The 55,984-nt window shown below is 64.5% G+C and carries 55 protein-coding genes (1 of these 55 running past the window's edge); 25 read left to right on the top strand and 30 right to left on the bottom strand.

The annotated features are described in order from the left end of the window. Window positions 1-38, bottom strand: the 5' portion of a protein-coding gene (locus N2603_RS19740; protein WP_260390047.1) for an SDR family oxidoreductase. The gene continues 736 nt to the left of window position 1, outside the view; only the first 38 of its 774 coding nucleotides appear in the window; its start codon is at window positions 36-38; the stop codon falls past the left edge of the window. A 122-nt stretch (window positions 39-160) separates the two neighbouring features. On the opposite strand from N2603_RS19740, the gene N2603_RS19735 reads away from it, so the two are divergent. Beyond that, window positions 161-628, top strand: coding sequence for a winged helix-turn-helix transcriptional regulator (locus tag N2603_RS19735; RefSeq protein WP_260390046.1), 468 nt, complete (start codon window positions 161-163; stop codon window positions 626-628). Between the two features lie 285 nt (window positions 629-913). On the opposite strand, the gene N2603_RS19730 is transcribed toward N2603_RS19735, so the two are convergent. Then, the gene (locus N2603_RS19730; RefSeq protein ID WP_026312229.1) at window positions 914-1,153 is read right to left on the bottom strand and encodes a hypothetical protein; all 240 of its coding nucleotides are present in this window, start codon (window positions 1,151-1,153) and stop codon (window positions 914-916) included. Between the two features lie 228 nt (window positions 1,154-1,381). Here N2603_RS19730 and topA point away from each other — a divergent pair, with 228 nt between their 5' ends. Genes topA through N2603_RS19710 form a run of 4 tightly spaced genes read left to right on the top strand, consistent with a single transcriptional unit; the run spans window position 1,382 to window position 7,715 of the window. Further along, window positions 1,382-4,129: a type I DNA topoisomerase gene (gene topA / locus N2603_RS19725; RefSeq protein WP_260390045.1), complete on the top strand. Its 2,748-nt coding sequence runs from the start codon at window positions 1,382-1,384 to the stop codon at window positions 4,127-4,129. 19 nt (window positions 4,130-4,148) lie between these two features. Continuing rightward, on the top strand, window positions 4,149-6,500 hold the full coding sequence (rnr, locus tag N2603_RS19720) for a ribonuclease R (protein WP_260390044.1): 2,352 nt from the start codon (window positions 4,149-4,151) through the stop codon (window positions 6,498-6,500). Next, a complete protein-coding gene (locus N2603_RS19715) occupies window positions 6,494-6,934 on the top strand; it encodes a DUF983 domain-containing protein (protein WP_425248997.1) in 441 nt (146 codons plus the stop codon). The genes rnr and N2603_RS19715 overlap by 7 nt, the downstream gene beginning before the upstream one ends. Window positions 6,935-6,965: 31 nt before the next feature. Next, on the top strand, window positions 6,966-7,715 hold the full coding sequence (locus N2603_RS19710; RefSeq protein ID WP_260390042.1) for an NUDIX hydrolase: 750 nt from the start codon (window positions 6,966-6,968) through the stop codon (window positions 7,713-7,715). Between the two features lie 27 nt (window positions 7,716-7,742). Here the strand turns inward: N2603_RS19710 and N2603_RS19705 are convergent, their stop codons facing one another. Both N2603_RS19705 and N2603_RS19700 read right to left on the bottom strand, forming a co-directional pair. Then, window positions 7,743-9,101, bottom strand: a complete 1,359-nt coding sequence (locus N2603_RS19705; RefSeq protein ID WP_311741474.1) for a metallophosphoesterase family protein — start codon at window positions 9,099-9,101, stop codon at window positions 7,743-7,745. Window positions 9,102-9,167: 66 nt separating this feature from the next. Beyond that, on the bottom strand, window positions 9,168-9,710 hold the full coding sequence (locus N2603_RS19700) for a hypothetical protein (RefSeq protein WP_260390040.1): 543 nt from the start codon (window positions 9,708-9,710) through the stop codon (window positions 9,168-9,170). A gap of 221 nt (window positions 9,711-9,931) precedes the next feature. On the opposite strand from N2603_RS19700, the gene N2603_RS19695 reads away from it, so the two are divergent. Continuing rightward, on the top strand, window positions 9,932-11,257 hold the full coding sequence (locus tag N2603_RS19695; RefSeq protein ID WP_260390039.1) for an LLM class flavin-dependent oxidoreductase: 1,326 nt from the start codon (window positions 9,932-9,934) through the stop codon (window positions 11,255-11,257). A gap of 124 nt (window positions 11,258-11,381) precedes the next feature. Then, window positions 11,382-11,549: a 50S ribosomal protein L33 gene (gene rpmG / locus N2603_RS19690; protein ID WP_007603295.1), complete on the top strand. Its 168-nt coding sequence runs from the start codon at window positions 11,382-11,384 to the stop codon at window positions 11,547-11,549. Window positions 11,550-11,730: 181 nt separating this feature from the next. Here rpmG and N2603_RS19685 read toward each other — a convergent pair whose 3' ends face one another. After that, a complete protein-coding gene (locus N2603_RS19685; protein WP_260390037.1) occupies window positions 11,731-16,290 on the bottom strand; it encodes a LuxR C-terminal-related transcriptional regulator in 4,560 nt (1,519 codons plus the stop codon). A gap of 164 nt (window positions 16,291-16,454) precedes the next feature. On the opposite strand from N2603_RS19685, the gene N2603_RS19680 reads away from it, so the two are divergent. Continuing rightward, the gene (locus N2603_RS19680) at window positions 16,455-16,784 is read left to right on the top strand and encodes a nuclear transport factor 2 family protein (protein WP_018646949.1); all 330 of its coding nucleotides are present in this window, start codon (window positions 16,455-16,457) and stop codon (window positions 16,782-16,784) included. A 118-nt stretch (window positions 16,785-16,902) separates the two neighbouring features. Here the strand turns inward: N2603_RS19680 and N2603_RS19675 are convergent, their stop codons facing one another. From N2603_RS19675 to N2603_RS19665, 3 genes are all read right to left on the bottom strand, one after another. Then, window positions 16,903-17,568: a helix-turn-helix domain-containing protein gene (locus N2603_RS19675; protein WP_425248996.1), complete on the bottom strand. Its 666-nt coding sequence runs from the start codon at window positions 17,566-17,568 to the stop codon at window positions 16,903-16,905. Window positions 17,569-18,979: 1,411 nt separating this feature from the next. Continuing rightward, a complete protein-coding gene (locus N2603_RS19670) occupies window positions 18,980-19,330 on the bottom strand; it encodes a hypothetical protein (protein WP_260390036.1) in 351 nt (116 codons plus the stop codon). A gap of 171 nt (window positions 19,331-19,501) precedes the next feature. Next, window positions 19,502-20,740, bottom strand: a complete 1,239-nt coding sequence (locus N2603_RS19665; RefSeq protein ID WP_260390035.1) for an MFS transporter — start codon at window positions 20,738-20,740, stop codon at window positions 19,502-19,504. Between the two features lie 130 nt (window positions 20,741-20,870). On the opposite strand from N2603_RS19665, the gene N2603_RS19660 reads away from it, so the two are divergent. Continuing rightward, window positions 20,871-21,476 (top strand): TetR/AcrR family transcriptional regulator, encoded by a 606-nt coding sequence (locus tag N2603_RS19660; protein ID WP_260390034.1) that lies wholly within the window; start codon window positions 20,871-20,873, stop codon window positions 21,474-21,476. Window positions 21,477-21,968: 492 nt separating this feature from the next. On the opposite strand, the gene N2603_RS19655 is transcribed toward N2603_RS19660, so the two are convergent. After that, window positions 21,969-23,342, bottom strand: a complete 1,374-nt coding sequence (locus tag N2603_RS19655; RefSeq protein WP_260390033.1) for a PleD family two-component system response regulator — start codon at window positions 23,340-23,342, stop codon at window positions 21,969-21,971. 14 nt (window positions 23,343-23,356) lie between these two features. Then, window positions 23,357-23,722, bottom strand: a complete 366-nt coding sequence (locus N2603_RS19650; protein WP_008566616.1) for a response regulator — start codon at window positions 23,720-23,722, stop codon at window positions 23,357-23,359. Window positions 23,723-23,960: 238 nt separating this feature from the next. Between N2603_RS19650 and N2603_RS19645 the strand changes: the two genes are divergently transcribed. Both N2603_RS19645 and N2603_RS19640 read left to right on the top strand, forming a co-directional pair. Next, the gene (locus N2603_RS19645) at window positions 23,961-24,272 is read left to right on the top strand and encodes a DUF3572 domain-containing protein (RefSeq protein WP_018646941.1); all 312 of its coding nucleotides are present in this window, start codon (window positions 23,961-23,963) and stop codon (window positions 24,270-24,272) included. Further along, window positions 24,269-25,558: a DNA polymerase IV gene (locus tag N2603_RS19640; RefSeq protein ID WP_260390032.1), complete on the top strand. Its 1,290-nt coding sequence runs from the start codon at window positions 24,269-24,271 to the stop codon at window positions 25,556-25,558. Before N2603_RS19645 ends, N2603_RS19640 begins: the two co-directional genes overlap by 4 nt. A gap of 15 nt (window positions 25,559-25,573) precedes the next feature. Here N2603_RS19640 and N2603_RS19635 read toward each other — a convergent pair whose 3' ends face one another. Then, window positions 25,574-25,729, bottom strand: a complete 156-nt coding sequence (locus tag N2603_RS19635) for a hypothetical protein (protein WP_008548553.1) — start codon at window positions 25,727-25,729, stop codon at window positions 25,574-25,576. A gap of 199 nt (window positions 25,730-25,928) precedes the next feature. Between N2603_RS19635 and N2603_RS19630 the strand changes: the two genes are divergently transcribed. After that, window positions 25,929-26,327 (top strand): ACT domain-containing protein, encoded by a 399-nt coding sequence (locus tag N2603_RS19630; RefSeq protein WP_018646939.1) that lies wholly within the window; start codon window positions 25,929-25,931, stop codon window positions 26,325-26,327. A gap of 103 nt (window positions 26,328-26,430) precedes the next feature. Here the strand turns inward: N2603_RS19630 and N2603_RS19625 are convergent, their stop codons facing one another. Further along, window positions 26,431-26,832 (bottom strand): RidA family protein, encoded by a 402-nt coding sequence (locus tag N2603_RS19625; protein WP_260390031.1) that lies wholly within the window; start codon window positions 26,830-26,832, stop codon window positions 26,431-26,433. Between the two features lie 219 nt (window positions 26,833-27,051). After that, window positions 27,052-27,897: a cell envelope integrity EipB family protein gene (locus N2603_RS19620; protein ID WP_260390030.1), complete on the bottom strand. Its 846-nt coding sequence runs from the start codon at window positions 27,895-27,897 to the stop codon at window positions 27,052-27,054. Between the two features lie 230 nt (window positions 27,898-28,127). Between N2603_RS19620 and N2603_RS19615 the strand changes: the two genes are divergently transcribed. The 4 genes from N2603_RS19615 to N2603_RS19600 all read left to right on the top strand — a co-directional run bounded on the left by N2603_RS19615 (window position 28,128) and on the right by N2603_RS19600 (window position 31,190). Further along, on the top strand, window positions 28,128-28,595 hold the full coding sequence (locus N2603_RS19615; protein WP_014494672.1) for a RidA family protein: 468 nt from the start codon (window positions 28,128-28,130) through the stop codon (window positions 28,593-28,595). A gap of 5 nt (window positions 28,596-28,600) precedes the next feature. Next, on the top strand, window positions 28,601-29,347 hold the full coding sequence (locus N2603_RS19610) for a glycerophosphodiester phosphodiesterase (protein WP_260390029.1): 747 nt from the start codon (window positions 28,601-28,603) through the stop codon (window positions 29,345-29,347). Window positions 29,348-29,453: 106 nt separating this feature from the next. After that, complete coding sequence (locus N2603_RS19605) at window positions 29,454-30,695, top strand: GNAT family N-acetyltransferase (RefSeq protein WP_260390028.1); 1,242 nt, start codon at window positions 29,454-29,456, stop codon at window positions 30,693-30,695. Window positions 30,696-30,761: 66 nt separating this feature from the next. Next, window positions 30,762-31,190, top strand: a complete 429-nt coding sequence (locus N2603_RS19600) for an HIT family protein (RefSeq protein WP_018646934.1) — start codon at window positions 30,762-30,764, stop codon at window positions 31,188-31,190. Window positions 31,191-31,339: 149 nt separating this feature from the next. Here N2603_RS19600 and tsaA read toward each other — a convergent pair whose 3' ends face one another. The 4 genes from tsaA to N2603_RS19580 all read right to left on the bottom strand — a co-directional run bounded on the left by tsaA (window position 31,340) and on the right by N2603_RS19580 (window position 34,099). Then, window positions 31,340-31,831: a tRNA (N6-threonylcarbamoyladenosine(37)-N6)-methyltransferase TrmO gene (gene tsaA, locus N2603_RS19595; protein ID WP_260390027.1), complete on the bottom strand. Its 492-nt coding sequence runs from the start codon at window positions 31,829-31,831 to the stop codon at window positions 31,340-31,342. A gap of 34 nt (window positions 31,832-31,865) precedes the next feature. After that, complete coding sequence (locus N2603_RS19590; protein ID WP_260390026.1) at window positions 31,866-32,216, bottom strand: AzlD domain-containing protein; 351 nt, start codon at window positions 32,214-32,216, stop codon at window positions 31,866-31,868. Then, window positions 32,213-32,953, bottom strand: coding sequence for an AzlC family ABC transporter permease (locus N2603_RS19585; protein WP_260390025.1), 741 nt, complete (start codon window positions 32,951-32,953; stop codon window positions 32,213-32,215). Before N2603_RS19585 ends, N2603_RS19590 begins: the two co-directional genes overlap by 4 nt. Before the next feature lie 228 nt (window positions 32,954-33,181). Then, window positions 33,182-34,099, bottom strand: a complete 918-nt coding sequence (locus N2603_RS19580; RefSeq protein ID WP_425248995.1) for a lytic transglycosylase domain-containing protein — start codon at window positions 34,097-34,099, stop codon at window positions 33,182-33,184. A gap of 141 nt (window positions 34,100-34,240) precedes the next feature. Here N2603_RS19580 and N2603_RS19575 point away from each other — a divergent pair, with 141 nt between their 5' ends. Together N2603_RS19575 and N2603_RS19570 are read left to right on the top strand one after the other, a co-directional pair. Then, window positions 34,241-35,257: a TRAP transporter substrate-binding protein gene (locus tag N2603_RS19575; protein ID WP_260390023.1), complete on the top strand. Its 1,017-nt coding sequence runs from the start codon at window positions 34,241-34,243 to the stop codon at window positions 35,255-35,257. Window positions 35,258-35,329: 72 nt separating this feature from the next. After that, window positions 35,330-35,968, top strand: a complete 639-nt coding sequence (locus N2603_RS19570; protein ID WP_260390022.1) for an HAD family hydrolase — start codon at window positions 35,330-35,332, stop codon at window positions 35,966-35,968. Here N2603_RS19570 and N2603_RS19565 read toward each other — a convergent pair. Next, on the bottom strand, window positions 35,920-37,014 hold the full coding sequence (locus N2603_RS19565) for a carbon-nitrogen hydrolase family protein (protein ID WP_260390020.1): 1,095 nt from the start codon (window positions 37,012-37,014) through the stop codon (window positions 35,920-35,922). The two genes, N2603_RS19570 and N2603_RS19565, sit on opposite strands and share 49 nt — an antisense overlap. Before the next feature lie 185 nt (window positions 37,015-37,199). Between N2603_RS19565 and N2603_RS19560 the strand changes: the two genes are divergently transcribed. The 4 genes from N2603_RS19560 (at window position 37,200) to N2603_RS19545 (ending at window position 40,360) form a co-directional block, all read left to right on the top strand. Then, a complete protein-coding gene (locus tag N2603_RS19560; RefSeq protein ID WP_260390019.1) occupies window positions 37,200-38,156 on the top strand; it encodes an AraC-like ligand-binding domain-containing protein in 957 nt (318 codons plus the stop codon). Between the two features lie 92 nt (window positions 38,157-38,248). Next, on the top strand, window positions 38,249-38,485 hold the full coding sequence (locus tag N2603_RS19555) for a hypothetical protein (RefSeq protein ID WP_260390018.1): 237 nt from the start codon (window positions 38,249-38,251) through the stop codon (window positions 38,483-38,485). A 116-nt stretch (window positions 38,486-38,601) separates the two neighbouring features. Beyond that, entirely contained in the window at window positions 38,602-39,627 is a 1,026-nt protein-coding gene (locus tag N2603_RS19550) for an aldo/keto reductase (protein WP_260390017.1), read from the top strand. A 271-nt stretch (window positions 39,628-39,898) separates the two neighbouring features. Next, a complete protein-coding gene (locus tag N2603_RS19545) occupies window positions 39,899-40,360 on the top strand; it encodes a PEGA domain-containing protein (protein WP_260390016.1) in 462 nt (153 codons plus the stop codon). 58 nt (window positions 40,361-40,418) lie between these two features. Here the strand turns inward: N2603_RS19545 and clpA are convergent, their stop codons facing one another. The 3 genes from clpA to N2603_RS19530 all read right to left on the bottom strand — a co-directional run bounded on the left by clpA (window position 40,419) and on the right by N2603_RS19530 (window position 44,529). Beyond that, window positions 40,419-42,830 (bottom strand): ATP-dependent Clp protease ATP-binding subunit ClpA, encoded by a 2,412-nt coding sequence (clpA, locus tag N2603_RS19540; protein ID WP_018646921.1) that lies wholly within the window; start codon window positions 42,828-42,830, stop codon window positions 40,419-40,421. 294 nt (window positions 42,831-43,124) lie between these two features. Beyond that, a complete protein-coding gene (gene clpS / locus N2603_RS19535; protein WP_026312603.1) occupies window positions 43,125-43,457 on the bottom strand; it encodes an ATP-dependent Clp protease adapter ClpS in 333 nt (110 codons plus the stop codon). A gap of 733 nt (window positions 43,458-44,190) precedes the next feature. Next, entirely contained in the window at window positions 44,191-44,529 is a 339-nt protein-coding gene (locus N2603_RS19530; RefSeq protein ID WP_018647402.1) for a phasin family protein, read from the bottom strand. A gap of 387 nt (window positions 44,530-44,916) precedes the next feature. Between N2603_RS19530 and N2603_RS19525 the strand changes: the two genes are divergently transcribed. Then, entirely contained in the window at window positions 44,917-46,764 is a 1,848-nt protein-coding gene (locus N2603_RS19525) for a D-alanyl-D-alanine carboxypeptidase (RefSeq protein WP_260390015.1), read from the top strand. Window positions 46,765-46,980: 216 nt separating this feature from the next. On the opposite strand, the gene N2603_RS19520 is transcribed toward N2603_RS19525, so the two are convergent. The 4 genes from N2603_RS19520 to N2603_RS19505 all read right to left on the bottom strand — a co-directional run bounded on the left by N2603_RS19520 (window position 46,981) and on the right by N2603_RS19505 (window position 50,767). After that, entirely contained in the window at window positions 46,981-47,706 is a 726-nt protein-coding gene (locus N2603_RS19520) for a DnaJ domain-containing protein (RefSeq protein WP_018647400.1), read from the bottom strand. 65 nt (window positions 47,707-47,771) lie between these two features. Next, window positions 47,772-48,518, bottom strand: a complete 747-nt coding sequence (locus tag N2603_RS19515) for a vWA domain-containing protein (RefSeq protein WP_018647399.1) — start codon at window positions 48,516-48,518, stop codon at window positions 47,772-47,774. A gap of 124 nt (window positions 48,519-48,642) precedes the next feature. Beyond that, entirely contained in the window at window positions 48,643-49,503 is an 861-nt protein-coding gene (locus N2603_RS19510; RefSeq protein WP_018647398.1) for an alpha/beta fold hydrolase, read from the bottom strand. Window positions 49,504-49,843: 340 nt separating this feature from the next. Next, window positions 49,844-50,767, bottom strand: coding sequence for a division plane positioning ATPase MipZ (locus N2603_RS19505; RefSeq protein WP_260390014.1), 924 nt, complete (start codon window positions 50,765-50,767; stop codon window positions 49,844-49,846). A 283-nt stretch (window positions 50,768-51,050) separates the two neighbouring features. Between N2603_RS19505 and panC the strand changes: the two genes are divergently transcribed. Continuing rightward, on the top strand, window positions 51,051-51,902 hold the full coding sequence (gene panC / locus N2603_RS19500) for a pantoate--beta-alanine ligase (protein ID WP_260390013.1): 852 nt from the start codon (window positions 51,051-51,053) through the stop codon (window positions 51,900-51,902). Here panC and N2603_RS19495 read toward each other — a convergent pair. The 5 genes from N2603_RS19495 to N2603_RS19475 all read right to left on the bottom strand — a co-directional run bounded on the left by N2603_RS19495 (window position 51,899) and on the right by N2603_RS19475 (window position 55,043). Continuing rightward, window positions 51,899-52,339: a DUF1489 family protein gene (locus N2603_RS19495; RefSeq protein WP_018647395.1), complete on the bottom strand. Its 441-nt coding sequence runs from the start codon at window positions 52,337-52,339 to the stop codon at window positions 51,899-51,901. The two genes, panC and N2603_RS19495, sit on opposite strands and share 4 nt — an antisense overlap. Window positions 52,340-52,381: 42 nt before the next feature. Continuing rightward, the gene (locus N2603_RS19490) at window positions 52,382-53,377 is read right to left on the bottom strand and encodes a hypothetical protein (RefSeq protein ID WP_260390012.1); all 996 of its coding nucleotides are present in this window, start codon (window positions 53,375-53,377) and stop codon (window positions 52,382-52,384) included. A gap of 157 nt (window positions 53,378-53,534) precedes the next feature. Further along, window positions 53,535-53,738, bottom strand: coding sequence for a hypothetical protein (locus N2603_RS19485; RefSeq protein WP_018647393.1), 204 nt, complete (start codon window positions 53,736-53,738; stop codon window positions 53,535-53,537). 188 nt (window positions 53,739-53,926) lie between these two features. Further along, on the bottom strand, window positions 53,927-54,295 hold the full coding sequence (locus tag N2603_RS19480) for a YidB family protein (protein WP_260390011.1): 369 nt from the start codon (window positions 54,293-54,295) through the stop codon (window positions 53,927-53,929). An 85-nt stretch (window positions 54,296-54,380) separates the two neighbouring features. Continuing rightward, on the bottom strand, window positions 54,381-55,043 hold the full coding sequence (locus N2603_RS19475) for a glutathione S-transferase family protein (RefSeq protein WP_260390010.1): 663 nt from the start codon (window positions 55,041-55,043) through the stop codon (window positions 54,381-54,383). 123 nt (window positions 55,044-55,166) lie between these two features. On the opposite strand from N2603_RS19475, the gene N2603_RS19470 reads away from it, so the two are divergent. Beyond that, on the top strand, window positions 55,167-55,883 hold the full coding sequence (locus N2603_RS19470; protein WP_260390009.1) for a DUF599 domain-containing protein: 717 nt from the start codon (window positions 55,167-55,169) through the stop codon (window positions 55,881-55,883). The last annotated feature ends 101 nt before the right edge of the window (window positions 55,884-55,984 follow it).

Here is a 55,984-nt window from a genome sequence, read left to right as displayed (position 1 = left end):
CCGCCGGTGATCAGGGCCGTCTTGTTCTTCAGTCTCACGCTCGCCTCCAGTTAGTTGCATAATGAAACTAGATTGCCATCTAGGCCATTTGGTTTTATGATGCAACCACACAAGCGCGTGATCGGCGGCAGAACCGTGCGAACGCGAAAGGACCGGAACGATGGTGAAACGAACGAGCTTCGAGGGCGATGCCTGCCCGATCGCGCGCTCGCTGGACGCGCTCGGCGACTGGTGGTCGCTGCTGATCATTCGCGAGGCACTGTTCGGCCTGCGCCGCTTCGTCGAATTCCAGAACAAGCTCGGTATGGCCAAGAACATCTTGTCAGTGCGGCTGCGTTCACTCGTTGACCACGGCATCCTCGCCACGGCCCCCGCCTCCGACGGCAGCGCTTATCAAGAGTATGTGCTGACGCCGAAGGGCCGCGGCACCTTCCCGATCCTGGTCGCGCTGCGGCAATGGAGCGAGGAATTCGACGACCACCCCGAGGAGATCGCGACGATCCTGGTCGATCGCGAAAAAGGCCGCCCGGTGAAGAAGCTCGAAATGCGCGCCGAGGACGGGCGGCTACTCAGCCCGGCGGACACAACGCTGAAGCCACGCCCCGCGCCGCGCCGGCGGTCGGCGTGATAGTCCCACGCGGTACCACACCGTCATTGCGAGCGCAGCGAAGCAATCCAGACTGCCTCTGCGGAAAGACTCTGGATTGCTTCGCTGCGCTCGCAATGACGACGTTGATGTGGCAGCGCGCCCATCTCTCTCCCCGTCACCCTGAGGTGGCCGCTTCTTCAGCGGCCCTCGAAGGGCGACGGCCCGGCTGGCACCTCGGCCGTTCATCCTTCGAGGCTCCCGGCGCGATGCTCTGCATCGCGCCGCTCGCGCCTCAGGATGACGGGGTGATATTGGCCGGACTCCTCACGACAGCTTGCGCCTCGTCCGCAGCCGCAAATGCTCGTCGGCCTCCAGCTGCGTCATCCCCAGGAGATAATGCAGCACGTCCAGCTTGTGGCGCTCGGCGAGCTTGCGCAACGCAGCCGCTTGCTCGGCGATGAAGGCCACCGCCTCATCTGCCCCGCCTTCCCCCGGTTCCTCGTTGCGCGAGCCTCCCCGCGCGCCCGATACGGCGCGCGCCCGCTTCTTTCCCGGCCTTGTCACCCGTCCCCACCCCGAATCCATGCCCCACAGAGACACTACGCCGATAGGGATCGCAACTCCAAGGTGGTAATTTGCAACTTTCTCGATATGAAACTTTTCCCATTCGGAGCGCTTTCAACACTCCCCGATTTGACAGCGGGGGCCTCACCACCCATGTTCGGGGCGAAACGGCCGACCCGAGTCCTTTCGTTTTCGGCCCGAGATTTTCCCGTAAGCCACTGGAACTAAATGAATATCGTCATTGTGGAGTCGCCGGCGAAAGCCAAGACGATCAACAAATATCTGGGCTCGTCCTACGAGGTTCTGGCCTCGTTCGGCCATGTCCGCGATCTCCCGGCGAAGAACGGTTCCGTCGATCCCGACGCCAATTTCAAGATGATCTGGGAGGTCGACCCCAAGGCGGCCGGCCGGCTCAACGATATCGCCAAATCCCTGAAGGGAGCCGACCGCCTGATTCTGGCAACCGACCCCGATCGCGAGGGCGAGGCCATCTCCTGGCACGTGCTGGAGGTGATGAAGGAGAAGCGCGCGCTGAAGGATCAGAAGATCGAGCGCGTGGTGTTCAACGCCATCACCAAGCAGGCCGTCACGGACGCGATGAAGCATCCGCGCGAGATCGACGGCGCGCTGGTCGACGCTTACATGGCGCGCCGCGCGCTGGACTATCTGGTCGGCTTCACCCTCTCCCCCGTGCTGTGGCGCAAGCTGCCCGGCGCCCGCTCGGCCGGCCGCGTGCAGTCGGTGGCGCTCCGCCTCGTCTGCGACCGCGAGCTCGAGATCGAGAAGTTCGTGCCGCGCGAATATTGGTCGCTGATCGCGACCCTGCTCACTCCGCGCGGCGATGCCTTCGAGGCCCGCCTCGTCGGCGCCGACGGCAAGAAGATCCAGCGTCTCGACATCGGCACCGGCGCGGAAGCCGAAGACTTCAAGAAGGCGCTCGAGCTTGCGAACTACGCGGTCACCGCGGTCGACGCCAAGCCCGCCCGCCGCAATCCGCAGGCGCCCTTCACCACCTCGACGCTGCAGCAGGAAGCCAGCCGCAAATACGGCTTTGCGCCGGCGCACACCATGCGCATCGCCCAACGCCTCTATGAAGGCATCGACATCGGCGGCGAGACCACCGGACTCATTACTTATATGCGTACCGACGGCGTGCAGATCGCCCCCGAGGCGATCACCCAGGCGCGCAAGGTGATTGGCGAGGATTACGGCAACGCCTACGTGCCGGACGCGCCGCGCCAGTATCAGGCCAAGGCCAAGAACGCCCAGGAAGCGCACGAAGCGATCCGCCCGACCGACCTCTCCCGCCGCCCCGCCAGCATGAGCCGCAAGCTCGATGCCGATCAGGCCCGGCTCTATGAGCTGATCTGGAAGCGCACCATCGCCAGCCAGATGGAGGCGGCCGAACTCGAGCGCACCACCGTCGACATCACCGCAAAGGCCGGCGGCCGGACGCTGGAGCTGCGCGCCACCGGCCAGGTCGTCAAGTTCGACGGCTTCCTCGCGCTCTATCAGGAGGGCCGCGACGACGAGGAGGACGAGGATTCCCGCCGCCTGCCCGTGATGAGCCCGAACGAAGCGCTGAAGCGGCAGTCGCTGTCCGTCACCCAGCACTTCACCGAGCCGCCGCCGCGCTTCTCGGAAGCATCGCTTGTCAAGCGCATGGAAGAGCTCGGCATCGGCCGCCCCTCGACCTATGCCTCGATCCTCCAGGTGCTGAAGGACCGCGGCTACGTCAAGCTGGAGAAGAAGCGCCTGCACGGCGAGGACAAGGGCCGCGTCGTGGTCGCCTTCCTCGAAAGCTTCTTTGCCCGCTACGTCGAATACGATTTCACGGCCGGCCTCGAAGAGCAGCTCGACCGCATCTCCAACAACGAGATCTCCTGGCAGCAGGTTCTGAAGGACTTCTGGACCGGCTTCATCGGCGCCGTCGACGACATCAAGGATCTGCGCGTGGCGCAGGTGCTCGACGTGCTCGACGACATGCTGGGCCAGCACATCTATCCGCCGCGCGCGGATGGCGGCGACATCAGGCAGTGCCCGAACTGCGGCACCGGCCGACTGAACCTGAAGGCCGGCAAGTTCGGCGCCTTCGTCGGCTGCTCGAACTATCCGGAGTGCCGCTACACCCGTCAGCTCGCCGCCGATGGCGAGGCGACTGCCGACCGTTCGCTCGGCCAGGATCCTGACACCGGTCGCGATGTCTGGGTCAAGGCCGGCCGCTTCGGCCCCTACATCCAGCTCGGCGAGCAGAAGGATTATGAGGAAGGCGAGAAGCCGAAGCGCGCGGGCATCCCCAAGGGCACCTCGCCCAGCGATGTCGATCTCGAGCTTGCGCTGAAGCTGCTGTCGCTGCCGCGCGAGATCGGCAAGCATCCGGAGACCGGCCAGCCCATCACGGCGGGCCTCGGCCGCTTCGGGCCGTTCGTGAAGCACGAGAAGACTTATGCGAGCTTAGAGGCCGGCGACGAGGTCTTCGACATCGGCCTCAACCGCGCGGTGACGCTGATCGCGGAGAAGGTCGCCAAGGGCCCGAGCCGCCGCTTCGGCGCCGATCCCGGCAAGGCTATCGGCGATCATCCGACGCTCGGCACCGTCACCGTGAAGAGCGGCCGCTACGGCGCCTATGTCACCGCCGGCGGCGTCAACGCCACGATCCCGGCCGAGTTCGAGAAGGACGCCATCACGCTGCCGCAGGCGATCGCGCTGATCGACGAGCGCGCGGCCAAGGGCGGCGGCAAGGCCAAGGCGAAAAAGGCTGCAAAGCCCGCCAAGGCCAAGAAGGCTGCGGAAAAGGCCGACGGCGAGGATGCCGCGCCAAAACCGAAGAAACCGGCCGCGAAGAAAGCCGCGGCCAAGTCCAAAACCGAATCCACCAGCAAGGCGCGCGCCCCCGTGTCGTCGACCGCAAAGACGTCGCCGACCAAGGCCGCCGCCACCAAGGCTCCGGCCAAGAAGAGTGCCGGCAAGACTTAAGTGAAGAATTAGAGGTTAAGTGAAACCAAAGAAAGACCGTGGCTTTCCCGACAGGCAAGCCATCGTCGCCTTCATCAAGGCAAATCCAGGAAAGGTCGGGACCCGCGAAATTGCGCGCGAGTTCGGCCTGAAGAACGCCGATCGCGTCGAGCTCAAGCGCATGCTGCGCGAGCTCGCCGACGACGGGACCATCAAGAAGAAGCGCCACAAGGTCTCCGAACCGGACACGCTGCCGCCGACGCTGGTCGCCGACATCACCGGCCGTGACCGCGACGGCGAATTGATCGCCACTCCCACCGAATGGGACGAGGTCGAGAGCGGCGAGCCGCCAAAGATCCTCATCGAGATGCCACGCCGGCCCAAGCCCGGCACCGCCGCCGGCGTACGCGACCGCGTGCTGCTGCGCGTCGAGCGCTCCGAGGAGACCGAAGGACCGGCTTATCGCGGCCGCATCATCAAGGTCTTCGACAAGACCAAGACCCGCATCCTCGGCGTGTTCCGCAGCCTTCCCGAAGGCGGTGGACGGCTCGTCCCCGTGGACAAGAAGTCCGCCGATCGCGAGTTGAACATCGCCCCGGCCGATGCGCACGGCGCGCAGGACGGCGACCTCGTCAGCGTCGACATCGTCCGCACGCGCAGCTTTGGCCTCGCTTCGGGACGGGTCAAGGAGAAGCTTGGCTCGGTCAAGTCGGAGAAGGCGATCAGCCTGATCGCGATCTACGCCCACGAGATCCCCCTGCAGTTCTCCTCCGCCGCCGAGCGCGAGGCGGAAGCCGCAGAGCCGGCGAACCTGAAGGGCCGCGAGGACTGGCGCGACGTGCCGCTCGTCACCATCGATCCGCCGGATGCAAAAGATCACGACGACGCGGTGCATGCGCAAGCCGACGAGGATCCCAACAACAAAGGCGGCTTCATCGTCAACGTCGCCATCGCCGATGTCAGCTTCTACGTCCGGCCGGGCACCGCGCTCGATCGCGACGCGCTCGACCGCGGCAACTCGGTCTATTTCCCCGACCGCGTCGTGCCGATGCTGCCCGAGCGCATCTCCAACAATCTCTGCTCGCTGGTGCCGGGCGAGCCGCGCGGCGCGCTGGCGGTGCGCATGGTGCTCGGCCCCGACGGCCGCAAGCGCTCGCACAGTTTTCACCGCATCCTGATGCGCTCGGCCGCAAAGCTGAGCTACGCGCAGGCGCAGGCCGCGATCGACGGACGGCCTGATGACACCACCGGCCCCCTGCTCGATCCGATCCTCAAACCACTTTACGCCGCCTATGCCAGCGCCAAGCGCGCAAGAGACGAGCGCGATCCGCTCAATCTCGATCTGCCCGAGCGCAAGATCCTCTTGAAGAGCGACGGCACGGTCGACCGCGTCGTCGTGCCCGAGCGTCTCGACGCGCATAAGCTGATCGAGGAGTTCATGATCCTCGCCAACGTCGCGGCGGCCGAGATGCTGGAGAAGAGGTCGCTGCCGCTGATCTACCGGGTGCATGACGAGCCGACGCTGGAGAAGGTCCACGCGCTCGCGGAATTCCTGGAGACGCTGGACGTCCCCTTCGCCAAATCAGGCGCGCTGCGCCCGACGACGTTCAACCGCGTGCTGGCCCAGCTCGAAGGCCATGACTACTATCCGCTGGTCAGCGAGGTCGTGCTACGCGCCCAGGCGCAGGCCGAGTACTCATCGGAGAACTACGGCCATTTCGGCTTGAACCTGCGCCGCTACGCCCATTTCACCTCGCCGATCCGCCGCTATGCCGACCTCGTCGTGCACCGTGCGCTGGTCCGCGCGCTCGGCCTCGGCGAAGGCGCCCTGCCCGACAGCGAGACGCCGGAAACCTTAAGCGAGGTCGCCGCGCATATTTCGCTGACCGAGCGCCGCGCGATGAAGGCGGAGCGCGAGACCGTAGACCGGCTGATCGCGCACCATCTCGCCGACCGCATCGGCGCCAGCTTCCAGGGCCGCGTCTCCGGCGTCACCCGCGCCGGCCTGTTCGTGAAGCTGAGCGAGACCGGCGCCGACGGACTGATCCCGATCAGATCCCTCGGCACGGAATATTTCAACTATGACGAGAGCCGTCACGCCCTGGTCGGCACGCGCAGCGGCACCATGTATCAGCTCGGCGACGTCGTTGACGTCCGTCTGATCGAAGCCGCCCCCATCGCGGGTGCGCTGCGCTTCGAACTGCTGTCGTCCTCCAGCGTGACTGCGCCGCGCGACCGCAGGCGGCCCGGTCAACAACGCCGCCCCTCGATCAAAGCCCATCCCGGCCGCAGCCCGGAGAGAAAACGCAAGCCGGAGAAGCAAAAGTCCGGCAAGGGGAAGAAGGGCAAAAACAAGGGAAAAGGTAGGGGCAAGAAGGGCAAGGCGTGGTGACGATGAGCACGGCCCCAAAGATCTGGACGCGCGAGACCGGCCTCGTCGAGAAGCGCGACGTCTGGTCAGCGATGAAACGCGGCTTTCGCGGCCGCTGCCCGCGCTGTGGCGAGGGCAAGCTGTTCCGCGCCTTCCTGAAGACCGCCGACAATTGCGCCAAATGCGGCCTCGATTTCACGCCGCATCGCGCCGACGATCTTCCCGCCTATCTCGTCATCGTCATCGTTGGCCACATCGTGGTTCCCACGATCCTCTGGATCGAGACCAATTACACCACGCCGGTCTGGCTCAGCTTCGCGGCCTATCTGCCCTTCACGTTCTTCGCCTCGCTCGGCCTGCTGCAGCCGGTCAAGGGCGCCGTGGTCGGCTTGCAATGGGCTCTACGCATGCACGGCTTTGACGAGAACCCTCCGGATGGTATTCCGCCGGTCTAAGCAATAAGCAAGAAACGGTTTGGGTGAGGACATGACGGATATTTCGCAGGCTGAAGAGAAAGCCAAGATCCACGAAGGCAAGGAAGCCGATCACCATCCTTACTTTCGCCCGAAGGATGCGGCGACACTGATCCTGGTCGATCGCAGCGGCGCGATCCCGAAAGTCCTCGTCGGCAAGCGCCACGACAAGGTCGTGTTCATGCCCGGAAAGTTTGTCTTCCCCGGCGGCCGTGTCGACAAGGACGACTACCGTGTGCCGGTTGCAGCGCCCATCACCGCGGAGCTGGAAGCAAATCTCGCCAAGGGCAGCCCGAAGACGCCGGCCTCGCGCGCAAAATCGCTCGCGATCGCCGCGATCCGCGAGGCCTGCGAGGAGACCGGCCTCTGTCTTGGCCGCAAGGCGGAGGGCAAGGCCAGGCTTGAAGGTCCGTGGAAGCCGTTTGCCGATGCAGGCCTTTTGCCCGATCCCTCCAGCCTGTTCCTGATCGCGCGCGCGATTACTCCGCCCGGCCGCGTCAAGCGGTTCGACACCCGCTTTTTCACCGCCGATGCCTCCGCGATCACCCACCGAGTCGATGGCGTGATCCACGCCGATGCCGAGCTGGTCGAGCTGGTCTGGGTCGAGCTCGGCTCGAAACCGCTCGCCGATCTGCATCCGATGACGCGCAACGTGCTCAACGAGCTCGACACCCGCCTTGCCACCGGCCCGCTGCGCCACGACGCGCCGGTGCCGTTCTTCCATTTCTACGGCGGCAAGATGCAGAAGGACATTCTGGGCTGATCCAGCCGCCGAGCTCTCCAGGCCTGCTCACGCGATCAGCAAACTCAGCGCGGCACCTCTGAAGGCCCGGTCTTCGCGGCCACCTTGTCCGTGGCCGATCGCCCAATGCCGGGGCCACGCCAGCTGGTCCAGCCCTCGCGACGTCGCAGAGGTGAAAGACGACCAGCGCGGAGAATCGTGATGGCGGTAGAGGAGACCGCCGGGGCCCATATCCGGATAGATCGCGACGCGAATATCAAAGCGGTCGCCTCCCGGAAGATCCGGTCCGAACCAATAGGTTGGGCTGCGTCCCGGCTCACGACCAACTATGGCCGTCAGAGTTTGCCTCGGTCCCCGAAGCCCAAGCCAGAACGGCGCGATCGAACCAGGCGCGAAAGCCGTGAAAATCGTCTGCGCCGATGCGACGTCGGTCGCAGCACTTTGTCCCACCAGTCTCAGCTCGATCCTATGTCCGCTCTCCACACGTCCGCTGAACGGCGCTTCGGCTTCCCCGAGCGGCAGCTCCCTCCACAGGGCGGGATCAGGATCGCGCAGCGGCCATTCCAACTTCTCCCTGACGGCACCGTCGGTATCGAGCACCTGGTAACGCAGGCCTTCCTCGTCGAGCGCAGCTTGGATGCAATGCAGATACTCGACGCCTTCCGGCATCCTGTGAGCCGTTCCCGCGCCCGCAGTGCAAATCTGGAGGACACCGCGATGCGCCTGCACGTCGAAGGCGAGGATGTGGCTGCACAGATAGGCAAGCACGTTTTCGTTCACCAGGATGTCCCAGAACGGGCGAGCGTATTCGTGGCCGATCTCGCGCTGATATGTCCCTGTAAAGCCGTTGATCGGAAACACCGGATGATGACCAAGGACGAGCTTGTGCCGGGCATCACCATGCTCCCTGAGCGTTGCCTCCAGCCACGCCAGCTCGACATGGCCCTCACCGCCAAGGCCACTCCAGAGCGTGTTGACGAACACCATCAGGAGATCGCCGCGCCTCACGAAGTATGACAGACCGGCTTGCCCCGGCGGCCCATTGTCCGGCAGGTCCAGCACTGCGCGAAACACCGCCTCGCTCATCAAATCATAGGTCGTGTGATTGCCGGTCGTGTGCCACATCGGAATGGCCGCACGGTCGAGCCATGCCATTTCCGTATCCAGCCAATAGCGCCACTGCGCACGCAGCGCGTCCGGATCCGGCGTCAGTCCGATGATTTCATCGCCCGGAAAGAGAACGAAGTCAGGCTGCGGTCTCAGGCGTTGAACGACTGCGTTGACCGAGGCGAAGGTCTTTTCGTGCAGGGCACCGGGCACGCCCGAGCACGAGTCGCCATACAACAGAAATTGGTGGCCCTTGCCGCGCGGCAGAAGCGCGGGAATGGGACTATTCGCAGAGGTCATGGCCTTCCATCGCGGTGTTTGGCCACGAAGATGGCAATTTCCGGAACGTGTCGCAACCAGGCTTGATCAGCTCGCGTCCGGCTCGGTGCCGACATAGTCGCGCGCCGGCAATTTCAGGACACGGCCGACCTCGCCGGCGAGCCTGTCCGCCTCCTCACGCCGGGTAAAACTCACCAGCGTGATCGGTTCGGTACCCTTGTTGCCGCACAGATTGACGTCGTAGGCCGTGAGCTCCGGATCATAGTCCTCGGTGATGCTGATGAAGTGGTAGTCGCCGAGATTGCGGTGCATGCGAAAATTCAGCGGGCCGAACTGCCTGGTGATGACGATCTGGCGCAGCGCCTCGTTGAGCACGACGAAGGTACGGAAGGTGAGCAGGATCAGGCCGGGAATTCCGACGAGCAGCCCGAGCCCCGTGAACACCAGCACCGGCACGAGGTCGTCGGCGAGCCGGCCAAACCCGGAAAAATCCTGGCGCAGGCCGAGTGCGACATTCCACAGGAGATAACCGCTCGCGCCGAGCAGCGGCAGCGACAACAGCCGGCCGACCCAGGGCATGGGCCGGTCGATGCGGACCATGCTGCCATCCACTGTCATTGCGCCGGCCATTGAAGTCTCCTCACGGGGTCATGGCTTGGTCGGGCTGAGCGGGGGATTGGTTCGATGGCCCCTCCCCGTCATTCCAGGCACGCGCAGCGCGAGCCCGGAATGACGCGATTGTGCTGAGCGCGTCACGAAAAACAAAAAATTCTTCTCAGCCATCCCAATGGCAGAGTTCCTCCGCGTCCCTATGTCTTTGCGAACGACACCCAGAACGGACTTAGGGCGCGATGGCACAACGGCAACTCAAGCTTGGCGCATTCATGCGCCCGATCAGCATCCACACCGGCGCCTGGCGCTATCCCGGGGCCTGGCCCGACGCCAATTTCAACTTCTCGCACATCAAGCAGCTGATCCAAAAGCTCGAGGCCGGCAAGTTCGACGCCTTCTTCATGGCCGATCACCTCGCCGTGCTGAACATGCCGATCAATGCGCTCAAGCGCAGCCACACCGTGACCTCGTTCGAGCCGTTCACGCTGCTGTCGGCGCTCTCGGCCGTCACGGAGCGGATCGGCCTGATCGCGACGGGCTCGACCACCTTCGATGAGCCCTACCACGTCGCGCGCCGCTTCGCCTCGCTCGACCATCTCAGCGGCGGGCGTGCCGGCTGGAATATCGTCACCACCTCGAACCCGGACGCCGCGCTGAATTTCGGCCTCGACGACCACATGGAGCACGCCGAGCGCTACAAGCGCGCCCGCGAGTTCTACGACGTCGTCACGGGCCTGTGGGATTCCTTCGCGGACGATGCTTTCGTGCGCGACGTCGAGAGCGGGCTGTTCTTCGATCCTTCGAAGATGCACACCCTCGACCACAACGGCAAATATCTGAAGGTGCGCGGCCCTCTCAACATCGCCCGCCCCGTGCAGGGCTGGCCGGTGATCGTGCAGGCCGGCGCATCGGAAGACGGCAAGCAGCTCGCAGCCGAGACCGCCGAAGCCGTGTTCACCGGCGGCGGCAGCCTCGCCGACGGGCAGAAGCTTTACGCCGACATCAAGGGCCGCATGGAGAAGGTCGGCCGCGACCCCGAGCATCTGAAAATTCTTCCCGGCGCCTTCGTCGTGGTCGGCGACAGCGTCGACGAGGCCAAGAAGAAGCGCGCCCTTCTCGACAGCCGCGTGCATTACGACAGCGCCATCGCCTCGCTGTCAGTCATCCTCGGCACCGACGCCTCCGGCTTCGATCCGGATGGACAATTGCCGGAGATTCCAGAGACCAACGCCAGCAAGAGCGGCCGCCAGCGCATGGTCGACCTCGCCAAGCGCGACAAGCTCACCGTGCGCCAGCTCGCCCAGCGCGTCGGCGGCTATGGCGGGCTCGCCTTCGTCGGCACCGCCAAAACCATCGCCGACCAGATGGAGGAATGGCTGGTCGGGCGCGGCTCCGACGGCTTCAACATCATGTTCCCGTTCCTGCCCGCCGGCCTCGACGATTTCGTCGAGAAGGTCGTGCCGGAGCTCCAGCGCCGCGGGATTTTCCGCAAAGAATATGAAGGGGCCACTTTGAGGGAGAATCTGGGCCTTCCCCGGCCGAAAAACCAGTTCTTTGAGGGGTAATCGGCCCGATTTGAGTGGTTTCCGCCCCCTAAAACCTTGACATCAGGCGGTTTCTGGCTAGGTTGCCGGCCAACGCGGGCCGTTTGGCCGGCTCCAGATTCCCCAATTTTCTGAGGTTCAGAACATGGCCAAAGCGGTCACCATCAAGGTCAAGCTCGTGTCCTCGGCCGACACCGGCTTCTACTACGTCGCCAAGAAGAATTCGCGCACCATGACCGACAAGCTGGTCAAGAAGAAGTACGACCCGGTCGCGCGCAAGCACGTCGAATTCCGCGAAGCCAAGATCAAGTAAGAAGATCAAGTAAGATCGCGGGATACTTACGGACTTTTGACGGGGCCTCACGGCCCCGTTTTTATTTTGGCCGCTCTCCATCGCAGCACGAGCTCCTCAGGGGTGACGGCGAGACCCTGCCCTGCGTCATAGGCACGAGCGCCGAGTTGCCCTCTGCCGCCGTCAACGACGATGCGACAGTTCAAATCAGCAAGTCATGCGCCGCATGTCCATTGGCAGGATGCAAGCCGCTATTGCCGTGATTGGGCGCGTGGTCGTCCAGCGCACTGGAAGTTATGTGGAGGATAGTCTCGAGAGCCTTTTGCTGACCGGGCGGCACGTGCACATCGAGCAGAGTGTCGAGCACTTGAGGCACAACGACCGCGACGGGCGTGGAAGAAGCTGCCGCGCTATCGAAGCGGAACACCAGGTCTAGATTCGCGCTGCCGGTCTCGGGCGCAGCCTGAGCAGGCTGCGCGGCTTCTGATGCGATCGCGGCAAATTGCATCACCTGCTGCGCGTTTCCGTGGCCGGCGTCATCGCCGCTAGCGACGCTCGGTTCGACAGTCCCGGCTGCGTCCGGCGCGTTCGCAGAGGTTGACTGTGAATCGTGCCCCGAATTGCCGTGCTCCACGACGGCCGCTTCTGCCGTCTTCTTGTCGTTGCCGCCGCCGTTGCTCGGTGCGGAGTCAGCTTCAGCCAGCTCTGTGGCATCGGCCGTTGCAGACCCCGGCTTCGAAGCGTGATCCGAGTTGCCGTGGCTCGCGCCATCGTCCGTTGCGACGACCGCTTCGACGATCTCGGCTGCTTGCGGTCCGTTTGCAGAGGCTGGGTGTAAGTCGTGCCCGGAGTTGCCGTGGTCCACGTCGGCCGCCTCGGCCGTCTTCTTGTCATTGCCGCCACCGTTGCCCGGTGTGGAGTCAGCTTCAGCCAGCTCTGTGGCATCGGCCGTTGCAGACCCCGGCTTCGAAGCGTGATCCGAGTTGCCGTGGCTCGCGCTATCGACCGTTGCGACGACCGGTTCGACGATCCCGGCTGCTTGCGGTCCGTTTGCAGAGGCTGGGTGTAAGTCGTGCCCGGAGTTGCCGTGGTCCACGTCGGCCGCCTCGGCCGTCTTCTTGTCATTGCCGACGCCGTTGCCCGGCTTGGAGTCAGCTTCAGCCAGCTCTGTGGCATCGGCCGTTGCAGACCCCGGCTTCGAAGCGTGATCCGAGTTGCCGTGGCTCGCGCTATCGTCCGTTGCGACGACCGGGTCGACGACGTCGGCTGCTTGCGGTCCGTTTGCAGAGGCTGGGTGTAAATCGTGCCCGGAGTTGCCGTGTTGCTCATCAGCCGCCTCGGCCGTCTTCTTGTCATTGCCGCCACCGTTGCCCGGTGTGGAGTCAGCTTCAGCCAGCTCTGTGGCATCGGCCGTTGCAGACCCCGGCTTCGAAGCGTGATCCGAGTTGCCGTGGCTCGCGCTATCGACCGTTGCGACGACCGGTTCGACGATCCCGGCTGCTTGCGGTCCGTTTGCAGAGGCTGGGTGTAAGTCGTGCCCGGAGTTGCCGTGGTCCACGTCGGCCGCCTCGGCCGTCTTCTTGTCATTGCCGACGCCGTTGCCCGGCTTGGAGTCAGCTTCAGCCAGCTCTGTGGCATCGGCCGTTGCAGACCCCGGCTTCGAAGCGTGATCCGAGTTGCCGTGGCTCGCGCTATCGTCCGTTGCGACGACCGGGTCGACGACGTCGGCTGCTTGCGGTCCGTTTGCAGAGGCTGGGTGTAAATCGTGCCCGGAGTTGCCGTGTTGCTCATCAGCCGCCTCGGCCGTCTTCTTGTCATTGCCGACGCCGTCACCCGGCTTGGTGTCAGCTTCAGTCGTCTCCGCGGCAACCGCCTTTGCAGAGTTTGAGTGTTCGGAGTTGGCGTGCTTCTCCTCAGCCGTCTCCGCCGTCTTCTTGTCGTTGCCGGCACCGTTACCCGGCTTGGTGTCAGCTTCAGTCGTCTCCGCGGCGGCCGCCTTTGCGGAGTTTGAGTGATCGGAGTTGCCGTGCTTCTCCTCAGCCGTCTCCGCCGTCTTCTTGTCGTTGCCGGCACCGTTACCCGGCTTGGAGTCAGCTTCAGTCGTCTCCGCGGCGGGCGCCTTTGCAGAGTTTGAGTGATCGGCGTTGCCGTGCTTCTCCTCAGCCGTCTCCGCCGTCTTCTTGTCGTTGCCGGCACCGTTACCCGGCTTGGTGTCAGCCTCAGTCGTCTCCGCGGCGGGCGCCTTTGCAGAGTTTGAGTGATCGGCGTTGCCGTGCTTCTCCTCAGCCGTCTCCGCCGTCTTCTTGTCGTTGCCGGCACCGTTACCCGGCTCGGTGTCAGCCTCAGTCGTCTCCGCGGCGGGCGCCTTTGCAGAGTTTGAGTGATCGGAGTTGCCGTGGTTCTCCTCAGCCGCCTCGGCCGTCTTCTTGTCATTGCCGACGCCGTTGCCCGGCTTGGAGTCATCTTCAGCCGACTCCCTGGCTGCGGCCTTTTCAGCTCCTTGCTCCGAAGCATGCTCGGAGTTGCCGCGGCCCGCACTGTCGGCCGTTGCGACGCTCGGCTGAACGATCTCGTTCAGCCCCGACGAATCGCCGGTGCCCGCATTGATCGGCTCACTCTTCAATGTGGGATTTTCAACTGCCGTAACCTTCACGCTATGAGCAAGCACGATCGATGATGCGTGAGCCGACGCGGCAGACGCGCCATCGCTCTCTTCCGTTGCATCCGCCGAATCGCTGGCGACACTTCTCGACCTCGTCGACGCTCCCAATCCGGTCCGGGTCTGGCCGAACTGAAACCTCAGGCCATCGTCGGCCCGAATGTTCCACCACCCAGCCGTCTCGACTGTGCTCTCGCCCGCCCCGCCAATGGCATGGACGTTGTCCGTACTCAGAACACTCTCATCGGTTGCGGCCGCCGATGTCAGCGCTGCCTCGAGCTGCTCCAAGGTGATCGCGACAGCCGCGCCTTCCGGATGGCCGACGAAATCCTGCTCCGCAACGGACACGATCCCCTGCAGATGGATTTCCACCAGGCCGCGATCGCCGATATCGAGACTACGATCGGTCGGATTGACATAGACGATCGTTTCATTGCTTGCGGGGTCGTAGATCCAGGCAAGGGTATGTGGCGGTATGGACTTGCTTGCTGCCGTCATATGCAGCCAGGCAAGCGCTCCGAAAGCCGCAAGATTGATCCTGCTCGAGCCGGATCCGAAATCAAAGGCAGCGTCGGAAGAGGTCGAATGGGAATCGACCGGGGAACGAGAAGCAACGTTTTCAACGTTGCCGCCCATCAGCTGATCGCGGCCATCTCCGCCAAGATCGGCATCCTGACCAAGATTCAATAAGCCAAGCAGCTTTTGGAGGTCGGCACCCGCGCCGTCACCCGCAGCGCCATGACCGATCTGGCCTCCACCGCCTTCTCCAGCGACGCTTTCGTTTCCAGTGCTCACAAACGCGGAAGACGGCTGGGACTCGTGCGAAGCCGGGGCAGAGTTGTCGACATGACGAGCGCCAGCATCGGCCAGTTTTGTGGTCGCACTCTCGCGGATGAAGCTCACGAAGCCGTCGAGCGACGCTTTGCCCGGATCGTGCGACTGCGCGCCGAGATGGGGGTCGTGCAGCGCGTCGATCAACGCACCGGCGAGAGTGGCGAAGGTGCCATATCCTCCCTGAAGCGACATCGGATTGGACGCAAGCCGCGGGACGAGATGGTCTGGGGCCGGGTCACCTCCCATCTGTACGTTTCCTCGCGGCAAAAGCGCGGGAAGATTGGGTGTGCTCGATCCGACAGGACCGTGGTCTTTCGACGGTTTGGAGCCTGCAGACTGCTCGGCCGCGTGCAGCGCTTCCATTGCCGCCGCCGGGTCCGCGACCTGGCTAACCTTGGCAAGGACGTCTCTCTGCGTGACCGGAGGCGTCTCGCCGGATTCCCAGGCGATGCGGTGCCGGAGAATGGCCTTTTTCCAGGGCTCATATTCGGCGTGCTCGCCCGCGTGGCCGATGCCGTCGTCATCCGGAAGCACGTCGTTCGCTTCCGACGCCTTGAGTTCGTCCGCAATGGCGATCACCAGAAGCGCCAGCGAGAGCGCGCCGAAGCCAGAGGCACGCTGCAGCAATGCGATGGTCGCGAGCACCGTTCTGTTGGTGATCTCGAGCTTCTGGAAAATATTGTACAGGTGGACTTTGACTGTCCCATGGGACACGTCGAGCTGGCGCGCGATCTCCTTGTTCGACATTCCCTCCGACACCAGTCGAACAATCTGACGTTCCCGGTGCGTCAGATGCTCCAGCATCTTTTCGATTTTGCCGCCGTCAACTTCCTTGCCGGTTGGCGAGAGATCGGACTGCTCCAGCGAGACACCGCTCTTCGTCATCAGCCTCAGTGATCGCAGCATCGTGGCGGGAGAGGCATACTTCGAAATTGCGCTGCAGGTGCCGGCAGCAATAGCCGCAGTCAGTTCGTCGTAGGTGTCGGACTCGGTAAAGAACACCAGGCGCGTGGAAAGCTTCTCGGCTTTCGCGATCGCGATGATCTTGGAGACCGTCAGGTCCGGCAGGGTGTCGGCAACAAGCGCGACGTCGGGTGTCAATTTCCTGATGGCTTCGAGGCAGCTTGTCCCGTCGCTGGACGATGCGACGACGTCGAAGTCCTGCTGTGCCGCGAATACCGACTTCAGTCCCTGTAGAACGATCGGTTGTCGATCTGCGATCACGAGCCGGATGCGCTGAAATATCCCCTGCTTCGCAATGTCCAACATGAAATATGCCTCGCCCCGGTTCTATGTCCTTCGGCATATGGCCGGGGCCGGGTACGGGTATTAAAATACAATTAATCGTTTAGAGAAAGAGGCTTAGCGGGGTTAACCCGATCACAAATTGCAAGTTTTGACGGTATGATTTTGACGGTATGCAGGTGAGAGATATGTCCTTTGACCCGATGGGCGTTGCGGTTGACTGGCTCGATGCCTACCGCGCTGGCGATATCGAAGCGATCTTGGATATGTATGCCGACGATGCCGTGGTTCACTGCGGCTGCGGCTGCGTCAAAACCATCACCGGCCGCGAGGCACTTCGTGCCTATTGGGTCGATCGCCTCCGGGAATATCCGGCAAGCACCTTGGACGATCTCAATCCCTGGCACGACGGGACCATCCTCTCCTACGTCACCAGTGCGGGCGTCATGAGTGCGCTTTTTGCGTTTGACGCCGCCGGGAGGATCAAGGAGCTCGACTGCAGTCCTCCCCACCACTAGAACCTGCGGCGCGATCCACGCCCGCTATGGGCCTCCGGCGGTCATTCAGGCTAACGCGATGCAACATCGTCGGCTGCTCGAACGCCGGCGTTAAGGAAGCTTGCCAGGCTGGCGGCCGTCAGGCGTCGATCTTCGCGAGAGCGCCACGATCGACCAGCTCGAGCCGCCGCTGCGTATTTCCGTCAAAGCGCAGCAGTCCTTCGTCTCGAAGGATAGAAAGGGCCCGGGAGACGGTTTCCAGGGTCAGCCCGAGATAATCGGCGATGTCGCGGCGATTCATCGGCAAGATCATCACGTCCGGATGCTGCAGCCGTTCATCCATCTCGAGAAGGAATGCCGTCACCCGCTCGAGCGACGTCTTTCGGCCGAGGAGAAGCATATGGCTCTCGGCGTGCTGAAGATTCTGGGTGACGAATTTGATGAGGTCCTTCGTACCCGCGCCTCCATGTCGCACCGCCTCCAGAATGCTGGTGCGTCGCATGAGGTGGACATTGGTTTCGACGATCGCTTCGGCCGTAAAACGGTGAGTCGTCTCGTTCTCGAACCCGAACATGTCGCCGGCCAGGTGGAATGCGTTGATCTGACGGCGACCGTCCGGCAGAAGCTTGTAGGTGCGCACGGCGCCGGAGACGATCTGGTAGACATATTCGGGCTCCTCGCCCTCGCCGAAGATCTCGGCGCCCCTGCGATACCTGAATTCGCAGCAAGACATCCGCTCACCGGCCAGAGCAGCAAGCTGCCCGTCGATTTGCATGCGGGGGACGGTATTGATCCTCACCAGCATTGTTCGACCTCCCTGAAGGTTCAACACATGCTAGGCAAATACGGCGAGGCGAGATTGATCGGACGCAAACTCGGGAAAAACTAGCAATTACCCGGAGCGTTTCCAAGTCCCTCCTGCACAAGCGCGCAAAAGGAAGCCGTCAGCCCTTGGGGAAGCCGACGGCTTTGGGTGGGTCGCGTAGTGGGGCTACGCACCCCCCTTCCCTAGGTCAGCGGAAAGGCGGCCTATTGATCGAGATCAAACAAGCATCGCGGTGGTCTTGAGGCGAGCCGAACGTAGCCTGGAGCACCGTGCCGATGGCGCGGTTATGTGCAGACGGACCCTCAACCTTTGATTGCTCAATGATGAATGTCTGTTACCGTGCACATACCGGGGCAGCATTTACGTCCTCGGATTTGGGAAGGACATAGTCATGAGATTCTCATCAAGTCTTGTCGTGCCTTCAACTATCGCCGCCTTGTCAACCGTCTTGCTCTGCGCCCCCGCGGCGTCGCAGATCCCAACCGGCTCCGCCGCCACGCTTCCTCCTGTAACGGTCGACGCGCCGAAGCAGGCGGCAAGGCCTCATAGTCCGGAGCGAGCGACGAACTCCGGGGTATCATCGCGCCGGACTGCATCAACCGCTCGGACGTCGTCTTCGGCCACACGGACGCCTTCCTATGCGCCGGGTTCTGTCATGGCGAGAATTGCCAGCCTGGAAAGAGTCGCCAGCAGCTGCAACGGTGGCTGCGCATCAAGTTTCCCGCAGGGCAAGGAGCCCTGGATTGGCTGTAGCGAGTCGGGCGGCAATATAGATTATGGACCTTTCTCGCCAACGTGCCGAGACACCATCACCCATACATCCTACGAGAATTGCGTCGAGACGAAGGTGTTCCTGGGCGAGAATCGAAACAAAGCCCACTGGATTTGCAGCAGCCTGGCGGCCGGCAACCGGTTCAAGGTCGCCGATCTCAAGCGGTCAGGACGCACGCGTTAGTTCCATCTCTCCGCAGGCCTTCTGCTGCGGTTGAGCCCCAGCTCTCTCGTGTCCCGGACTCGGTGCAGCGCATAGCGCTGCGTTGCGTCCGGGACACGCGAGCTGGGCTACGTAACGCACCTCAGAGATCGGCGCATTTGGCGTCGGGGACGCGAGTGTGACCCACCTCGCAAAGCGCAGCCCTCGGAGTCGCCGCCGCGGGTGCTGCGCCTTCCGCTGCCCGTCTCGGTGAAGGTGAAGGTAGCGGCACCCTAAGGGCACCGCGCTGCGCCAATAAGCACGAGAGCGGAGATGCTCCTGGATTGTAGCGTCTGCTTTACGCGCGGAAGACGACGTCGACGCAGAGCTGTTTGATGTCAGCGATGGGCCCCAGAAGTGGACATTGCGCCTGAGCGATACGAGAAAGTATACGATGCTCGTGGCACCCCGAGCAGCTCAATTCGAGGCGTTTAAGAGATCGTGTAGACTTATGGCCTGCTGGTCATTGAGCACAACCGGCGTCGAACCAACATAGGTTAGCTCGAAGCGCCCCCCTTCGTTGTCGACGGATCGCACGCCGTCGAGCACCGCCAGAAGCCCGAACAGCGTTTGATGGACCGCTGTCGCAATTACGCCAATGACGTTATCGGCGTCTCCCGCTCGCAGGCTTTTGTACCATTCCGAACGCACGCGCTGTTCCCGTGGCACGTTTCTGCCCGGCGGGTTCTTCAGGAGGGCTACTGTATCTTCGATTGCGGCATCCCCCACATAGCGCTTGATGGCTTCGACGAATTCCTGGCAGTTCATGACACCTCTTCATCCGCCGACTGACTGCGACCGTATATCGGGTTGTGCTGATTGATCAACGCTCGCGAAATCCGACGTGGTCTGCTTCGGGTCACGAGCGGCCCATCAGGGCCAAGCAGCGCGGCGTCCGCTGCAAGCTGCCAAGCCGACGAAAGCGACCACCCGCCTCGCCTACGCCGTCCGCAACACCGGCGCCGGCGGCTGCGACGGGCGGATCAGCGCGAACGCGACCTGCACGATGCCGCCGGCAAGGCCGAGCGCGACGCCGATGCGCCAGGCCATGGTGTAGGAGCCGAGCGCGTCGTAGAGCACCCCTCCTCCATAGGCGCCGAGGAAGCTGCCGATCTGGTGGCTCATGAAGGCGAGGCCCTGGATCATCGCCTGCCAGCGCAGGCCGAACATCTCGGCGACCGCGCCCGCGACCAGCGGGCCGACGCCCATCCACAAAAAGCCCATGATCGCGCCGAACAGCAGCGTCGAGAACGATGTGGCCGGCAGCATGAAGTACCAGGCGAGCGCGAGCGAGCGCAGGATGTAGATGCCGCCCAGCAGCGCCAGCTTGTTCCAGCGCTGGCCGGCCCAGCCGAAGAACAGCGAGCCCAGCACGTTGAAGCCGCCGATCATGCCGAGCGTCTGCGCGCTCAGCATCGGATCGAGGCCGCAGATCGCAAGGTACGACGGCAGGTGCGTGGTCAGGAACACGAGCTGCATGCCGCAGACGAGATAGGCGCAGGTCATCACCACGAACGGCGCGTTGCCGAACGCCGTCCTTGCCGCGGTTGCCGCCGAGGCATCGCCGATGTCGTCCGCGGCCGGCTTCGGCAGCGGGATCTTGTCGATGCGACCGGCATACCAGGCGGCGGGGATCATCAACACCGACATGACGACGAAGCCGGCGAGCCCGATGCGCCAGCCGAAGCCTTCGTTGAGCATCTGCCCGATCGGCGCCGACAGCAGCGCGCCCAGTGAGCCTGCGCCGGAGACGATGCCGAGCACGGTCGAGCGCACCGTTTCGGGCACCGCGCGCGCCGCCACCGACATCGCGATTGCGGCTGCGGTGCAGGCCAGCGACGTCCCGATCAGCACACCGGCGCCGATCATGATGCTGACGAGCCCGTTGGCGGTCGCCATCAGGGCGAGCCCCGCAATGTACATCAACGCGCCCACCATCATGATCGGACGGAAACCGTAGCGCACGGTGAGCGCGCCGGCGGGCGGCTGGAGAAAGCCCCAGGCGAGGTTCTGCACAGCCAGCGCCAGCGTGAAATCCGAGATCGAAATGTGGATGTCATGGGTCAGCGGCTGCATGAAGATGCCGAGGCTCTGCCGCAGCCCCATGCTCAGCGTCAGCATGATCGAGGCGCCGATCAGGATCGGCAACGTCGGACGCAGGACCTGCAGCAGGGGCATTTTTCTTCTCCCTTTTGGGCGCGGCACGGGTGCCGTCGTCTGTTTTTGCCGATGATTTTGGTTACACAGACCTGTGTACTTAGGCTATAGTTGGCCACGGCTGTCAAGCGAACAGGATGCGCGCTACCGCATGGCTCCCCCGCCCGCCCCACAGACGATGAAAGAGCGGATCCTTCAGACCGCCGACAAGCTGTTCTATCTGCAAGGCATTCGCGCCATCGGCGTCGACACCATCGCGGCCGAGATCGGCATCAGTAAGCGCACGCTCTACAACCACTTCCCGTCCAAGGACGCGCTGATCGCGGCTTATCTCGAGCGCCGCTTCGTTCACGCCCGCCCTTCCGACAAGCCGCCGGCCGAGCAGATCCTCGCCACCTTCGATTCGCTGGAGCGGCGCTTTGCGGCAAAGGATTTCCGCGGCTGCCCGTTCGTGAATGCGGTCGCCGAGCTCGGGCCCTCCGACCGCGCCGTGAAGAAGATCGCGATCGCCTTCAAGGAAAGCCGCCGCCTCTGGTTTCGCGACCGCCTGACCGAGCTCGGCGTTGCCGATGCGGAAGCGCTCGCAACGCAGCTCGTGCTGCTGGTCGACGGCTCCATCGCACAGGACCTCGTGCGCGACGATCCGGCGATGGCGCGCGCGGCGAAAGAAGCGGCGACGGTGTTGTTGCGGAACGCGGGGGTGGATGTGGGTGGCGGTGCGAAGCCGGTGAAGGGGCACAAGCGCACGCCACAATAACCACTGTCGTCCCGGACAAGCGCAGCGAAGCGGAGCGCAGATCCGGGACCCATACCCACAGGGAGATGTTTGGCGAAGACTCGTGGTTGGCAGCTCGCGCAATAACCCTACCCTGGGGTTATGGTCCCCGCGTTCGCGGGGACGACAGTTGCGGGTGGAGCTGCAGCACCTGTCCCACTAATCGACCCTACCAATTTGCTCCTGTTTTGCCCGACGGGTCAAATGGAGCTACCTCCAGCGCAAGCCGTCTTGCCACCCACGCAAGTCCTTGATCCGGCTAGCGCCGGCTACTGTGCATGGGGTTGTTTTCGCACTTTTGTTTTTGACGGTGTCGTCCCGGACAAGCGCAGCGCAGATCCGAGACCCATAACCACAGGGAGAAGTTTGACGAAGACTCGGAGTTACCAGCTCGTCTTATAATTTCTGCCTGGGGTTATGGGTCCCCGCTTTCGCGGGGACGACAGCGGAATATGAGGCGCTTAGCGATCAGCCTCACGCCGCCTGCGACACCACGCGATTGCGGCCGTCGTGCTTGGCCCGGTAGAGCGCGGTGTCGGCGCGCTTGAGGACGTCGGCGACCGCCTCGCCCTTCTGCTCCAGCGTGGTGAGCCCGATCGAGATCGTGACCTCGATGCGCTTGGTGCCCTTGTGGATCGCGAACGGCTCGCCCGCGATCGAGCGGCGCAGGCGCTCGGCGACCATGCCGGCGACGTGGAGATCGGTCTCCGGCATCACGATGACGAACTCCTCGCCGCCGTAGCGGCAGGCGAGATCAATGCCGCGGATCGACTTGCGCACGCGCACCGCAAATTCGCGCAAGACGTCGTCGCCGGCATCGTGGCCGTAATTGTCGTTGATCGACTTGAAGTAGTCGATGTCGAGGATCATGAGCGCCAGCGGCTTGCCGCGGGTCGCGGCCTGCTCGGCGAGCGTCGCCAGATGGCTCTCCATGTAGCGGCGATTGTGCAGGCCCGTGAGCGCGTCGGTGATCGCCATCTCGATCGAGTTCTGCACGTTGTCGCGCAGGTGATCGGTGTAGCGGCGGCGGCGGATCTGGGTGCGGGCGCGCGCCAGCAGCTCGGTCTTGTCGATCGGGCGCAGCAGGTAGTCGTTGACGCCGATCTCGAGGCCGCGGAGCAGCCGCGTCGAATTCTCGGGGTCGGCGATCGCCAGGATCGGCACATGGCGCGTGCGCTCCAGCGAGCGCGCCTGGCTGCATAGGCGCAGGCCGTCGAAATTATTGAGGTCGAGCGAGACGATCAGGAGGTCGTAATTGCCTTCGGCGGCGTGGAACAGCGCCTCCGTCGGGTTCGGCTCGACGTCGATGGTGTGCTCGGCGGCGAGGATCGTCGCCAGCCGCTGATAGGAGGACTCGCGGTCGTCGACCAGGAGGATGCGACCGCCCTTGCCGGTGTCGGCCACCGCGCTGCGCTCGGGCGCCTGCATGCCGATCTCGAGCGAGGTGATGGCGCGCATGCGCAGCTCATCGGTCATCATCTTCAGCCGCGTCAGCGAGCGCACGCGCGCGATCAAGACGACGTCGGAGACGGGTTTGGTGAGGAAATCGTCGGCGCCGGCCTCCAGGCCGCGGTTGCGGTCGGACGGGCTGTCGAGCGCGGTGACCATCACGACGGGAATGTGGTGCGTGGCCGGATCTGACTTCAGGCGGCGGCAGACTTCAAAGCCGTCCATGTCGGGCATCATCACGTCGAGCAGGATGATGTCGCACTCGGAGCGGCGGGCCAGCGCCAGCGCCTCGGTGCCGTTCGAGGCGGTCATCACGTCGAAATATTCGGCGGACAGACGGGCCTCTAGCAGCTTGACGTTGGCAGGAACGTCATCGACGACGAGGATACGCGCGGACACTTTGCACTCACTTCCTATCCGATAAAACGCCGGACCGTCTCTATGAATTTGCCGACCGAGATCGGCTTGGACAAATAAGCCTCGCAGCCGCCCTCGCGGATGCGTTCTTCGTCGCCCTTCATCGCGAACGCCGTGACCGCGACGACGGGAATGGCGCGCAGCTCCGGATCGTCCTTGATCCAGCGCGTCACCTCGAGGCCGGAGACCTGCGGCAACTGGATATCCATCAGCACGAGGTCGGGCCGCATCTTGCGCACGAGATCGAGCGCCTCGTAACCGTTGCTGGTGCCCGAAGTCTGGTAGCCATGTGCTTCCAACAGGTCGCGGAAGAGCTTCATGTTGAGCTCGTTGTCTTCCACGATCAGGACGGTCTTAGCCATCCCGCCCTCCTGATTGGCACGAAGCCGGATACATGTGACGCCTCAGGCGCCGCTCGCCGGCGCTTCGAAAACTGGATTCAAACTAGCCTCAGATTCGCTCTAGTTTCGTTAAACCCGAGGGGCCACTTTCTGCGATGTGGTTTCCAGTTGCTTGCCCCGGGATCGCAAGACTCAAGGCGGAGACTCGGGCATGATGCAAAGTAGACACCGAAAGTTAACGGAAAGGCAAACCGGGCCCGTGAAAAAGCCTGTTCACAACCCTCGCGAAGTCGCTGAAATCGTTGCGATTCAGGCGCTGTCCTTCGTCGCAAGCGAGCCCGAGCGGCTGGGCCTGTTCCTGGCCGAGACAGGTGTCGGCCCGGAGACCCTGCGGAACGCCGCCTCGGACCCGAATTTCCTCCTCAACGTGCTCGATTTCGTGCTGCGCGATGACGCCACCGTGAAGGCCTTCGCGGAGGCCTCGGAGCTGCATCCGACCAACGTTGCCGCAGCGCGGCAGGTCCTCGGCGATGCGCTGGGCGATCCCAATTGGGAGCGCGACGTGCCGTGAGCGCCCCCGTCCCGGCCGGGCCCCGCTGCTTCTGCCGGGACTGTCTGGCCGATCTGGATGTGGGCGTCCGCCGCTGCGGGACCTGCGGTTCCCCTCGCCTCGTCCGCCACCGGGCGCTGGCGAGCCTGACCATCGCCCATATCGACTGCGACGCCTTCTACGCGACGGTCGAGAAGCGCGACAATCCTGACATCGCCGACAAGCCCGTCATCATCGGCGGCGGAAAGCGCGGCGTGGTGTCGGCCGCCTGCTACATCGCGCGCACCTATGGCGTGCGCTCGGCGATGCCGATGTTCAAGGCACTCGAGGCCTGCCCGCATGCGACCGTGATCCCGCCCGACATGGCGAAATACGTCCGCGTCGGCCGCGAGGTCCGCCAGGCCATGCAGGCCCTGACGCCGCTGGTCGAGCCGCTCTCGATCGACGAGGCCTTTCTGGATCTGTCGGGCACCGAACGGGTGCACGGCATGATCCCCGCCAAGGTGCTGGCGCGCTTTGCCCGCGAGGTCGAGCGCGACATCGGCATCACCGTCTCGGTCGGCCTGTCCTGCAACAAGTTTTTGGCCAAGATCGCCTCCGACCTCGACAAGCCGCGCGGCTTTGCGGCGCTCGACCAGGAGGAGGCACGCGAGATGCTGGCTTCGAGGCCGGTCGGCTTCATCTTCGGCGTGGGACCGGCGACCCAAGAGCGCCTGGTGCAGCGCGGCTTCCGGATCATCGCCGACCTGCAGAAGGCCGACGAGATCGAGATGATGCGGCAGTTTCCGAGCGACGGCCGCCGGCTGTGGCGGCTCGCCCGCGGCATCGACGACCGCCGCGTCGAGGCTGATCGCGGCGCCAAGACCATTTCCAGCGAGACCACCTTCGAGACCGACATCCGCGACTTCGCGACGCTGGAGAAGATCCTGTGGCGGCTGTGCGAAAAGACGTCGTCTCGGCTGAAGAGCAGCGAGCTCGCCGGCTCGACCGTGACGCTGAAGCTGAAGACCGCCGATTTCCGCCAGCGCACCCGTTCGCAGTCGATCGCCGCGCCGACGCAGCTCGCCGCAAAGATTTTTTCGATCTGTCGCGAAATGCTGGCGAAAGAAATCGACGGCACCGCCTTCCGCCTGATGGGCGCCGGCGTCAGCGCCTTGCGCGAGGGCTCGCCCGCCGACGACACCGATATGCTCGACCGCCGCGCCGCCCACGCCGAACGCGCGGTGGACAGCCTGCGCAAGAAGTTCGGCAGCGCCGCCGTGATCCGCGGCATTGCCTATGACGGGCCGGAGAAGGCGCAGGAGTGATCTGATCTGCTCAACTCAGTCGCGTTCGAAGATCCGTGCACCCGGATAGGCGCGCCGGGCATACTGAACGACCAACTGCCGATCTTGAGTTTCCAGGAACGGAGTTCGGATCTGACAAGACCCGACGATGAGGTGCCACAGGCCGTTGAGCTTTCGAATGACGACGTTCATTTGAGCTTCCTCGCAGTGACCCGAGTAGACTCAAATTGTAAGAATCCCCCGCCGTCGCTCAATTGTACCAGCGTAAGATCGGCGTATGAGAAGGATTGGAGGAGATATACGAAGGTATGTTGGTTGAGATTTCAACAGCCGCTGGCGCCAATGGCTGCGCGGGGGCTCAAATGATCTTGGCGGCTCGGGGGCTAGCACCGTGACAGGCGAACGCGATCTCGACGCGCTGCTGCGTAACATGAAGCCGGAGATCCTGGACGGCATCTTCGTGTTTTGCGCGCTTGCGCCGGGCACGAGCATTCCAGCCACCATCAGCCCGATGCTGACGTTCCGCGAACGCGAAGGAACGACGCTGGTGCTCCTGCACGAGGAGGCCGAACGTGCCGGACTGCGCCATGAATTTCGCTCGCGCCTGATCAGCTTGACGGTTCACTCCGCGCTCGATGCGGTGGGCTTTCTGGCGGCGATCACGGCGCGCCTCGCCGAAGCCGGCATCAGCGTGAACGCCGTGTCGGCCTTTCACCACGACCATCTCTTTGTGCCGGTCGACCAGGCCGATGAAGCGATGGCCGTTCTCCTGGAGATGTCCGGCGCGTAGCCCGGATGAAGCGCAGCGCAATCCGGGACAGTATATCCCCAGCGACCGGTTTCCCGGATTACGCTTCGCTCCATCCGGGCTACGATATCATTCCGTCCACACCTCAATCCGCAACCGCCACGGCCTCGATCTCGATCAGCCATTCCGGCGCAGCGAGTGCGGAGACGCCGACGAGGGTCGAAGCCGGCGGCTCCATGCCTTCGAAGAAGACCGAGCGGGCCTTGCCGATGATCGGGCGCAGCTCCGGCTTGTAGTTCACGACGAAGGTCGTGATCTTGACGATGTTGGAATAGCTCGCACCGGCCGCCTTCAGCGCCAGCCCGAGATTCTGCATCACCTGCGTGGTCTGCGCGGCGATATCGCCCTCGCCGACAATCCGTCCTTCCTCGTCGGTCGAGACCTGGCCGGAAATGTAGATGGTGCGCGCGCCGGTGGCGGTGACGACGTGGGAATAAGCGGGATTGTGATGCAGGCCGCTGGGGCGGAGATGGTCGAGCTTGGGCATGGAGGGGCTCCCGGAGTTTTGTGGTTGGGAGAGAGCGTAGCTGGAGAGTGTGACGAGAGCTAGTCTGTCACTACGAGGAGCAAAGCGGCGAAGAGAGATCTCGTAGGGTGGGCAAAGGCGCACAGCGCCGTGCCCACGATCCTGCAGCTCGCCTGGGAAGTGTTGGGCACGCTACGCTTTGCCCACCCTACGGCAGTGCTCGCGCAGAGGCATCCGCCCTCAATTACAGGGCTTGCTGTCCTTCGCGTCGAACTTGCCCATCGCGCCTGAGATGACGAAATCGTTGTAGTCGAGCACGAGCTGGCGCGAGACGCCGTTCTCGTAGAGCTCGAACGCCATCGCGTAGATCGGGGTCTGCTCGCCTTCCTTCTGTTGGGCCTCGCGGTCGAAATAGCTGACGGTGACCGGCCAGCGCTTCAGCGACTTCATGTGCTCGTCGGACGTCGACGGATCGGACGAGGTGGCGCGGTCGACGGTGATCGGCTGGCCGATCACGGTGAGCGTGTTGTAGACCTTCTGGCCGTCGTCGGAGCCGTCATAGACCGAGAGCTCGAGCAGCGACTTGCCGTCCTTGGCGGCGGCAATGATGCGCTGGATCTGCTCGGTCGGGAACACGATCTTGCCGTCGAGCGTGAAACTCTTCGGCGCCGGCAGCTTCAGCTTGACGTTGATGTGGTCGCCGTCGCGCTCGGCCGAACCGTCGACCCGGCCGGCATCGGCCTCGTTCATCCGCGTCTCGATCTTGAAGCGGTAGCTTTTTCCCGCGGCGTCCTCCCAGGAATTGGAGCGAAGGTCGCTGAGCGTGACCTTGCCCTCGCCGCTGTCGAGCTCGGAGACCTGGCGGAATTCGGAAGTGTAGCCCTCGCAGGAGCTGCCGCTGAAATTGTAGAGGATGCGGCCGCGCGCGCTGTTGACCGAATTGGAGCGCGACTTGACGAGGCGCAGATCATAAAGCGCCTGGTGCGCCAGGAACGGACCGTTGGCGGCAAGCGCCCCGCCCCCGGGGCCGAAAGCGGCCACCGCAAGCGCCATCACACCGAGCGAAGTCCGGAAAAGGTGCACCATGTCTGTTCCCTGAGGAAAGCGCAGATTCGTCATTTTAATGACCGTTCCATTGCGTCGCAACTGAGGCCGTTTCACGTAAAGTTGCGGCCCCCGCATTGAACTTGCTGGCCTGCCTCAACAAAATGCAGTCCCCTTCGGTTGCTTGCATGTGGCGGCTCGATGGGCGAAACAGGGCGCGCCCGGTCGCCTGCGGCGCCGGGGCGAATGATTTTTGGACAACGAGGTCGGACATGGCGGGCACGGTCGAGCAGAAACTGGCGGAACAGGGCATCAAGCTGCATGAGGCCCCCACCCCCGTCGCCAATTACGTGCCCTTCGTGCGGACCGGCAACTTGCTGTTCGTCTCCGGCCAGGTCTGCTTCGACCCCGCCGGCAAGCTGATCGCCAAGGGCAAGCTCGGCGCCGGCGTCTCCATCGAGGACGGGGCGGCGGCCGCGCGCGGCTGCGCGGTCAACCTGCTGGCCCAGGTCAAGGCGGCGCTCGGCGACCTCGACAAGGTCGTGCGCGTGGTGCGCCTCGGCGGCTTCATCAACTCGGCGCCGGACTTCCTGGATGGGCCGAAGGTGCTCAACGGCGCCTCCGATCTGATGGTCGCCGCCTTCGGTGACAAGGGCCGCCACGCCCGCACCACCGTCGGCGTCGCCTCGCTGCCCGCAGACGCGGCGGTCGAGGTCGAAGGCGTGTTCGAGGTCGCCTGACGCGCATGCGCGCTCCGGATTGGCTGACAGCCCGGCCGGTCGCCCATCGCGGCCTGCACGACATTTCCCGCGGCATCGTCGAGAACATGCCGGGCGCGGTGCAGGCTGCGATATCAGGCAATTTCTCGATCGAGGTCGATATCCAGCTCTCCGCCGACGGCGAGGCCATGGTGCATCACGACCATGCGCTCGGCCGCCTCACTGAGGCCACCGGCGAGGTGATCGGGAAGACCGCGGCCGAGCTGAAGGCCGTCAGGTTCAAGGACACCGACGAGCGGATGATGTCGCTCTCGGACCTCTGCGCCATGGTCGCCGGCCGCGTGCCCCTGGTGATCGAGGTGAAGAGCCGTTTCGGCGGCGACCGCAAGCTGGTGAAGCGGATGGCCGAGGTGCTGGCATCCTATGACGGCCCCGCGGTCGGCATGTCCTTCGACCCCGACCAGGTGCTGGCGCTGCGCGAGCTCTTGCCCGCCCGCCCGCGTGGCATCGTCGCGCAGCGGAGCTACGAGGACGAATACTGGGCCTACCTGACCCAGGCGCAGCGCGACAGCATGCTGTACCTGCGCCACGGCTTCCAGACCCAGCCGCATTTCGTCGCCTTCAAGGTCGACCACCTGCCGGCCCCTGCCCCCTGGCTCGCCCGCAATTTGTTCGGCTGCGCCCTGCTCGGCTGGACCGTGCGCACGGGCGAGCAGCGGACGCGGGTCGGGCAGTATGCCGATCAGATGATTTTTGAGGGGTTCGTGCCGTAGCCTCTGGCGTCATCCTGGCGAAAGCCAGGATGACTCGTGGATAGAGTTACGCGCTCCAGTTCCCGCCCCCTTGAAGTCGCTGCTGCAATGCACGATCTTGGGCGCAATGGCATCATCCGACATTACGCTCGAGGCCGTACCGTCCATTGGCGAAGTCTCGCCCGAGGATTGGGACGCCTGCGCCAATCCCGGCGGTCGCTGCACTGGGGCTGGAAACGGAACCTCATCCGCCTTTCCAGGCGATTCCCTCGGCCTCTCAAGACCCGCCTATAACCCGTTCGTCTCGCACGCATTTCTATCTGCGGTCGAGAAATCGGGTTCGGCAACGATCCGTACCGGCTGGGGCCCTCGGCATCTCGTGGCCAAGCTCGACGGCCGCGTCGCCGGCGTCGTGCCCTGCTATCTGAAATCGCATTCTCAGGGCGAATACGTCTTCGACCGCGGCTGGGCGGATGCCTATGAGCGCGCCGGCGGACGCTACTATCCAAAGCTTCAGGTCTCCGTTCCCTTCACCCCCGCGACGGGACCGCGGCTGCTGGTCCGCGACGGTGTCGACCGCGAGCGGATCAGGGAGGCACTGGCGAGCGGGCTGGTGGCGCTCTGCGGCGTCAGCAAAGCCTCGTCCCTGCACGTCACCTTCGCGCGCGAGGACGAATGGAAGCTGCTCGCTGGGCACGGCTTCCTCCAGCGCACCGACCAGCAGTTCCACTGGCACAACCAGGGTTTTGCCAACTTCGACGACTTCCTGGCAACGATGAACGCGCGCCATCGCAAGTCGATCAAGCGCGAGCGGCGCGACGCGCTGGCGGCCGGGATCACGATCCATTGGCTCACCGGAAGAGACATCACCGAGGATGCCTGGGACGCCTTCTTCGAATTCTACATGGAGACCGGTTCGCGCAAATGGGGCCGGCCGTATCTCACACGCGAGTTCTTCTCATTGATCGGCGAGACCATGAGCGAGGACGTGCTGCTGGTGATGGCCCGCCGCAACGGCCGCTGGATCGCGGGCGCGATCAACTTCATCGGCTCGGACACGCTGTTCGGCCGCAACTGGGGCGCGGTCGAGCATCACCCGTTCCTGCATTTCGAGGTCTGCTACTATCAAGCGATCGATTTCGCCATCAAACATGGCCTCAGGAATGTCGAAGCCGGCGCGCAGGGCGAGCACAAGATCGCGCGCGGCTATCTGCCGAAGACGACCCACTCCGCCCATTTCATCGCCGATCCCGGCCTGCGCCGCGCCATCGATGACTACCTCAAGCGCGAGCGCGCCTATGTCGCCGAGGCCGGGCGCGAGCTTGCCGAGCTCGGCCCGTTCCGCAAAGGCATCGACGAGGCGCCTTGACGCCTTGCCGCGGCTGGTGACAGTAAACGGAAAATTCCAAGGGTGAAATTCTCGGGAGCCCCCGCCATGACCGCCTACGACACCAACAACATCTTCGCAAAGATCCTGCGCGGCGAGTTTCCCTGCCACAAGGTCTATGAAGACGAGCACGTGTTTGCCTTCCTTGACATCATGCCGCGCGTGCCCGGCCACACGCTGGTGATCCCGAAGGCCCCTGCCCGCAACATTCTCGACATCAAGCCCGACGACTACGCCCATGTCGCGCGCGGCGCGCACAAGATCGCAGCGGCCGCGATGAAGGCGTTCAACGCCGACGGCATCACCGTGCAGCAGTTCAACGAGCCCGCCGGCGGTCAGGTGGTGTTTCACCTGCACATGCACGTGATGCCGCGCCACGACGGCGTCGCCATGCTGCCGCCTGCCAGCCGCAAGGAAGACGTCAAGGTGCTGGAAGAGAACGCGACCAAATTGATCGCGGCGTTGAAGGCGGGCTGAGATCCGTAGCCCGGATGGAGCGAAGCGCAACGGGCTACGATCTCTCCTCCTCGTCATTGCGAGCGCAGCGAAGCAATCCAGACTCTTTCCGCGGATGCAGTCTGGATTGCTTCGTCGCAAGGGCTCCTCGCAATGACGGAGGAGAGACCTCACTCCGTCTCGAAATCACCCTTCTGTGGCGCCGCCAGTGGCGTGAACTCGCAGCGGTCGGGCTTGATGTCGATCAGCGGCGTGTTGTCGATGCAATCGAGGCCGCGCACCAGAATGGCATTGCCCTCGATCCCGACCAGCTTCACGATCGAGGTGCCGATCGGATTGGGACGCACCGGCGAGCGCAGCGAAAAGGTGCCGCGGGTCTTCTCGTTGTTCTTCGGGCTCTGCAGGATGATGTCGCGGCGCGACCTGTCGAGCCAGTAGAGCACTTCGAGATTGCTGTAGAAATCGACGCCCTTGATGGCCGGCACGAACGGCTCGAAGATCTCGAGGCGGCAGATCGGACCATCCTGGCGCCCCTGCCGCGGCGTCTCCAGCCGCGAGGTCCAGGGCGTGCGGATGCGGCCGATGAAGACGAGGCCGGCATCCACGGTCGATGGCAGCTCGATGGAGACCTCGCCCTCGCGGAGCTCGTTTTCGCGAACCATAATTCCTGTTCCTTAAGCCTGTTCGCCGGTGGTTTTAGCCCAACCACCACTTGCCGGCCAGCATGAAGACTTCGCCGGTGACAACGCCCGCAAAGATCGAACGGCGGGTCAGCAGGAAAACGATCAGGCCGGCACCGACCGCGCCGTAGCGCAGAACATCAGGCACGCTGGCCAACGCCCCGGGCGGCTCGACCACGATCTGGGCGATGACGCCGGCCAGGATCGCGGTCGCGACCGCCCTTACCCAGACCAGCAGCTCGGAGCCCTCGTCGATGCCGCCGCCGAACCACAGGCCCAGCATGCGCCAGATCTGGTTGGGAACAACGCCGGCGACGAACAGCACCGCGAGCGCATGCCAATCGCCGATCGCTTGCGCAAAGCTCATGCGCGCACCTCCCGCCACCAATGCACGCCATAGGCGATGGTACCGGCCGCCACGCCGCTCACGAGGATGTCGAGGCCGGAGTTCATCTTCGCCGCCAGCGGATAGAGCAATATCCCGAGCGTCAGCGCCACGACATCAGCAACCTCGCGGCTGTTGCGCGCGGTCGAGAACAGGAACGACAGCGGCGTCAGCAACAGGATCGCCGCGCCAAGCGTCTGCGTCAGGTTGGCAGCGAGGAAATAGCCGACCGTGTTGGCGGCGAGGCACACCGAGACCAGGCCACAGCCGAGCCCGTGGACAAAGGCAATGCGCCGCTCGCGCGGCACCTGCGGCAGGAAGCGGTGGCATTCGACCCACAGCGTCACCGCGGTCAGATGCGCGGCGAAGACCAGCTCACGCCGTTTCGTCGTCGGCGTGCGCATCAGCGGCAGCACCGAAACCACCATCGGAAACAGGCGGATGGCGCTGACGGTCACGGCGATCGCCGACTGGATGATGGTGGCGCCCGAGCCGAGCGTGGTGATCAGGATGATCTGCGCCGGACCTGCCCAAACGAACAACGTCGAGCAGAGCGCCCAGAGCAGGCTGAAATGGGTGTCGTGGGCGAGCGCGCCGATGCCGAGATAGGTCACGAACAGGACGATGGTGAGGATCGTCTGCGTGATCGAGCGCAGCCCCCAGGCAAAGGCGCGCCACGGACTTTGCCATTGAGGTGAATCGAGCGGAGGGAGCGCCACGGGAGTGTTGGCCGAGGTTACGGAATCGTGGCTGCATAACGGGCAATGCGGCGCCTCGCGTCAAGAAAGCGCGCGGCGGGGCTGGCATGCGCGCGACACCCATCGCCTGTCATTCCGGGGCGGCTCAAAGAGCCGAACTACGGCGCGCAATTGCGCGCCTGAGAATCTCGAGCTTCCGGGTTCGATGCTTCGCATCGCCCCGGAATGACCAGCAGAGAGGAATGCGCCCTACCCCGCCACACCCCGGTTTCTCAGCACGAAGCAGGCGCCGCCGGCCTTGCGGATGCGGTTGCACAGATCGTCCGCTTCGCTCCGCGTATCAGCCCCGATGCGAACCTGGTAGAACGCACGCGTGCCGCGGCTGCGCATCACCGAGCTCAGCAGGCTCGGATCGCGCTCGCCGATCACGGCGCTCAGGCGCGTGACGGCGCGGGAATACATCGCCAGCGCCCTGTTGCGGTCGAACCCGGCGGCGAGCTGTACGCCCCAGATCTTTGCCGCGGCAAGCTCGACATGCTGCTCGAGCTCGGCGACGAACGGATTCGGCGCGCGCTTCAACAGCGCCATGAGGTCGCGGCAGCTCGTCGGCGGCGAACTCGGCGGTCCCTTGCCGGTGCTGCCGGCCTTGGCCCACGCGTCGACGCTCGTACCGGTGATGGCGTAGACGTAGTTGCGGGTCTGCTCCGGCATCGGCCCGGTGCCGGCGAGCCATTCCTGCACGCGGCGCGGCCCCGCGTTGTAGGCCGCCGCGGCAAGGCCGAGATTGCCGAACTGGTTGCGCAGCTCGTTGAGGAATTCGGCCGACTTCGGCAATGCCTGAACCGGGTTGAAGGGATTGAGCAGCCCGCGCTCGCTCGCGGTGCCCGGCATGAACTGTGCGATGCCCTGCGCGTGCTCGCCACTGCGTGTCATCGGCCCTACCGCATCGGCCTGGAAGCGGCTTTCCTGCCAGATCACGCGGGCGAAGAATTCCAGCGGCAGATTGGCATCGCGCGCGGCGGCTTCGACGATCAGGCAGATCGATTCCCGCGTGTCGCTCTCGCGCCCAGCCGCCGGCTTTTGCGGCGGCATCGCGAGCTCCTCGACGCTCGGCACGGCGACGTCGGTTTTTGCGGGCGAGCTGTCCCATGCCGCAGCCTGCAACATAGGGACGAGCAGTGCGACAACGAAGAGTGATGCAATTCGCGCCAACACTGCCCAAGCATCGCTGTGGCACGTGCCGGCGCGGCATGCGACAAGTTGTTCTGCCATGTGGCATCGTGCCATGGTTCGACGAGTTGCCAATATATGCTGACTGACCTGCTTCTCCCAATGCGTTCCCCCGCCAGACGGATCCGCGCGATCCTGGCCCTCGCCGCCCTCGTCCTGTCCACTGCTCCGGCCCTGGCGCAGGTCAACTGGCGGATGACCACGGAATACCCGCAAAACAACATTTCCGGCATCGGGCTCACCACTTTCGCCGATCGCGTCGCGGTGCGCACAAACGGTTTCGTGACCGTGACGAGCGCCTTCGACAACGAGCTCAAGATCAATTCGGGCGAAATGCCACGGGCGGCGCTGGATGGCCGCATCGCCGGCGGCGATGCCTTTGCCGGCGCGCTGTCCGGCCTCGACCCGGTGCTCGGCCTCTCCACACTTCCCTTCCTGGTGCAATCGGTCGAGGTCGCGCGCGCCACCAATGCGCGGGCCCGCCCGCTCTACGAGAAGGCGTTCGCAGCCCGCGGTCTGAAGCTGCTCTATCTGACGATCTGGCCGGCGACGGGCCTCTGGTCCGATCATGTGCTCGCAGGCGCCGACGATCTGCCGAAGTTGAATTTGCGCGCCTACGATGCCAATTCCAGCGCGGTGATGCGCACCGCCGGCGCCAATGCGCAGTTCCTGCCGATGGACAAGGCGCTCGCCGGCCTCAAGGAACACCAGCTGAACGCGTTCCTCACCTCCGGCGATGGCGGCGCGGGGCGCAAGCTCTGGGACTTCCTGCCGCATTTCACGGCCATCAATTATGCGATGCCGATCTCGATCGCCTTCGTCCGCAACGAGGACTTTGCCGCGCTGTCCGAGCCGCTGCAGCGGGAGGTGATGGCAGCCGCGGCCGAGACCGAGCAGAGCCAGTTCGCGCTGCTGGCCAACCGCACCGCGGAGAATTACGCGCGCATGCGCGACAACGGCGTCACCATCGCCGAGCCCGCGCCGCAATCTCTCGTCGGAGCGCTCCGCAACGCCGCGACCAGCACGATCGCCGCCTGGGAGGCCCAGGCCGGCCCGGACGCCGCGGCGATCGTCGCATGGGCCCGGCAGCAATGACGCGGGCGGGCCTTGACTTGACGTCTGATCCGACTAGCAACGGCCGACAGTCTCAACGCGGGTTCCGCCCTGATGGCCACAATCTATTTTGACCTCGACGGCACGCTGACCAACCCGAAGCCCGGGATCACCCGCTCGATCCAGTACGCGCTGGAACGGTTGAACCTGGCGGTACCCAGCGAGGACGAGCTGACTTGGTGCATCGGGCCGCCGCTGCTGGCCAGCCTGAAGAAGCTCACGGGAAGCGACGAGCTCGCCGACAGGGCGCTACTGCTCTATCGCGAGCGCTTTTCAGATATCGGCCTGTTCGAGAACGAGGCCTATGCCGGCATCGTGGACACGCTGACAACCCTCGCCGCGACGACGCCGCGCATGTTCGTGGCCACCAGCAAGCCCGCAGTCTACGCCACCCGCATCGTCGAGCACTTTGGCCTGAAGCCTTATTTCGAGCGCGTGTTCGGCTCCGAGCTCGACGGCACGCGCGTCGACAAGCGCGACCTGCTGCGCTATGCGCTCGAGGAGGCGAAGGTCGATCCGAGCAAGGCCATCATGATCGGTGACCGCAGCCACGACGTGGTCGGCGCCCGCACCAACGGCATGACCGCGATCGGCGTGCTCTACGGCTATGGCAGCGAGGCCGAGCTGCGGGACGCCGGAGCGCATCATATCTGCGCGGCGCATCCGGATCTGCTCGGCCATTGCGTCGCGTAACGTAAGCCCGTCGTCCCGCGATTGCGGCAATCAGCTCGCTGCTGCGGCAATATCGTGGGTTCGATCGTGTCCACCGGCAGCGCGAACTGCTCGACGCGGTGGTATCGCTTCTTGTTCAGCAGCAGCCGCGTCACGTCGGGCCGCGAATAGTGCCCGGCGGGATCAGCGGCGTTCTTGGCGACGCCGATGGCGCCGAGGTCGATCTCGGCAATCAACAGCCCCTCCTGGTCCGGCGCGAGCTTGTCGCCGATCTGGCTGCCGTCGGGGCCGTAGATCGCGGCAAACCCGCCGCCGGCATGCAGCAGCACGTGCTTGTCCGGCCGGTCACAGAGCTCGTCGATCATCGACTGTGACACGATCGCGCACGGCGCAAGCACGAAGCATGAGCCCTCCACCGCATAGACGCGCGAGGCGGCATTGTTGACCTCGGCACCGAGCGCGGGTGCAAAGGGATCGTAGAGCGAAAAGCTTGGCCAGGCCGCAACATGCACCTGCTCGTTCTGGGCGTACATCGCGTATTTCGACAGCGGCTGCAGATGCTCCCAGCAGCACAGCGCGCCGAGACGGCCAATGTCGGGCCGCGCATGCACGGCGAGATCGCTGCCGTCGCCCTCGCCATAGACGGTGCGCTCGGCATGGGTCGGGCGCAGCTTGCGGCGCTTCGCGATCGTCTCGCCCTCGGGGCCGATCAACCATTGCGCCAAGTATAGGCTGCCGCCGTCGCGCTCGGACAGGCCGATCACGGCGGTGAGCTTCGCCTTTCGCACGGCATCGCGCAGGCGCTCGGCCTGCGGGCTGTCGTAAGAGAGCGAGTTGTCGAAATAGCGCTGCACGAAGCCGCGGCCGATCGCCCAGGCCGGCGAGTCCATCCAGATATGCCAGGGGTAACCGGGGATGAAGGCCTCCGGAAAGGCGATCAGCTTCGCCCCCTTCTCGGCCGCCTCCTTGATCAGCGCGATCGACTTGTCGATCGAGGCATCGAGATCGAGCCAGGCGGGGGCCGCCTGCACCACCGCCACCTTGTATCTGGGATGTTCGATGCCCATGGCCACCTCCATTGCCGGTTGATCACGGACCGCGTCCGATGCAGTCTATTTGGCCAAGCTGGCGGCCGGGCGCTCGACCATGGCGGCACAAAAACTCGACCGGACGGGATCGCCGCCCGGTACGGGATTTGGCTGGATCTGCGCCAATTTGCGATTTTGCGGGATGTGAAAGGGAGGGTGTCCAAATGCCAATCCAGTTCACGACGGACGGCAGCCCCGGCTACCGGCGGCTCGCCCTCTGGCAGGACATCGTCTGCGACGTCTTCGTCGGGCTCGACTGCAAGTCCGACCTCGGCAGCGCGTTCCACGGCTCGGTGACGCAAGCCCCGCTGGGCAAGGCCGTATGCTCCGACGTCTGCTCCGACCGCCAGCACGTATTCCGTACCCCCTTGCGGATCGCGCGCTCGGATCAGGATTTCGTTCTCATCGCGCTCGGCAATCGCGGCGACGGCGGCGTGGTGCAGGACGGCCGCGAGACCGTGATCCATCCCGGCGAGTTCGCGCTCTACGACACGACGCGGCCCTATGAGCTGAAATTCAATGACAGTTTTACGCAGACCATCTTCAAGGTGCCCCGCGAAATGCTGCAGCGGCGGCTCGGCGGCACGGAGACGCTCACCGCGATCTCGTTCGGTGCCGATGTCCCTCTCGAACGGCTCGCCTACGACTTCATCTTCAGGCTCTGCCAGAGCGCGGACCGGCTTGCACCTAACAACGCCGCCGCCCTGTCGGAGCAAGCCGTCGATCTCCTGGCGATGGCGTTGAGCGAACGGCTCGGCACGACCTCGCTGCCATCCTCGACCCACCGCTCCGCCCTGCTCTACCGGCTCAAGGCACACGTCCGCGCCCACCTCGCCGATCCCGATCTGTCGCTGGCGGAGACCGCCGCCGCGCTTGGCATCTCCCCGCGCTATGTGAACGATCTGCTCGCCGACGAGGACACCTCATTCCAGCGCCACGTCCTCGCCGAGCGTCTCGCCCAATGCCGGCGCGACCTCACCTCGCCCGTGCTGGCCAACCGCCACATCAGCGAGATCGCGTTTGCCTGGGGTTTCAACGACCTCTCGCATTTTGGCCGCGTCTTCCGCGAGCATTTCGGGATGTCGCCGCGCGATTTCAGGCAGAGCCAGTTGCCTCACTGAGCAGCCATCTTCGCCAGCCTTCGCCTGTAGCGAAGGCAAGGCTCGCCAATTCCAGATTGTCTTGTCACGCCGCGTGCCTCAGGCTGGTGCGCATGAGGACTCACGCGACGATAGGCGGATCGGAGCTGCTGCTGAGCGTGATCGCGATCCGGCTTGCGGTGCTGGTCGTGGTGGGATGGGGTTTGACTCTGCTGCCGAAGCAGGCTCGCAATAGTGACCTCGCCTGCGTTCCCTCACCCGTTGCAAGGAGCGAGACCCAGGTCGCAGCGAAGCCGGTCGGCCCGCGCATTGCCGATGCTGCACTCGATGACATGCTTCGGCACGACTAGCCGGCTCCGAAGCAAGGCCGGTATGTGAGCGTGTCGTAGGACAACGCGCCTGCTTGCACTAACATCCGCCGCCAAGGCCGCGCCGATCAATCAGCGGCCAGCCGAGGAGCCTATCGATGGAATACCGACGCTTGGGCCGGTCAGGCCTCATGGTGCCTGCTTTGAGCCTGGGAACGGGCACGTTCGGCGGCGTCGGCCGCCTCGCCGCCTGGGGCACGACGGACGCGACCGAAGCACGGCGTCTTCTCGATATCTGTCTCGAGGCCGGCGTGTCGATGTTCGATACTGCCGACGTCTATTCGCTCGGCGAGTCCGAGCGCGTTCTGGGTGAGGCCATCAAGGGCCGCCGCGACAAGGTGCTGGTCTCGACCAAGGCGACATTCCGCTTCGGCGACGGCCCCAACGACATCGGCTCGTCACGCCAGCACCTGCTCGCAGCCATCGACGGTTCGCTGAGCCGGCTCGGCACCGATTACATCGATCTGTTCCAGCTCCATGGCTTCGATGCATTCACTCCGCCCGAGGAGGTGCTTTCAACGCTCGACGTGCTCGTGCGCGCCGGCAAGATCCGTTATGTCGGCGTTTCGAATTTTTCGGGCTGGCATCTGATGAAGTCGCTCGGTGTCGCCGACAAGCACGGCTTCCCGCGCTACGTCGCCAACCAGACCTACTATTCGCTGATCGGGCGCGACTACGAATGGGAGCTGATGCCGCTCGGCCTCGATCAGGGGATCGGCGCCGTGGTCTGGTCGCCGCTCGGATGGGGACGCCTCACCGGCAAGATCCGGCGCGGCCAGCCGAAGCCGGAAGTCAGCCGCCTGCCCAAGACCGCCGACTTCGGCCCGCCCGTGCCGGACGAGCACGTCTACCGCGTGGTCGATGCGATCGACGAGGTCGCGAAGGAGACCGGCAAGAGCGTCTCGCAGATCGCTCTGAACTGGCTGCTCCAGCGCCCCACCGTCTCGACGCTGATCATCGGCGCGCGCAACGAGGCGCAGCTGCGCGAAAATCTCGGTGCGGTCGGTTGGTCACTCACCAAGGACCAGGTCGCAAAGCTCGACGCGGCCAGCAAGGTGACGCTGCCCTATCCCTACTGGCACCAGCGCACGACCTTCACCGACCGCAATCCGCCGGCGGTGTGACGAGCGCCCTTGAGCTGCATCGAGCCTGCTTGGGCCTTCTGATCACGCCCTGGCCGATCACGGTGGCGTTCGCCGCGCCGCTCGCCGGGCGCCTGGTCGAGCACTATCCGGCCGGCGCGGCGCAGAGCATGTCCGGGTGCAGGACGGGCAGTGGATGAAGGGGAATGAGGCTGCGCCCACAACCTGTGCGTGGCTTAACCATCTGGACTAACGAAGTATTGCTCTCGCGCCCTGGTTGCGCTTCATTGCGGCGGGGAATAAGGGGCATTTCATGCGTTCATTTGGAATTGTGGCGCTCAGCGTCATGCTGGGCGGCTGCGCGTCCGTCACGCGCGGCACGACGGAAAATATCAGCATCTCATCGACACCTTCAGGCGTGGAAGCCGTGGTCAGCGGAATGGAGGTTCCGACCACCTGCACGACGCCCTGCTCCGTGGTCGTCAAGCGAAACGCCGACATCTCGATCACCTTCCAGAAGGAAGGTTACGAGCCGCAGGTCGTGCCGCTCAGCCGGGACATCCAGACCGGCGGCGCGGCGGGCTTTGCCGGCAATCTCCTGCTGGGCGGTGTCGTCGGCATGGGCGTCGATGCTGCGACCGGGGCTGCGACCGATCACAAGCCCAATCCGGTCATCGTGACAATGCAGCCGGCAGCCCCTGCCCGCAGCGCGCGACCGCCGGCGCCGAAGAAACCGCGGCCGCCGGCGGCGCCTCCGCCAGACACCGGCACCTAGACACGCAAACAAAAAGGCCGGCTGTTCAGCCGGCCTTTTCGATTCATGTCGCTCGCGATCAAGCCTTGACCAGCGGGCCCTTGGAGGTCGGCCCCTTCGAGCCGCCGGGACCGCCCGGCTTGTTGGACTTGCCCGGCGGGCGCTTGCGGGTGCCGGGCAGCTTTTCCTGCTTCGGCGTGACCGGGCCCTCGACGAACTCGAAGCCGATCTTGTCCTTGGTCTCGTCGGCCTCGTCCTTGACGAGAACGACGCGGACGTGGCCGCCGCCTTTCAGCTTGCCGAACAGCACCTCGTCGGCCAGCGGCTTCTTGATGTGCTCCTGAATCACGCGGGCCATGGGACGTGCGCCCATCTGCTCGTCGTAACCATGCTGCACCAGCCAGGCCTTGGCGGGCTCTGACAGCTCGATGGTGACGTCGCGGTCGCCGAGCTGCGCCTCCAGCTGAAGCACGAACTTCTCGACGACGGTGCCGATCACCTCGACGCTGAGATGGCCGAACGAGACGATGGCATCGAGACGGTTGCGGAATTCCGGCGCGAACTGCCGGTTGATGGCCTCGTGGTCGTCGCCTTCCCGCTTCGAGCGCGTGAAGCCGAACGCCTGCTTGGCGAGATCCGAAGCACCCGCATTCGTGGTCATGATCAGGATCACGTTGCGGAAATTGACCTGCTTGCCGTTGTGGTCGGTGAGCCGGCCGTGATCCATAATCTGGAGCAGCACGTTGTAGAGGTCGGGATGCGCCTTCTCGATTTCATCGAGCAGCACCACGCAATGCGGATGCTGGTCGACGCCGTCGGTCAGCAGGCCGCCCTGGTCGAAGCCGACATAGCCGGGAGGCGCGCCGATCAGGCGCGATACGGTATGCCGCTCCATGTATTCGGACATGTCGAAGCGCAACAGCTCGACGCCGAGCGACGCCGCGAGCTGCTTTGCGACCTCGGTCTTGCCGACGCCGGTCGGACCCGAGAACAGGTAGCAGCCGATCGGCTTCTCCGGTTCGCGCAGCCCGGCGCGTGCCAGCTTGATCGAGGCGGCGAGCGACTCGATCGCCTTGTCCTGGCCGAACACGGTGCGCTTCAGCGTCTGCTCGAGATGCTTGAGCACCTCGGCATCATCCTTCGACACGCTCTTCGGCGGGATCCGCGCCATCGAGGCGATCGTGGTCTCGATCTCCTTGATGCCGATGGTCTTCTTGCGCTTGTTCTCGGCGACCAGCATCTGCGCCGCACCGGACTCGTCGATCACGTCGATCGCCTTGTCGGGCAGCTTGCGGTCGTGGATGTAGCGCGAGGAAAGCTGCACCGCGGCCTCGATCGCCTCATTGGTGTACTTCAGCCGGTGGTAGTCCTCGAAATACGGCTTGAGGCCCTTGAGGATCGCGATGGCGTCTTCAACCGTCGGCTCGTTGATGTCGATCTTCTGGAAGCGCCGCACCAGCGCGCGGTCCTTCTCGAAGTGCTGGCGATACTCCTTGTAGGTGGTCGAACCCATGCAGCGGATCGTGCCCGAGGCCAGCGCCGGCTTGAGCAGGTTCGACGCATCCATTGCGCCGCCCGACGTCGCGCCCGCACCGATCACGGTGTGGATCTCGTCGATGAACAGGATCGCGTTGGGATGCGCTTCGAGCTCCTTGAGCACCTGCTTCAGACGCTCTTCGAAATCGCCGCGATAGCGCGTGCCGGCGAGCAGCGTGCCCATGTCCAGCGAGAACACGGTCGCAGCCGCCAGAACTTCCGGCACCTCGCTGTCGACGATGCGCTTGGCGAGGCCTTCGGCGATCGCGGTCTTGCCGACGCCGGCTTCGCCGACGAACAGCGGATTGTTCTTCTGCCGGCGGCACAGCACCTGGATCGCGCGATTGATCTCGGAATTGCGTCCGATCACCGGGTCGATCTTGCCGTCACGCGCCTTCTTGTTGAGGTTGACGCAATAGGTCTCGAGCGCCTCGCCCTTCTTCTTGGCGTCCTCGGTGCCCTTGGTCTCGGTTTCCTCGTCGACGCCGCGCACGGGGCGCGCCTCTGAGACGCCCGGCCGCTTGGCGATGCCGTGGCTGATGTAGTTGACCGCATCGTAGCGCGTCATGTCCTGCTCTTGCAGGAAGTAAGCGGCATGACTCTCGCGTTCGGCGAAGATCGCGATCAGCACGTTGGCGCCGGTCACCTCTTCGCGACCTGACGACTGCACATGGATCACCGCGCGCTGGATCACGCGCTGGAAACCGGCGGTCGGCTTGGCATCGTCGGCGCCATCCGTCACCAGGTTCTCGAATTCGGTCTCAAGATAATTGACGAGGCTCGTGCGGAGCTTGTCGAGATCGACGCTGCAGGCGCGCATGACGGCGGCTGCATCGGAGTCATCGATCAGGGAGAGCAGGAGATGCTCGAGCGTCGCGTATTGGTGATGACGCTCGTTTGCGATCGCCAGCGCACGATGCAGGGATTGTTCAAGGCTTTGGGAAAAAGTCGGCATTCGCGTCCTCTATGGCCCCCACCATCATGATCGCCATCGCCCGGTCAGGCAACAACAACCTTTGTCACATATAGTTATACAAGATCGCGGCGAAAGACCGGTTCCGCGACTCGGCAGCTAGCCACCCGGGCTATTTTCAATGCAAAACCCGTTCCGATTTGGGCAGGGCGGCGCCGGTGCAGAATTCCTCAAATCCTGCCGGCTGCAGCAGACATCGCGCGCAGGCATCACGCGACAATCACCTTGCAACAGACACGAGAGCCGTCCTCAAGACGCGCCGTAAGGTAACTTACCTTACTTCTTTTCCATCACGCATTGCAGCGGATGCTGGTGCTTGCGGGCGAAATCCATCACCTGCGTCACCTTCGTCTCGGCGATCTCGTAGGTGAACACGCCGCACTCCCCGATACCGTGATGGTGAACGTGCAGCATGATCTTGGTCGCCGCCTCGACGTCCTTCTGGAAGAACTTCTCCAGCACATGGACGACAAATTCCATCGGCGTGTAGTCGTCGTTCAGGATCAGCACGCGGTACAGGTTCGGCCGCTTGGTCTTCGGCTTGACCTTGGTGATGACAGAGGTGTTCGGACCCGTCGGATTGCCGGAACGGTTCTCGTCATTGCTCATCCGGGGAGCGGGAGCGGCGATGGCCGCGGACAGGTCGAGTCTGGACAACAGTTGCGGCATGGCTCAGGCGTTCAAATTCCCCACGGAAGCGTATGACGGTCCGCCGCGGAGCCCCGCCCTTCGGAGCTTCACACGGGCGCGCCGCCTCGTTGGATCGCCGCTTCCAACCGGTCCGGTCCAAGCCGTATCGGTCGTCAACAATATGGGCCCGCCCCCGGCTCGCCGCAAGCGTGCAAAGGTCCGGCCGATGCGGCCGCGACGGTCCCGATTCCTGATCCGGACGATCCTGACCGAGGTTAATCAATCCGGGCCGATTTGACAAAATCTTCCGCGCCGCCTGGTTAGAACATGTTGATCAGGAACCGGCCGGACAACTGAACTGTGACGGTTTCGCGCCGGGTCATCTCCGGACTTCTACGGTCCAGTCGCACGGCCGGTTGAATCGCGTGGCGCGAAATCGGGCAAGGAAGAAGCTGCGCGAAACGCGGTCCCCCACGAGCATCATGATCTTCGTGCAGGTGAGCGCCAGGAGCGAACCGATGACGCGCGTACGGCAATATCGCGCGAGAGTGCCGACAATCTCGATCCGAAGCACGTCGAACGGACCGCCGGCGCATCGAGGAAGATCTCCGCCGGTCGAAGCTGCGCGCGGCGCGCTGGGACGATCCGTCGTGAACAAACGAAAAGCCCGGCTGTTCAGCCGGGCTTTTGCTTCCAGAATATCCGGGAAAGCTTAGTTGGCGGCCGGGGTGAACTTCGACACGATGGTCTCGACCGGCTTGAACGCCTGCTTGGCGAGGTCGTTGTAAAGGCCGGCGATCTTCTGCGATTCCGCGACGAAGGTCTCGTAGGCGGAACGGGCGAAGTCGGTCTGGGCTTCCATGGCCTTGTCCAGCGACTTCACGCCGGAAAGCTTCTCGACGAAGGACTTGGTGTCTTCAAACGACTTCTTGGTGTAGTCGCCATAGGCGCTGGCGATCGCCTGGAGGCCGTGCTGCACCGAGGTCGCGGAGGCAACGCACTGCTCGAAGTGCTCTTTCCCGTAGTTCTGAAAGTCTTCAACCTTGAACATTTCGGAATCCTTTTCCCTGGCTCTCGTCGGGAAGCCCCGGCTCCCTGACTGTGCCCATAATTAGTGCAACGCACAATAAAGTCAAGAATCTTGTGCGTCGCACAAAAACTAGATGCAAATCGCGGAGATTCCCGGGGTTTCCCGCAAGGGTTCTTTAAGCTTTTGGAAACCGCGGCCCCCTACCCTGATTCCCTGGACGTGTTCAGCTTCTGCAATCGGCCAAAGCCGTTTGAGAACATCACCTTAGCCAGAACAGCGGCTCAGGCCCAACGTTCCCCGCAGCGAACACCCGCGGAGGGACAGCCTGAGCAGGTAATGATCCCGGGTCGATGGGCACAATTTCGCCTCACGGGCCGGTGATCAAGTCAGAAACGGGGACGGGGTTCCATGCTTCGTAAAAACTTGTCTTCCTCGCGCTTGGCGCGGGTTGGCGTTTTCGGGCTTCTTACGGTCACCACCGCAGTCATCTTCACCACCGATGCTGCCGAGGCGCGGCGCCACCGGCGCCACTACGCGCACCACCGGGTGCAGCGCGACGTATCCGAGAGCTCCAGCCCGAAATTCGCGTCCATCATCGTCGACGGCAATTCCGGCGCGGTGCTTCAGTCGAACAACCCGGACGGAATCCGTCACCCGGCCTCGCTCACCAAGATCATGACGCTCTACCTGCTGTTCGAGCGTCTCGAGTCCGGCAAGATGAAGCTCGACACCGAGATGCCGGTGTCCCAGCATGCCGCCGATCAGGATCCGACCAAGCTCAACCTGCGCGCCGGCCAGACCATCCGCGTCGAGGACGCGATCAAGGGTCTCGTCACCCGCTCCGCCAACGACGCCGCCGTGGTCATCGCGGAAGCGATCGCGGGCGATGAAGACGACTTCGCCCAGATGATGACGCGCAAGGCGCGCTCGCTCGGCATGTCCCGGACGGTCTACCGCAACGCCAACGGTCTTCCGAACGACGAGCAGGTCACGACCGCACGCGACCAGGCCACGCTCGGCCGCGCCATCCAGGAGCGCTTCCCGCGCTACTATCGCTATTTCGCCACCTCGACGTTCAACTGGCGCGGCCAGTCGATCCGCAACCACAATCACCTGCTCGGCAGCGTGGAAGGCGTCGACGGCATCAAGACCGGCTACACCCGCGCCTCCGGCTTCAACCTCGTGTCCTCGATGCGCCGCGGCAACCGCCATTTGATCGGCGTGGTGCTGGGCGGCCGCAGCGGCGGCTCGCGCGACGCCATCATGCGCAACCTGCTCGCGGAGAACCTCGAGAAGGGCGCGACCACGCACACCGTTGCCGCCGTCACCGAGCGCAATGGCGCTGACGCCTCCACCGACGTTGCCGACGCCTCGGATACTCCCTCGGCCCGGCCCGCTCCGCAGGTCCAGGCCGCGGCCCCTGCTCCCGAGGCCGCCCCGTCGCGTCTCGCTGCGCGCCTGTCGACGCTTGCCGCGGCGACGGCCGCGGTGCCGCCGGCCCCGCCCAAGCCGGAAGCCAGCAAGCCCGAGGTCCGGCCGACTGAATCCAAGATCGAGCCCGCCCCGCTCACCAATGGCGTGATCTCGAGCCAGCCGCTCTCCATCATCCCCGGCTCGTCCGAGCCGATGAAGCCGGTCCGGGTCAAGACCGTCCAGGTCAAGGCCGGCGCCGTCAAGGTCGCCTCCGCCGCCCCGGCTCCGGTCGCACCGCAGGTCACGAGCACGATTGCCTCCCGCTCCGACGTCGCGGAAACCTCCGGCGCCGTCGTCGCCCGCGCCGATCTGATCAACAAGCCCGAGCCCCAGAGCCAGCCGGAAGCGCCGAAGGCGGACGTCGCCCGTACTGAGCTGCCGCGCCAGCCGGCCGGCTTCGGCACCGGTAATGGCATCCTCGGCGTGCTGCCGGCGACAACCGCCGCCGCGCCCGCCCCAGCCGCTCCGAAGCTTGCCTCCGCCGATCCGGCGCCGCAGCCGATCCAGATGAGCGCCACCACCAAGCCGGCCGTCCACAGCGGCTGGATCGTCCAGGTCGGCGCGCTCGAGAGCGAGAACGAAGCCCAGCAGCGCATCGACGCAGCGCGCAGCTCGGCCCGCGGACTGCTCAGCAAGGCCGATCCGTTCACCGAGCCTGTCGTCGCCAAGGACAATCGCAAGCTCTACCGCGCCCGTTTCGCCGGGCTCGAGCGCGACCAGGCCGAAGCCGTCTGCCGCGCCCTGAAGCGCGCCGACATCTCCTGCATCACGGTCCGCAACTGATCGTCTGAACCGCCCCAATCAAAATGCCCGCGCCTTGCGCGGGCATTTTTGTTTTCGGCATGCGCCGAGCCTGTTCCGCGACAACCTCTCGTCAACAATTTACGGTTAAATTTTTACTCAAGGGATCGACCACGCCGACAATGGCGGGCATCGGGGCGACGACAGACAGAGCAGCGGAGCTCACGCGGTACGGGCGTTTGTAGCGTGGTTCCGGAGTTAGCCGTTATGCGTGCGAAGCAGAGTATCCTTGGCCTCGTTTACCCGAGCAGCGAGATACGTCGAGCCCCCCTGGTCGGGATGGAGTTTCTTCATCAGGGATTTGTGGGCCCGGCTGATGTCGTCGCGCCCCGCCCCCGGCTGCAAGCCAAGGATCTGATAGGCTTCCTCCGCCGTCATTTTGCCACTCGCCGCCGTGCGGCGCTGCCCCCCTGCCGCATTGCCCTGCGCGTTCTGACGCCAAGCGGGAAACCGGCGGTCCAGATAGCTTTCGAGTAAGGCCACGCTCTCGGCGTCGAACGCCGGGACCATCGCCAAGAGGCCCGCGAGATCGAACTCGTCGAGATCGCGCCCCGCGTGAGGTCCGGCGACGATCCGGCCGCCGAGCTGGCCGGAATCGTGGTCGAGCCGCATGTCGAGGAATTGCGAGCGCACCCGCGAGGCCTGCCCGGACGCGGGCGCAGCGCCGCCGCCAAACAGCCCGCCGATGTTGCCGAAGCCGGCATTCGCCAATGGCGTCCAACCGAGCAGCCCGGCGCCGAAAATTCCGAGCGGAATTGCCACCGCCAGCTCGCCCCGCAAGCCCGTGAACGCCGCGACCGCCAGCGCCACAACACCACCGCCAAACTTGATGGTTCGCGCCAGCACCGCCGGATTGGCGGAACGGAACATCTGAAGCAACAGATAAAGCGTGATAACGGCGACGGCGCCGGCGATCAGGGTCATGGCCGGAATATAGTCGGCCTTGCGCCAAAATGCATGGCGTTCGCCGCCGAAGGCCAGCCTGAGCGCTATTTCATCTGGCCGATCAACATCGCCGCGCCGTTCGTGGTCGTCGCCAGCTTCAGCAGCGCCTCGCGGCCGCCGGCGGCATAGGCGGCAGCCGCACGCAACAGCTCTCGAAGCTGCGCCGCCGCGCCCGGATCGAACCGGCACCAGGCACCGCCGGTCAGACGCGCAATCTCGCGAAAAGCTTTTTCGGCCACGGCATCGTGGCCTTCCTGAAACAGGAAGACGGGCACCTTGAGCATGCCGAGCTCGCCGGCCTTGGCGCAGAGCTCGTCGATCTGCTCCTCCATGGCGTCGCCGACGAAGACGACGGCGCGCACGCCGGATGCGACTGCCTCGCGCCGTGCCTCGCTCAACACCTTGCCGATCTGGGTGTCGCCGCCGCGGCAATCGATCTTGCTCATCAGCGTCGCCAGTTTGGCGCTGTCGGAGATCCACCCTGAGGCGCGGCACTCGTTGAAGCCGCGATAGTAGACCAGGCGGATGTCGAGACTGCCGAGCGCCGCGGTTTCGCGAAACATGTCGGCCTGGAGCGCGCAGGCCATGTCCCAGGTCGGCTGCCGGCTCATCGTCGCGTCCAGCGCGAAGATCAGCCGCCCCTTTGCACCGGGCGCATGAGGCGACAAGGCACGCGCCTTCGCGACGAAGGCAGCAATGTCCTCCGAGGTCGACGTGCTAGCCTGCGGCACCGCGCCGCCGGCCTTCGTCGAAACGGCGTCACCGCGCGGCTTGATGGGTTCGCCCGACATCGCTGCTCAACCAAGCGTGGGCGACTAATGTGGTGAAGGCAGGCAGCCCGGTCAATGTGCAAAGCCCCCGCGGGCGGACGCCGGCGGGGGCTTTGAAGATCGGTATCGGCCTTTCAGTGAGGCGTCAGCTCTTGGCGGGTGCCATCAGGGCGACCGGACCGGGCTCGAGGATCTTGGGCGGGGACGACTGCGTGTCGACCGGCGCGACCTCGCTGTCCGTCGCGCTCAGGAACTTGTCGAGCATGCCCTGGATCGAGTTCTTGGCCGCATCCGGACCAGTGTCGCGCATGTCGTTGTGCTGGAATTCGGTCTTCACGACCTGGATGCCCGCCTTCTCGCATTCCTCGTCCGTCGGGATCACGCCCGCATCGGCCTTGAACTGCGGATCGGTGGAGCGGAACGACAGGATCTTGAACTTGCCGGCGGTGACGAAGGGCACGCGCAGATTGTCGAGCGTGACGACCTTCTTGACCTCGTCGGGATATTGCTTGGCGAAGTACATGGTGATGTCGCCGCCCATGGAGTGGCCGACCATCGTCACCTTGTCGTAGTCGGCGTTGGGCTGAACCTTCTTCATCTCCTGCATGGCGAGATGAATGTTGGCGACACCGCGCAGGATCTGCGGCAGCCGGCCGACATAGAGCTCGCCGGGCTTGGTCACCATCGGAGGATCGGTCGGCAGATCATGCTGCGGGCTCACGACCATGTAGCCGCGCGCAGCGAAGATGTTGGCGAGGAAGCCGTACTCGGTGTTCTTGACGGTATTGCCGTGATTGATCACCGCGACCGGCAGCGTGATCATGCCGGCATTGGCCTGCATTTCCTTGTCGCGGCGCACCGCGATGTCGACAGGCACGGGACGGTTGTCGCGCGAAGCGTCGTAGAAGGTGATGGTCTCGTGCTTGATCGCCCACTTGCTCGCCGTGAAATAGGCGATGCCGCAGAGGGCACTGACCGAAACCAGAACGGCAATTCCACGCTTCATTTTCGTCCTCAGCCTCAGGCTCTTACGGCCTGAATCCCTGTTGAAAATCGTGTTCTTCCGAGGCTCTTCGGCCCCTGGTCGCCTATTCCCTAATATATGTCACAGCAGCGTGACAGGAAGGCTAAATATTGTGAACCGCCAGCCCTTTCATTGTGCGGCGCACTCGTTTCTTGGGCACCCCATTCCCATACCGCTACGTCAGGATGCAGGTCACCATCCGACGCAACCAGTCGCGATGGGGTTCAATTTCGCAGTAAATATGGGGTGAAACGGCCGAGCGCCGGCTTGGTTCCGGGCAGGAACCGAGCTCTAGATGGACCGGAAGTAGCGATATACCGCCTCAGGCGCCGAGGATGTCGTGAACCTCGAGCGGCTTATCGACCTGGCTGAACCATTCGGCGCGATTTGCCGCACGGCGGCGGCCGCGCTCGTCGAGCGGCAGCTTGAGCTGTCGGAGCAGGCTCGTCACCTCCTCCCGCGCAGTGAGATGGCCGAGATTGGGCCGCATGCCGAGCGTGGCCTCGTCGATCTCGTCGAGGGCGGTCAGGCCGCGCGGGAAGAACTCGCGGTAGACGACGCGCTCGGCGAAGCCGTCGACATAGCGGAAGCCGAGCCGCAGCGATAAATCCTTCAATCCGTCGGCAACGAGCTGCTTGTTGCGGGAGCCGAGCATGGACAGGCGGTTGCGCACCACGATCCAGTCGGTGGTCGAGCCGTCGAGCTGGCGGCGCTTGCGGCGGCTATCCCTCACCATCTCGGCATAGTGGCTCTCGCCCGTCACCGCGTAGTTGGCGGGGTCGACGGTACCGAGCACATCGAAATCGAGGAAGCTGTCGTTGATCGGCGTGACCAGCGTGTCGGCCATCGAATGGGCGAGCCGCATCAGGTAGCTGTCGGTGCCGGGCGTGTCGATGACGATGAAATCGAAGCTGCTCTCGACCGCCGAAACCGCCTCCATGAACTGCAGGAACTCGGAGTTCTCGTTCTCGGCAATCTGCATGGTCTCGCCGAGCTTGATGCAGCGGTGCACCGGCAGCTCGAGGTCAAGCTTGGTGCGGCGGGCCCAGGCGGCGCGGTTGTCGATGTAGTGGGTGAAGCTTTGCTGGCGACAGTCGAGGTCGATGGTGGCGACGCGCTGACCGGCCTTCAGGAGCGCAACGGCGATGTGCAAGGCGGTGGTCGATTTGCCGGAGCCGCCCTTCTCGTTGCCGAGCACGACAACATGCGCCGAGCCTGACTGGCCTTGGCTTGCTTGGACGAGCATAGCGATCCTCAACACCCCTAACGAATATCTTCGAGTCGGCCGCGTCTGCGGTCAAGTGAAATGCGTGACAGGTAATGCAAATCGCAGCGCGCCGTTCTTCATCATGAATGGCGGCGCCATTCATCGTCTGTGATCCAGCCCACAACGTCGCGATATCGCGCGTGGCTTTGCGCGGGATGCTGTGCCGCATGCGGGTGCATGGCGTCCACGACTGCCACTTGTTAAGGTTAGCCGGCCAGGCGCCGAGCCGTTCCCCGCTGATTCCCAACCCCGCCGAGTCCTGATGTCGCCAAGTCCCCTGATCGCCCGCACGGTCCCCGCGCTCCGGCGCGCCGTCGACAATCTTCGCAAGCGAAAGGCCACGATCGCGCTGGTCCCGACCATGGGGGCGCTCCATGACGGGCATGTGTCGCTGGTGCGTCTCGCCAAACGGCGGGCCAGCCGCGTCGTGGTGTCGATCTTCGTCAATCCGACCCAGTTCGCTCCGACCGAGGACTTCGGTGCCTATCCGCGCACCTGGAAGTCGGACATCGCCAAGCTCGCGGCCGAGGATGTCGACATCGTCTGGCATCCCGGCGTCGAGGCCATGTACCCGGAAGGCTTTGCCACCCGCATCGTGCCCCAGGGGCCGGCGCTGGCCGGCCTCGAGGACCGCTTCCGGCCGCACTTCTTCGGCGGCGTCGCCACCGTCGTCGGCAAGCTGTTCACGCAATGCCGGCCGGATGTCGCGATCTTCGGCGAGAAGGACTTTCAGCAATTGCGGGTGGTGACGCAGATGGCGCGCGATCTCGACCTCGGCGTCAAGGTGATCGGCTCCCGCACCGTGCGCGAGCGCGACGGGCTCGCGATGTCATCGCGCAACGTCTACCTCTCGGCTGAGGAGCGGCAGACCGCGACCACGCTCTACCGCGCCATGAAGGAGAGCGCCGGCCGCATCCGAACCGGCGAAGCCATCGCGCCCGCGATGGCGCGCGGGGCCGAGATGATCAAGGCCGCCGGCTTTGCGCTCGACTATTACGAGGCCCGCCATGCCGCGACGCTGGCAGAGGTCACCTCGCGCAAGGACGGGCCGCTGCGTATCCTGGTCGCGGCCAAGCTCGGCACCACCAGGCTGATCGACAATATCGCGGTTTAGAGCAATCCGAGATCGCGCAGCTCGCGCCGCATCGGCTCCGGCATGGCCGCAATCGAGCCGGCGGCAGACTTGCCGAGATCGGCCGGCACGGAATCCTCTGTGAGATAGCGCCAGCCCTGGAACGGGCGCATCGGCCGCGGCGAGACCGAGATCACCTTCGGCTGCATCACGATGCGGCAGCGCCCGATGCCGTCCTTGTCGCGGAACGGCTCGATGCCGATGATCTTTTCGCGTGCCGCGATCTCGCCCTTGATGACCCAATAGAGCGATCCGCCGGCGAGGATCTCGGCGTCACGCTTGGGCACCATGCGGGTGATGTGGATGTGGTGTTGCGGCAGACCCTTCTTCTTGGCGGTCTGCATCCGTTCGGCCACCCACTCCTTCAATTCCTTGACGGAGTCGCAGCCGACGGCGAGCTTGATCAGATGGAGTGGCATGCCCCAGCATTAGCCGGGCAGCCACGCATTTGGAATGCCGAACTACTGGTTATCCGCAGCCGGAGCAGCCGGCGCGGAAGCCGGCGGCGCGAGCGGAACCGGTGCTGCCGCGGGCGCACGCGCGGCCTTCGGCGCCGGCGGCTTCTTGGCAGCCGGTGCCGCGGGTGCCGCAGCCTGCGCCGAGGTCGCGGCCGGTGCGCGCGGTGCTGCTGGCGCAGCGCCAGCGGCAGGCGCCGCCTGCTTCGTCGCCGCAGTGGGCGGCTCCGGATTCATGATGCTCACCGGAGGCGTCGACGAGGCGCTCGGGAACTCCGCATTGGTCGGCTTGCCCGTCGGCATCGACGGCGGCAACCCCGCGAGCGTGGCAGTGGCGGGCATCGACGGCGCCGCCCCGGGGGCATTCCAGGTCGGCGCATAGCGTGCGACCAGCGTGTCGTAGAGATGGGACTCCATGTTGGCGGCGACCTGCTGCTGATCGGTCAGCGAGCGGAAGGCGGCACAATCGAACTGCGTGCAGCCGTCGCGCGCGACCAGCACCTGCGCGACGAGGCCGTAGCGATCGCGCTCCAGCGACTTGCGCAGCACCTTCATGTCGAGCGTCAGGCTCTTGTCGGCGGTGGCGGCATCGCCGAGCGCGGTGAGCCGGTCGATCCTGGCCGCGGTGTAGGCGACGGCCGCCGCTGCCGTGTCGGGTGCGCCGAACAGCGCCTTCTCGCAGCCCGCGGCCACGGCATCACCGGCGAGACCGTCGAGACAGGACAATGCCGGCAGGCTCGCGGCAACCGCGGCCTGTGCGCGCGATTCGATCGGCGTGTCCTGCCCCGCCGTTCCATAGACGTGAACCATGGCAGCCCCGGCGATCGCGATGGACAGCAGCGTGATGACCGTCAGCGCGCCGTTGGCGAGCGACTTCTCGGCGCGGAGCAGCGTGATCAGCAGGATCAATCCGAAGAATCCGGCCGCGACCAGCGTCATCCACATCGGAAGGGCCGGCGAGCGCCAGATTTGGTCGAGCGAAGTGGCCGATGCCCAGTTCATGCGCGACGTCCCCTCACGCGAGCAAAGAGCGAATGGTCAAAGCGAGCACCGCGAGTCGGCAACTGCCCCCGCCCCACCCTGCGAAGGCGAAGCGGGCCTTTTGACGGCGAGCGGAGCAAATTCGTCCGCGATGGCAATGGGCGGTGCCGGCGGCGCGTCAGGACAGCGCCAGCTGACTTTCCTTGGCGACCCGTTCGAACGCTTCCGTCGAGCTCTTGATCCGGTATTGGCAGTCGTCGCCTTCCGTCGGCAGCAGGCGGATGACCTCGTACGAGCCGCTGGCAGCGGGGCGCGCGACGTTGCTGGCCGTGAACAGAACGCGCGTTCCAACGGGGAATTTGTGCTTCAACACCCTCTCCATTACTCAAACAACGCCTGCCTCGCCCATGGTCCCACTGCGATGGCCGGCCGGAAACCCGCGTGCTGTATAGCATGCATGCGGCGTTTTTGACCAGCCTCATGCAAGCCTGGTGAATGCACAAATTTTGAAGTCTTTTCAGGACGATAACAGGGAACCGCGGCCCCCTTTGATATCGCTGGAACCAGGCCCTACGCGGTATGGGGCAGATGGCCCTGCGGGCTGGCCTGGTCGACAGCCTTGGGCAGTTCCTGGGCGAGGATCTCACCGAGCTGGTCGACCGGGATGTTGTAGCGGGCGGCGAGCTGGCGGACGGTGTCGTTGCCAAGCACGGCGCGGAGCTGGTCGGCCGAGATCGGCAAATTGTGGCCGTTGCCGAGCCAGGATTTGACCTGGTCGCCGAAGCCCGCCTGCTGGAGCTTTGCGACGATCGCGCTGAGGCCGCCCTGGTTGTTGCTGCCGAGCAGTTCGTTCAGCACGGCCGGCAGCACGGCGGCACCAAGCTGGCCAAGTGCGCTGCGGAGCGCGGGATTGTTTTCCAGCGAGTCCAGGATCCCCATGGCGCCCTCTCCTAAGCCGTCGTTGCACCGTGATTGAGCGCCGCTATCAGACATGCCGTCAAGCCGCGCTCAATCACAATCATGCTTACGCGTCCTCGAACTTCGCGATGAGAAGCGTTTCGGCAATCCCCTCGCGGGTCCATTCCTGGAACGCCGGCAGCGCCATCATCGCATCCATGTAAGCCTTGGTGTCCGGCGCGACGTCGATCGAATAGGTGCGGAAGCGGTGCACGACCGGGGCATACATCGCATCTGCCGCGCCGAAGCGGCCGAACAGGAACGGTCCCTTGGCTCCATAACGCGCCCGGCACTCGCGCCAGATCTCCTCGATGCGCGCGACGTTGGCCTTCGCATCGGCCGACAGCGCCACGGGACGGATCGGCCGGTGCAGGTTCATGCCGCATTCGCTGCGCAGCGGCACGAAGCCGGAATGCATCTCGGCGCAGACCGAACGAGCATGGGCGCGGGCCGCGGCGTCGTCGGGCCACAGCTTCTTCTCCGGGTAACGCTCGGCGATGTATTCGATGATGGCGAGCGAATCCCACACAGTCACGTCGCCGTCGACGAGCACGGGCACCTTGCCGGCGCGGCTGAAGGACAGAATCTTTTCCTTGTCGGCGGGATCGTCGGTGTAGAGCGGGATCAGGGTCTCCACGAATGGGATGTCGTTCGCGCGCAGCGCGAGCCAGGGCCGCATCGACCATGACGAGTAGTTCTTGTTGCCGATCGCGAGCTTGAGCGTTGCCATGTCACCAGTCCTTCCCGAGACGTCTTGAAGCGAGCTGCTTTTAACGCCATCGCCTGCCGCCAATCAATCGTTGCTGCGCCCGCCCATGCGTGGCAATCGTTGCGATCCCCGAGGGAGCAACACATGAGCAGGCACTGGGTCGACATCACGGCGGTCGGCTTCTTCATCATCGAATGGCTGGCCTATGCCCTGACGCTGGAACACTCGGCCTATGGCCGCGGCAGCCTGTCGGCGCGCATGAACCGCTATCGCGAGGTCTGGGTGCGCCGCCTGCTCGACCGCGAAACGCGCATGGTCGACATGCAGATCATGGCCTCGCTCCAGAACGGCACCGCCTTCTTCGCCTCCACCAGCCTGTTCGCGCTCGGCGGCGCGCTGGCGCTGCTGCACGCCACCAACGATGCGATCACGATTCTGAGCAAGCTGCCGATCGATCTCAGCACCTCGCCGGCGATGTGGGAGCTGAAATGCGTTGGCCTCGTGCTGATCTGTGTCTACGCTTTCTTCAAGTTCGCCTGGGCCTATCGCCTGTTCAACTATGTCGCGATCCTGTTCGGCGGCATGCCGCCCGCTTCGCAACGCGACACGCCGGCGGCCGAAGCCCACGTCATCCGCACCTCGCGCGTGTTCGAATCCGCCGGTCGCCATTTCAACCGCGGCCAGCGCGCCTTCTTCTTCGCGCTCGGCTATCTCGGCTGGTTCGTCAGCCCCTGGGTGCTGTTCGTGACCACGGCCGCGGTGGTGATCGTGACGTGGCGGCGCCAGTTCGCGTCCAGCGCCTGGGCGGCGATGGCGCCGGAGGCGGGCGATGGTGAGGAGATCAAGAAGCGCGGTCATTGAAGCTCTCGTATCCCGGACAAGCTGCAACGCGTAAAGCGTTGCGGCGCAGAGCCGGGACCCAGAGCGCCACACGGACTGCTCGGGGGATGGGCCCCGGCTCT

The sequence above is a fragment of the Bradyrhizobium huanghuaihaiense genome, assembly GCF_025200885.1.
Classification (GTDB): Bacteria; Pseudomonadota; Alphaproteobacteria; order Rhizobiales; family Xanthobacteraceae; genus Bradyrhizobium; species Bradyrhizobium huanghuaihaiense.
Note: the sequence above shows the minus strand (reverse complement) of the source record. Positions and strands in the feature narration are given on the sequence as shown.

Bases quoted from the DNA above. Each gene is read 5' to 3' on its own strand.
- N2603_RS19550 (WP_260390017.1), top strand. From the start codon at position 38,602: ATGGAATACCGACGCTTGGGCCGGTCAGGCCTCATGGTGCCTGCTTTG.
- N2603_RS19670 (WP_260390036.1), bottom strand. From the start codon at position 19,330: ATGAACTGCCAGGAATTCGTCGAAGCCATCAAGCGCTATGTGGGGGAT.
- tsaA (WP_260390027.1), bottom strand. From the start codon at position 31,831: ATGGTTCGCGAAAACGAGCTCCGCGAGGGCGAGGTCTCCATCGAGCTG.
- N2603_RS19570 (WP_260390022.1), top strand. From the start codon at position 35,330: ATGGCCACAATCTATTTTGACCTCGACGGCACGCTGACCAACCCGAAG.
- N2603_RS19515 (WP_018647399.1), bottom strand. From the start codon at position 48,518: ATGTCGGGCGAACCCATCAAGCCGCGCGGTGACGCCGTTTCGACGAAG.
- N2603_RS19520 (WP_018647400.1), bottom strand. From the start codon at position 47,706: ATGACCCTGATCGCCGGCGCCGTCGCCGTTATCACGCTTTATCTGTTG.
- N2603_RS19470 (WP_260390009.1), top strand. From the start codon at position 55,167: ATGAGCAGGCACTGGGTCGACATCACGGCGGTCGGCTTCTTCATCATC.
- N2603_RS19665 (WP_260390035.1), bottom strand. From the start codon at position 20,740: ATGCCCCTGCTGCAGGTCCTGCGTCCGACGTTGCCGATCCTGATCGGC.
- N2603_RS19685 (WP_260390037.1), bottom strand. From the start codon at position 16,290: ATGTTGGACATTGCGAAGCAGGGGATATTTCAGCGCATCCGGCTCGTG.
- N2603_RS19565 (WP_260390020.1), bottom strand. From the start codon at position 37,014: ATGGGCATCGAACATCCCAGATACAAGGTGGCGGTGGTGCAGGCGGCC.
- N2603_RS19675 (WP_425248996.1), bottom strand. From the start codon at position 17,568: ATGCTGGTGAGGATCAATACCGTCCCCCGCATGCAAATCGACGGGCAG.
- N2603_RS19705 (WP_311741474.1), bottom strand. From the start codon at position 9,101: ATGACCTCTGCGAATAGTCCCATTCCCGCGCTTCTGCCGCGCGGCAAG.
- N2603_RS19530 (WP_018647402.1), bottom strand. From the start codon at position 44,529: ATGTTCAAGGTTGAAGACTTTCAGAACTACGGGAAAGAGCACTTCGAG.
- N2603_RS19495 (WP_018647395.1), bottom strand. From the start codon at position 52,339: ATGCCACTCCATCTGATCAAGCTCGCCGTCGGCTGCGACTCCGTCAAG.
- N2603_RS19610 (WP_260390029.1), top strand. From the start codon at position 28,601: ATGCGCGCTCCGGATTGGCTGACAGCCCGGCCGGTCGCCCATCGCGGC.
- N2603_RS19620 (WP_260390030.1), bottom strand. From the start codon at position 27,897: ATGGTGCACCTTTTCCGGACTTCGCTCGGTGTGATGGCGCTTGCGGTG.
- topA (WP_260390045.1), top strand. From the start codon at position 1,382: ATGAATATCGTCATTGTGGAGTCGCCGGCGAAAGCCAAGACGATCAAC.
- N2603_RS19490 (WP_260390012.1), bottom strand. From the start codon at position 53,377: ATGAACTGGGCATCGGCCACTTCGCTCGACCAAATCTGGCGCTCGCCG.
- N2603_RS19625 (WP_260390031.1), bottom strand. From the start codon at position 26,832: ATGCCCAAGCTCGACCATCTCCGCCCCAGCGGCCTGCATCACAATCCC.
- N2603_RS19525 (WP_260390015.1), top strand. From the start codon at position 44,917: ATGCTTCGTAAAAACTTGTCTTCCTCGCGCTTGGCGCGGGTTGGCGTT.
- N2603_RS19635 (WP_008548553.1), bottom strand. From the start codon at position 25,729: ATGAACGTCGTCATTCGAAAGCTCAACGGCCTGTGGCACCTCATCGTC.
- N2603_RS19480 (WP_260390011.1), bottom strand. From the start codon at position 54,295: ATGGGGATCCTGGACTCGCTGGAAAACAATCCCGCGCTCCGCAGCGCA.
- N2603_RS19700 (WP_260390040.1), bottom strand. From the start codon at position 9,710: ATGGCCGGCGCAATGACAGTGGATGGCAGCATGGTCCGCATCGACCGG.
- N2603_RS19735 (WP_260390046.1), top strand. From the start codon at position 161: ATGGTGAAACGAACGAGCTTCGAGGGCGATGCCTGCCCGATCGCGCGC.
- N2603_RS19680 (WP_018646949.1), top strand. From the start codon at position 16,455: ATGTCCTTTGACCCGATGGGCGTTGCGGTTGACTGGCTCGATGCCTAC.
- N2603_RS19485 (WP_018647393.1), bottom strand. From the start codon at position 53,738: ATGGAGAGGGTGTTGAAGCACAAATTCCCCGTTGGAACGCGCGTTCTG.
- rpmG (WP_007603295.1), top strand. From the start codon at position 11,382: ATGGCCAAAGCGGTCACCATCAAGGTCAAGCTCGTGTCCTCGGCCGAC.
- N2603_RS19505 (WP_260390014.1), bottom strand. From the start codon at position 50,767: ATGCTCGTCCAAGCAAGCCAAGGCCAGTCAGGCTCGGCGCATGTTGTC.
- N2603_RS19560 (WP_260390019.1), top strand. From the start codon at position 37,200: ATGCCAATCCAGTTCACGACGGACGGCAGCCCCGGCTACCGGCGGCTC.
- N2603_RS19575 (WP_260390023.1), top strand. From the start codon at position 34,241: ATGCTGACTGACCTGCTTCTCCCAATGCGTTCCCCCGCCAGACGGATC.
- N2603_RS19615 (WP_014494672.1), top strand. From the start codon at position 28,128: ATGGCGGGCACGGTCGAGCAGAAACTGGCGGAACAGGGCATCAAGCTG.
- N2603_RS19580 (WP_425248995.1), bottom strand. From the start codon at position 34,099: ATGTTGCAGGCTGCGGCATGGGACAGCTCGCCCGCAAAAACCGACGTC.
- N2603_RS19600 (WP_018646934.1), top strand. From the start codon at position 30,762: ATGACCGCCTACGACACCAACAACATCTTCGCAAAGATCCTGCGCGGC.
- panC (WP_260390013.1), top strand. From the start codon at position 51,051: ATGTCGCCAAGTCCCCTGATCGCCCGCACGGTCCCCGCGCTCCGGCGC.
- N2603_RS19510 (WP_018647398.1), bottom strand. From the start codon at position 49,503: ATGAAGCGTGGAATTGCCGTTCTGGTTTCGGTCAGTGCCCTCTGCGGC.
- clpS (WP_026312603.1), bottom strand. From the start codon at position 43,457: ATGAGCAATGACGAGAACCGTTCCGGCAATCCGACGGGTCCGAACACC.
- N2603_RS19545 (WP_260390016.1), top strand. From the start codon at position 39,899: ATGCGTTCATTTGGAATTGTGGCGCTCAGCGTCATGCTGGGCGGCTGC.
- clpA (WP_018646921.1), bottom strand. From the start codon at position 42,830: ATGCCGACTTTTTCCCAAAGCCTTGAACAATCCCTGCATCGTGCGCTG.
- N2603_RS19475 (WP_260390010.1), bottom strand. From the start codon at position 55,043: ATGGCAACGCTCAAGCTCGCGATCGGCAACAAGAACTACTCGTCATGG.
- N2603_RS19555 (WP_260390018.1), top strand. From the start codon at position 38,249: ATGAGGACTCACGCGACGATAGGCGGATCGGAGCTGCTGCTGAGCGTG.
- N2603_RS19710 (WP_260390042.1), top strand. From the start codon at position 6,966: ATGACGGATATTTCGCAGGCTGAAGAGAAAGCCAAGATCCACGAAGGC.
- N2603_RS19695 (WP_260390039.1), top strand. From the start codon at position 9,932: ATGGCACAACGGCAACTCAAGCTTGGCGCATTCATGCGCCCGATCAGC.
- N2603_RS19590 (WP_260390026.1), bottom strand. From the start codon at position 32,216: ATGAGCTTTGCGCAAGCGATCGGCGATTGGCATGCGCTCGCGGTGCTG.
- N2603_RS19660 (WP_260390034.1), top strand. From the start codon at position 20,871: ATGGCTCCCCCGCCCGCCCCACAGACGATGAAAGAGCGGATCCTTCAG.
- N2603_RS19650 (WP_008566616.1), bottom strand. From the start codon at position 23,722: ATGGCTAAGACCGTCCTGATCGTGGAAGACAACGAGCTCAACATGAAG.
- N2603_RS19605 (WP_260390028.1), top strand. From the start codon at position 29,454: ATGGCATCATCCGACATTACGCTCGAGGCCGTACCGTCCATTGGCGAA.